Here is a 55,650-nt window from a genome sequence, read left to right on the forward strand (position 1 = left end):
GGCTCCTGGATCAACGGTCAGACCCTGCGCGCGAATGGCGGCCTGGTCTGACGCTCTCGCGCCTTCAACCCAACTCCCGTTCAATCCGTCATCACAAGGCACGTGTCATGAAACAGGTCATCGTCATCACCGGCGCCTCGAGCGGCTTCGGCCGCCTCACCGCCAACGCGCTCGCCAAGCGGCCACATTGTCTACGCCTCGATGCGCCACACCACCGGCCGCAATGCTGCCGCGGTCGCCGATATCGAGGAGTTCGCGAGGGACAACAAGGTCGATCTGCGCTCGCTCGAGCTCGATGTCGGCTCGCAGGCGTCAGTCGACAAGGCCATTGCGCAGATCGTCGCCGAAGAAGGCCGCCTCGACGTCGTGATGCACAATGCCGGCCACATGGTGTTCGGCCCGGCGGAGGCCTTCACGCCCGAGCAGCTCGCCGAGCTCTACGACGTCAACGTCCTCTCGACCCAGCGCGTCAATCGCGCGGCGCTGCCGCAGCTGCGCAAGCAGGGCAGGGGACTTGTGGTCTGGGTGTCGAGCAGCTCTTCGGCCGGCGGCACGCCGCCCTATCTCGCGCCGTATTTCGCGGCGAAGGCCGGCATGGATGCGATGGCCGTGATCTATGCCCGCGAGCTCGCGCGCTGGGGCATCGAGACCTCGATCATCGTGCCCGGCGCCTTCACCGGCGGCACCAATCACTTCGCGCATTCCGGCCGTCCTGCCGACGAAGCGCGGGTCGCCGAATATGAAGCCGGTCCCTATGCCGGCTTCGGCGATGAGATCATGAAGGCGTTCGCGGCGATCGTGCCCGAGGATGCCGACGCGTCGCTGGTCGCGGATGCGATCGTCAGGGTGCTCGACACGCCGTTCGGCAAGCGGCCATTCCGCGTCCACATCGATCCGACCCAGGACGGTGCCGAGGTCGCCTTCGGCGTGATCGACCGCGTCCGCAACGAGATGCTGCACCGGGTCGGCTTTTCAGACCTGCTCAAGCCGCGGGTGAACACGTAACGAGGTAGATTCTATCCACGTCATTGCGAGCGAAGCGAAGCAATCCATCGCGCCGCAGGCGGAGACATGGATTGCTTCGTCGCTTCGCTCCTCGCAATGACGGGGATAGAGCCGTGTAACTCGGTGCCAACCGACGATGCTCTAAGCGCCGCCGGCCTGTTCACCATTCAGCCACTTCATGATCCCCGCATTGATCTCGCGCGGATAGGTGTGGCTGAGATCGTCGATCTCGCGATAGACGACCCTGGCGCCGGCGGCCGACAGCAGGCCCTGGGTCTGCCGCGCGGTCTGTACCGGGAACATCCAGTCGAGCCGGCCATGGGTGATGAAGATCGGCAAGTCCCGTAGCCGCTCCGCATCGGCCATCTCAGCCATCAGTGGGTGGAAGGTCGCCGCGACCGGCGCCAGATGCGTGAAGCGCGAGGCGCCGTCGAGCCCGGTCACATAGCTGAACGTGCCGCCGTCGCTCATGCCGGTCAGCAGCATCCGCGTCGCGTCGATATTCCAGCGCGCGCACACCTGGTCGAGAATGCGGTTGAGGTTCGGCGTGTCGGTGTCGTCGCCCATCAGCGCCCAGGTCTGGCCGGTTGCGGTCGGCGCCACCAGGATGGCGCCGCGGCTGCGCGCGTCGCGCAGCCAGCTCCACAGGAAGCCGCGGCCATTGCCGCTGCCGCCATGCAGCGCCATCACCAGCGGCCAGGTACTTTCAGGCGTGTAGTATTCCGGCACATACATCGAGAAGCCGCCGCGGCTGCCCGGCTCGTTGCGCTCATGGAAGATGCCGGTGTCGGCGTTCGGCGTCGCCGCGAGTTTTGCCTGCAGCCCGGCATCCTCGCGCAAGTCGGGCGCGATGAAGAAGCCGCTGACCGGCGGCAGTTCGGTCAAGGGATAGAGCGCTTCCTGGGCGCGCGGCAGATAGCGCAGCGCGCGGAATACGCTGACCAGGTCGCCTTCGCCGTTCTGCACCGCGCGCAGCCCCGCATAGCCGGCGAGCGCCGGTTCGATCGCAGCCTCAAGTGCAGTCTTGATGTGCGCGAATTTCTCCGGCCAATCGGCCAGCCGCGGCCGCACCGCCTGCAGTGCCTCCTCGGGTTCGCCCGCGATCTGCATCACGCGATCGAAGTCCGGCGGATTGAGGTTGCGCGCGACAAAGGACAGCGATTCCAGGGTCTGCAACAGCGGCGGCAGCACGGCCACGATGTCGTCAACCACGGCCTCGCTCATCGCAGCTGCTCCTCTTTCTTGCTTAGTGCAGCCGCGGCGCCTTGAGCAGCTTCATGCGGTCGATCGAGGTCAGCGTCACGTCGAAGGTGACGCCTTCGTGATAGACCGTCAACGGCACGTCAACGCCGGCTGCGCCGAGCGACCAGAGCTTGCGATAGAAGCCGGTCTGGCTCGTCACCTTGTCGCCGTCGACCGCGAGGATCACGTCGCCGGTCTTCAGCTCGGCGCGCGCCGCCGGTCCCTTGCTGGCAACGCCGACCACCACGAGGCGGTTGTCGATCTCGGTCGTGTACATGCCGAGCCACGGTCGCGCAGGCTTGTCGACACGGCCGAATTTGCGCAGGTCGCTCAACACCGGGTTCAGCAGATCGATCGGCACGATCATGTTGACGTGCTCGGCGCGGCCCGAGCGTTCGCGCTCGAGCTGCAGCGAGCCGATGCCGATCAGCTCGCCGGCATTGTTGATCAGTCCGGTGCCACCCCAGTTCGGATGCGACGGATAGGTGAAGATCGCCTCGTCGAGCAGATACTCCCAGTAGCCCGCGAATTCCTGCTTCGCCGCGATCTGGCTTGCGACCGAGCGCGTGCGGCCGCCGGCACCACCGAGCACGACATTGTCGCCGACCTGCGTTGCCGCGGACGAGCCGATCCGCAGCGGATCGATGTCGAGCTTGCCCAGCGCCTGCACCAGGCCGAAGCCGGATTCGAAATCGAAGCCGAGCGCGTGACCCTCGACCGCGCGGCCGTCGCCGAGATGCAGCCACACCGTGGCGGCTTCGGTGATCAGATAGCCGATCGTCAGCACCAGCCCGTCGTCGATCAGCACGCCGTTGCCCGCGCGTTCGGTGCCGAGCGTCTCGGCGCTGAAAGCATCAGGCGGAATGATCGAATGCAGCCCAACCACGCTCATCAGCGCACGATCGAGGTCATAGCGATAATCTTCGGGGCGGGGCTGAAAGGCCGCCGGCACTTTCGGTTCGGTCGTGGAAGTCATCTGGGATCTCCTGGCGTGCAGGGCGCGCTGGAACCTCAAGGTAGTCCGAGGTTCTGCCGGCAGGGAAGATGGAATGATATACCCTGCGCGGCGGCCTGCACAGCTCATCTGGCGTGCAGACCTGCCCCTCGCAAGATAGATGAATCTGTTCGCCTCTAGAGCGCGATGAGATCTGTCATCGCGCCTTAGCTTCTTGTTTGGGCATGATCTTTTCGGAAAACCGCTTCGCACTTTTCCGCATCATGCCTTCGCGCGCGCCGGCATGATGCGGAAGGCGCGGTTGTCCTTGATCCACGCGGCGCGCTCGTCGCGCAGCATGGTGCGGCGGACCTTTCCGGAATCATCGCGCGGCGCGGTGCCGACGCGCTCGAAGCTTTCCGGATGCTTGTAGCGGCTGAGCCGGTCTTTCAGGAAATCGCCCATGCCGTCGGCGATCTTCTGCGCATCGGCGTCGTCGGCGAGCTCGAGGATCGCATGCACGCGCTGGCCGAATTCCGGATCGGGCAATCCGACCACGACGCAGGAGCGCACATCAGGATGTTCGCTGACCGCGGCCTCGACCTCGGCCGGATAGATATTGGCGCCGCCGCGCAGCACCATGTCGGCGAGCCGGTCGCCGAGATAGAGATAGCCCTCTTCATCCAGACGTCCGATATCGCCGAGCGATTCCCAACCGTCCGGCCGCCGCTTCGGTGTTGCGCCGAGATAATGATAGGTGGAGCCGACGCCGTCATTGGGCAGGAAGTAGATCTCGCCGGTCTCGCCGGGCGCGACGTCGTTGCCGTCCTCGCCGATGATACGCAGCTTAGCGGTCTCGCCGATCTTGCCGACCGAGCCCTTATGCGCCATCCATTCGACGCCCGAGATCACGCAGGCGCCTTGCCGCTCGGTGCCGCCATAGAGTTCCCAGACACGCTCCGGGCCGAGCCATTCGATCCACTTCTCCTTCAGCCAGGGCGGCATCGGCGCTGCCATGTGAAACACGATTTGCAGGCTTGAGACGTCGTAGCGGTTGCGCACCTCCTCGGGCAGCGCCCAGATCCGGTGCATCATCGTTGGCACGAAGTTGACCCATTGCACGCGTTCGCGTTCGATCAGCCGCAGCGTCTCCTCGGCGTCGAACTTCACCATGCCGGTCAGCTTGCCGCCGCCGAACAGCGCGGAGTGCGACAGGATGAACGGTGCATTGTGATAGAGCGGGCCCGGGTTGAGCAGCGAGGCCTGATGCGGAATCCCGAGCATCAGCGGCGTCGTGGTTTCGATCACGGCGGGGTTGTGATCGAGGATCACCTTCGGCCGTCCGGTCGAGCCGCCGCTCGTCATCGCCTTCCAGTAGCGCGCAAGCGGCGCATCGAGCGGCTCCCCGGAAAATCCCTCCGGCACGAAATTCACCGGCAGTGAATTCGGCGCATTCCAGTCGGCCTCGCCGCCGACCACCAGCGACGGCTTCAGGATCTCGAGCACCGCGGCGGCTTCGCCGCGCGGCAGCCGCCATGACAGCGAGGTCGGCGTCGCCCCGCATTTCCACACCGCGAACGTGGTCTCGAAGAACGCGTTGCTGTTGGGCAGCCCGATCGCGACGAAGTCGCCGGGCTTGACGCCCTTGGCGGCAAAGGCCCGCGCCCGCGCATTGGCGCGGCGCTCGAGCTCATGCCAGGTCAGCGTATCCGCGCCGTGACTGACGGCGATCGCATCCGTGGGCTTGCGTTCGGCATACCAGCGCGGCACGTCGGCGAGGGGGATCAGCATGGGTCGTTTCCGTCGGAAATGGCGGCTTGAAGCGCTCTTGTTGCAGGGATGTGGCCAAAGCCACGGCCGCCACTTCACCAACAGTGCGGTCGCGGTGTCAAGGTCCGGAACGCCAGTGCGGCCGGTATCCCGCTGAGGGAATTGCAGAATCCCTGTTTGCTAAAAGCCGGGTCAAGATTCCGGTAAAGTTCAAGCGATCGCGCTAAGCCGGACTTTACGGGGGGACGGCATTGTGGCCGCTGCGGTTATGTGCCGGGCGCGTCGATCGACCTGCGCGGTCTTGCAAGTTTTCAATGACCAATGTCTTCAAGGACGACGACGATGGCGAGCAATGGAGCACGTATCAAGGTCAGTCGCGAGCCGCGGCGCCAGCTCAACAACCGTGCGGCCTGGATCACGGTCGACGATGGCGTGACCGAGAACGCCTGCGCCGTGGTCGACATCTCGCCCGGCGGCGCCAAGATCACCACCGAGGTCGAGTTCGACGTCAAGGACCGCCTCGCGCTGACGCTGCTCGCCGACCATGCCAAGCGCTACCCCTGCGAGGTGGTGTGGCGCCGCGGCAAGACCTACGGGCTGAAATTCGTGACTGCGGATGTGGAGCCGGACGAACCGGCCGCGGAGCCGGTCGGCGCGGTCTAGAACATGGTCCTCTGAACCGAACGGCGGACAGGCGGCTATCGCAAGCGCACTTCATCTTTGGCCGCGTTGCCGTTCGCGGTCAGCCGCGATAACGCAGCGCATCGACCAGCAGTGCGAAGGCCGGAGCGGATTGCCGCCGGCTCGGATAATAAAGGTGATAGCCGGGAAACGGCGCGCACCAGTCGTCGAGCACCTGGATCAGCTGCCCCTTGGCGAGCTGCGTGCGCACCTGGTCCTCGGCGATGTAGGCGAGCCCCAAGCCGGCCAGTGCCGCCTTGATCCGCAACGTGGTGCTGTTGAACACCAATTGTCCGTCGACGCGAACCCTGAGCGGGCGGCCGCGCCGCTCGAATTCCCAGGCATAGATGCCGCCATGGGTCGGCAGGCGGATATTGATGCAGGCATGCTGCGTCAGATCCTGCGGCCGTTTCGGGCGCTCCCGCCGTTTGAAGTAGGAGGGCGCACCGACCACGACCATGCGGAAATCCGGACCGATCCGCACCGCGATCATGTCCTTTGCAAGCTGCTCGCCGAGGCGGACGCCGGCATCGAAGCGCTCCGCGACAATGTTCGCCAGTCCGTTGTCGACGGTGATCTCCACCTTGATGTCGGGATAGCGCGGCAGGAACTCCGCCAGCGCCGGCCACAGGATCGTCTCGGCTGCGTGCTCGCCGGCGTTGATGCGGATGGTGCCGGCGGGCTTCTCGCGCAGCGCGGTCAGCGCGGCGAGCTCGGCCTCGATTTCCTCGAAGCGCGGACCGATGCCATGCAGCAGCCGTTCGCCGGCCTCGGTCGGCGCGACGCTGCGCGTGGTGCGGGTCAAAAGCCGCACGCCCAGCCGTTCCTCCAGCGCGCGCATGGTGTGGCTGAGCGCCGATTGCGACACACCGAGCTGCGCCGCGGCACGGGTGAAGCTGCGCTCGCGCGCGACGGCGAGGAAGGCGATCAGGTCATTGACGTCAGGCCGCGGCATTCATGAACCCTGCTCATAAGTCCATCCCGGTTTCTACGTCTAATGGCATGGCTGTGCACGCCTTAAATCCCGCAGCGACGAAATCCAGCCATCGATGCGGAGAGACATCATGCAGAAACGCAAACTCGGTCACAGCAATCTCGAAGTCTCGGCGATCGGCCTTGGCTGTATGGGCCTCAGCTTCGCCTACGGTCCGGCGGTGGAGAAGACCGCGGGCATTGCCATGCTCCGCGCCGCCGTCGAGCGCGGCGTTACTTTCTTCGACACCGCCGAGGTTTACGGCCCCTTCGTCAATGAGGAACTGGTCGGCGAGGCGCTGGCGCCGGTCCGGAGCGAGGTTGTGATCGCCACCAAATTCGGCTTCGATATCGGCACCATGGCCGAGCGGCACCGCGCCTTGAACAGCCGGCCCGAGCACATCAGGGCGGTCGCGGACGCCTCGCTGAAACGGCTGAACATCGATGTGATCGACCTGTTCTATCAGCACCGGGTCGATCCCGCGGTGCCGATCGAGGATGTCGCCGGCACCGTGAAGGACCTGATTGCCGCCGGCAAGGTCCGCCATTTCGGCCTCTCCGAGGCCGGCGTCGGGACCATCCGCCGCGCCCACGCGGTGCAGAAGGTCACGGCGTTGCAGAGCGAATATTCGTTGTGGGAACGCGGGGTGGAGGCGGAGATCCTGCCGGTGCTGGAAGAGCTCGGCATCGGCTTCGTGCCGTACAGCCCGCTCGGCCGCGGCTTCCTCACGGGCGCGATCAATGCGTCGACGACGTTCGCGAGCGACGACTTCCGTAACCTCGTGCCGCGCTTCACGCCGGAGGCCCGCCGTGCCAATCAGGCGCTGGTCGATCAACTCGGCCGCATCGCCACCGGCAAGGGCGCGACGGTGGCGCAGATCGCGCTGGCCTGGCTGCTCGCGCAAAAGCCGTGGATCGTGCCGATCCCCGGTACCACCAAGCTCAATCGGCTGGAGGAAAACATCGGCGCCGCGCGCATCGAACTGAGCTCCGCCGATCTTGCTGACATCGGCAAGGCTGTCGCCGCGGTCGAGGTGCAGGGCGCGCGCTATCCGGAGCAATTGCTCGGGTTGGTCGGGCGCTGAGGAAGTCGAGCCACACACCCAGTGTCGTCCCGGGCTTGACCCAGGGACCCATAACCACGAATGGCAATTGTCGCGCGACGTTGGGGCCACAGCGCACCTCAACAACGCAAGCCTGTGGTTATGGGTCCCGGCTTTCGCCGGGACGACGATTGTGGATGCAGGCCGTACCGCACAATCGCTGTCGTCCTGGCGAAGGCCAGGACCCATTACCCCAAATCTCGATTGTTGCACGACGCTGGGATCACGATCCCGTTCATCACCCAATTCGGTGGTTATGGGTCCTGGCTTTCGCCAGGACGACGGATGGTTAGGGCCGGAATGGTTGGCCGCGCTGCCTTATTTCTCCGTCAGCTTCAGCTCGATGCGGCGGTTGCGCTTGTAGGCGTCTTCGGTTTGCGCGGTGTCGAGCGGCTGGAATTCGGCGAAGCCGGCGGCGACGAGGCGCTGCGCCGGCACGCCGAGCGAGATCAGGTATTGCACCACCGAGATCGCGCGCGCCGAAGACAATTCCCAGTTCGACTTGAACAGCGGACTGTTGGTGATCGGCCGCACGTCGGTGTGGCCGTCGACCCGCAGCACCCAGGCGATCTCGGGTGGGATCTGCTTGTCGAGGTCGATCAGCGCGTTCGCCACGGTATCGAGCTCGGTCTTGCCTTCCGGCAGCAAGGTCGCCTGGCCGGTGTCGAAGAACACTTCGGACTGGAACACGAAGCGGTCGCCGACGATGCGGATATCGGGGCGGTTGCCGAGGATCGCACGTAGCCGGCCGAAGAATTCCGAACGGTATTTCGACAATTCCTGTACCCGCTGCGCCAGCGCGACGTTGAGGCGCTGGCCGAGATCGGCGATCCGGTTCTGCGATTCCTTGTCGCGCTTCTCGGAGGCGTCGAGCGCCTCCTCGAGCGCGGCGAGCTGGCGGCGCAGCGCGCTGATCTGCTGGTTCAGCACCTCGATCTGCGCCAGCGCGCGCGATGACACGCTCTTTTCGGACTCCAGCGCCTTGTTGAGCTCGTTGGCGCGGCCCTGCGCATCGTTGCCGGAATTGGCGAGCCCCTCATACAGCCCCTTCATGCGATCGCGCTCGCCCTCGGCGGAAGCGAGGCCGGCGCGGAGCTGCGACACCTGGTCGTCGAGCGTCAGCTTGGAGAGCTTCTCCAGCGACAACAGCTCGTTGAGCTGGGCGATCTTGGCGGTGAGCTGCTCCAGCGCCTTGTCCTTGCCTGTCACTTCCTGCGACAGGAAGAACTGCACGACAAGGAACACCGACAACAGGAACACGATCGACAGCACCAGCGTCGACAGCGCGTCGACAAAGCCGGGCCAGTAGTTGAAGCCGGATTCGCTGCGGCGCGAGCGGGCGAGGGCCATCAAACAATCTCCTCTCTCGTGTCCCGGACGCGCTGCGGCGTGCAACGCCGCTCCGCAGAGCCGGGACCCAAATCCTCTAGGCCCCTCTCAGCTCTTCTCGGGCTGGCGGGCGAGGCGTTCGAGCAGCCGCTTGATCTCGCGGTTCTGCTCGCCCTGGCCGTCGGCCCATTCGCGGATCATCTGTTGCTCGGTGCGCATATGCGCAACCAGCCCCTGGATCGCCTCGGCAAGATTGGCCATCGCCGCCGTGGTGTTGCGGCCGCCGCCGGCGCCGCCTTCCTCGAAGGTGGCACGCAGCCGGTCGATCGCGCCCTGCAAATCGGCGCCGCCGGCCCCGACGCCGTCGCCGGAAATGCCGCGCACGGTGGTGGCGAGCCAGTCCTCGAGGTCGGTGTAGAAGCGGTTCTGGGCCTGGCTCGATTGCAGATCGAGGAAGCCGAGGATCAGTGAGCCGGCAAGGCCGAACAGCGAGGACGAGAACGAAATGCCCATGCCGCCGAGCGGGGCGGCAAGGCCCTCCTTCAGCGTATCGAACAGCGCGCCGGCGTCGCCGCCGACCTTTAGTCCGTCGATCACCTTGCCGACCGAGCCGACCGTCTCGATCAGGCCCCAGAAGGTGCCGAGCAGGCCGAGGAACACCAGAAGGCCGGTCATGTAGCGCGAGATGTCGCGGGCTTCATCGAGGCGGGTTGCGATTGAATCGAGCAGATGCCGCATTGTCTGCTGCGAGATCGACATCCGGCCCGCGCGCTCGCCGCCGAGAATGGCGGCCATCGGCGCAAGCAGCGTCGGGCGGCGCTCGATCGCAAGGCCGGGATCGGCGATGCGGAAATTATTGACCCAGGCCACTTCAGGATAGAGCCGGATCACCTGGCGGAACGCCAGGATGACACCGATCAGCAGCACCGCGCCGATCAGGGCGTTCAGCCCGGGATTGGCGAAGAAGGCGGTGACGATCTGCTTGTACAGCACCACCCCGACCAGGCCGCAGAGCACCAGGAATACCAGCATCCGCACCAGGAAGATCCTGGGCGAGGACAGCTTGCTCAGTTCGATCTCCATCTCGGAGCGGGAAGGGGGCATTGCCGGATCATCCGTTCGCGAAGGCCGCATCTGTCAGCAATATGGCACAGCGGCGCAGTGAGGAAAGCCGAATCCAAAGGCGGATGGCTGAGACCCGGCGAGCTGTTGCCGCTTTGCGCAGCTTTCTGGGCGGCCGCCGTATCGCCGTTTGCACAGGTCCCCCGCCACCACGCGTAGATCGCGAGATCTGGCCGGATTGCACGCCTCGTCGGGAAACGGGTGCGACGCGTGCTGATTCGGCCGGAGCGCACGATGTCGCAAGGTGCGGCATTCTTGCGCAGGCAAAATGGCGTGTTCCCGCGCACGCAGTCCTTAACGCATTCCCACAGCCTGCGATGGAACCCGCTCACAATGCGGTGACAAGATAAAACATGCCGCGAAATCAGGGTGATAGCGTTCTGTGACAATGAGCCGCCCGAGAAACGCATTGCGTCGCAGCAAGCAGATTTTATTTTCACCGCAGCAACGCGAGCGCTGTCGCCGTGACACCGCCGTTCGCTTGCCCAAACCTTTCAGGGGCGATCATCTCAATGTCTGGACTTCGCGCGCAATCGGCATGCATTGCTCTGATGCTGGCCGTGACGGCGCCACTGCTTGCTGGCTGCGACGAACCGAATTCGGCAACCGCCGCCGTGCAAGCACCCGAGCCGGACGTCAGCGTGGTCACCGTGAAGCCGCAGGCGCGCGCGATGGTGCGCGAGCTGCCGGGCCGCATCGCCCCGACCCGTGTCTCCGAGGTGCGCCCGCGCGTCTCGGGCATCGTCGTCAACCGCATGTTCCATCAGGGCAGCGAGGTGAAGGTCGGCGATCCCCTGTATCAGATCGATCCGCGTCCGTTCGAAGTCGAATTGCAGTCGACCGAGGCGGCGCTGGCGCGCGCCAAGGCGGTGCTCGAGCAGACCGCGCTGCAGGCCCGCCGTATCGCGACGCTGACCCAACAGCGCGCGACCTCCGAGGCCGAAAACGAGAAGGCGATCGCCAACCTGAAGCAGGCCGAAGCCGACGTGCAGGGCCGTGAGGCCGACGTCGCGCGTGCGAAGCTCAACCTGGACTATGCGACGATCCGTGCGCCGATCGACGGCACCATCGGTGCTGCGGTCATCAGCGAAGGCGCGCTCGTGGTCCAGAACGACGCCGCGAGCCTTGCGACCATCCAGCAGCTCGACCCGATCTACGCCGACTTCCAGCAGTCGGTGACCGAGATGAACCAGCTCCGCCGCGCCTTCGAGAGCGGCGACCTCGAGCGCATCGCGCCTGACGCCATGAAGGTCCGCCTCGTGCTCGACGACGGCTCGATCTATCCGGTGCCGGGCAAGCTGTTGTTCTCCGACGCCAAGGTCGATGCCTATACCGGGCAGGTCACCCTGCGCGGCGAATTCCCGAACCCGCATCGCATCCTGCTGCCGGGCATGTATGTCCGCGTGCTGATCGAGCAGGGCATCGACAGCGATGCGATCGCGGTGCCGCAGCAGGCGATCCAGCGCAATGGCGGCGGCGGCAGCGAGGTGTTCGTCGTCAAGGACGACAATCACGTCGCGGTGCAGCCGGTGCGCACCGGCTCGCTGCAGGGCGGCTCCTGGTTCGTGAGCGAAGGCCTCAAGGCCGGCGACAAGGTCGTCGTCGAGGGGTTCCAGAAATTCGCCGCCGGCGACAAGGTCCGGCCGCTGGCCTGGCGTGAGATCGACGCTGCGTCGGCACCGGATTCGCATCAGACCGCCCACGCGGTGCGGTGATCGGACATGCCCAGCTTCTTCATCGACAGGCCGATCTTCGCCTGGGTCGTCGCGCTGTTCATCTGTCTGATCGGCGCGATCTCGATCCCGCTGCTCGCCGTCGCGCAGTATCCGATCATCGCGCCGCCCTCGATCTCGATCTCGACGAGCTATCCCGGCGCGTCGCCGGAGAACCTGTACAACAGCGTGACGCGGCTGATCGAGGAAGAGCTCAACGGCGCCGCCAACATCCTGAACTTCGAATCGACCTCCGACTCGCTCGGCCAGGTCGAGATCATCGCCAACTTCAAGCCGGGCACTGACACCAGCCAGGCTTCGGTCGAGGTGCAGAACCGCCTCAAGCGCGTCGAGGCGCGGCTGCCGCGCGCCGTGATCCAGCAGGGCATCCTGGTCGAGGAAGCCTCGTCCGCGGTACTGCAGATCATCACGCTGAACTCGACCGACGGCTCGCTGGATGAAGTGGGCCTCGGCGACTTCATGATCCGCAACGTGCTGGGCGAGGTGCGCCGCATCCCCGGCGTCGGCCGCGCCACGCTGTATTCGACCGAGCGCAGCTTGCGCATCTGGATCGATCCGGCCAAGCTGGTCGGATACGGCCTCTCGGCCGACGACGTCAACCGGGCGATCACGGCGCAGAACGCTCAGGTCGCCTCCGGCAGCATCGGCGCCGAGCCGAGCACCGATACGCAGAAGATCTCCGCGCAGGTGCTGGTGAAGGGCCAGCTCTCCTCGCCCGACGAATTCGGCGCCATCATCCTGCGCGCCAATGCCGACGGCTCGACGGTCCGCCTGCGCGACGTCGCGCGGGTCGAGATCGGCGGCCTCAGCTACCAGTTCAACACCCGTCTCGACGGCAGGCCGACCGCAGGTCTCTCGGTGCTGCTGTCGCCGAAGGGCAATGCGCTGGCGACCGCGAGCGCGGTCGAGGCCAAGATGAAGGAGCTGTCGCGCTTCTTCCCGGCCAACATCTCCTACGAGATTCCCTACAACATCACGCCGGTGGTCAAGGCCTCGATCGAGAAGGTCCTGATGACCCTCGTCGAGGCGGTGGTGCTGGTGTTCATCGTGATGTTCCTGTTCCTGCAGAACATCCGCTACACCATCATCCCGACCATCGTGGTGCCGGTGGCGCTGCTCGGAACCTGCGCGACCCTGATGGCCGTGGGCTACTCCATCAACATGCTGACCATGTTCGGCATGGTGCTGGCGGTCGGCATCCTGGTCGACGACGCCATCGTCGTGGTCGAGAACGTCGAGCGCATCATGGCCGAAGAGGGCCTGCCGCCGAAGGAAGCGACCAGGAAGGCGATGTCGCAGATCACCGGCGCCATCATCGGCATCACGCTGGTGCTGATGGCGGTGTTCGTGCCGATGGCGTTCTTCCCCGGCTCGGTCGGCATCATCTACCGCCAGTTCTCGGTCACCATGGTGGCGGCGATCGCGTTCTCGGCGCTGCTCGCGCTGTCGCTGACGCCGGCGCTGTGTGCGACCTTGCTCAAGCCGGTCGAGAAGGGCCACGGCCATGCCCGCAAGGGCGTGTTCGGCTGGTTCAACCGCGTGCTCGACAACAGTCGCGCCGGCTACACGCGCACCGTGCAGGGTTCGCTGAACCGCACCGGCCGCCTGATGCTGATCTATCTCGTGCTGTTCGCAGGCGTCGCCTACGGCTTCGTGCGGTTGCCCGGCGGCTTCCTCCCGGTCGACGACCAGGGCTTCATCACGACCGACGTGCAGACGCCGTCGGAATCGTCCTATGCGCGCACGGAAGGTGCGGTCGAGCAGGTCGAGAAGTACCTGAAGGATCGCGCCGGCATCGAGAACGTCACGTTCCTCACCGGCTTCAGCTTCCTCGGCCAGGGCATGAACACCGCGCAGGCCTTCATCACGCTGAAGGACTGGTCGGAGCGCGGCCCGAAGGAGTCCGCTGCCGCGATCGTCGCCGACATCAACCGCGATTTGTCGTCGGTGCGCGACGCAAAAATCTCGGCGCTGCAACCGCCGCCGATCGACAACCTCGGCAACTCGTCGGGCTTCTCGTTCCGCCTGCAGGACCGTGGCCAGAAGGGCTATGCCGCGCTGATTGCCGCCTCCGACCGCCTGATCGCGGAGGCCAATGCCAGCCCGATCCTGCAGAAGGTCTATGTCGAAGGCCTGCCGCCGGCGCCGCAGGTCAATCTGATGATCGACCGCGAGAAGGCCGGTGCGTTCGGCCTCACCTTCGAGGACATCAACAACACGATCTCGACCAACCTCGGCTCGAACTACATCAACGACTTCCCGAACCGCGGGCGCATGCAGCGCGTCATCGTGCAGGCGGACAAGACCAGCCGCATGAACGCGGACGACATCCTCAACTACAACGTCAAGAACAGCCGCGGGCAATTGGTGCCGTTCTCGGCCTTCGCCACCATCGAATGGACGAAGGGGCCGACCCAGATCGCGGGCTTCAACTACTACCCGGCGGTGCGCATCTCCGGCGAGGCGAAGCCCGGCTTCACCTCGGGCGACGCGATCGCGGAGATGGAGCGGCTTGCCGACAAGCTGCCGCGCGGCTTCGGCTATGAATGGACCGGCCAGTCGCTGCAGGAGAAGCTGTCGGGCTCGCAGGCGCCGTTCCTGCTCGCGCTGTCGCTGCTGGTGGTGTTCCTGCTGCTCGCCGCGCTCTACGAGAGCTGGACCATTCCGCTCGCGGTGCTGCTCACCATCCCGCTCGGCATTCTCGGCGCCGTGGTGGCGGCGACGCTGCGCGGGCTCTCCAACGACGTCTATTTCACCGTCGGCCTGATCACCATCATCGGTCTTGCCGCCAAGGACGCGATCCTGATCATCGAGTTCGCCAAGGACCTGCGGGCGCAGGGCAAGCCGCTGGTCGAGGCGACGATCGAGGCGTGCAGTCTCAGATTCCGCCCGATCCTGATGACCGGTCTCGCCTTCGTCTGTGGCGTGCTGCCGATGGCGATCGCGACCGGCGCCGGCGGCGCCAGCCAGCAGGCGCTCGGCACGTCAGTGATGGGCGGCATGATCGCCGTCGTGATCCTCGCGTTGCTCTTGGTGCCGGTGTTCTTCGTCAGCGTGCAGCGCGTGCTCGCCGGTGATCGCGAGAAGGCGCCTGACAACGCCGAGGTGTACGGCCCGCCCGCACCGGTAAGGATCGGACACTGATGTCAGCGACCGGTGCCGATCGGATCAGCGGCTTGCTTTCGCAAGCCTGCCAATCCAGATTGCAGCTCTGGATTGAACGGGGAGCGCGCAGGCAACCCGGGGATTGAGGGCATGTGATGCGGCCGACCGACATTGCGATCTCGAATTATCGCTCTATTCGGCGGCTCTTCATGCCCATTCAACCGCTATCCGTCTTCATCGGCGAGAACGGCGTCGGCAAATCCAATCTCTATAAGTCGCTGTCGCTGCTGCGCGACGCGGCAACCGGCCGGATCACGCGCACGATCGCCGACGAAGGCGGGTTGAACTCGGTCTGCTGGTCCGGGCTTCGCAAGCGAGGCGAGGATGGGCGGCTGCGGCTGGCGGCCAGATTCGAACACGTCAATTACTCGATCGAGCTCGGACATCCCGGCCCGGTCGAGGCGGCGTTTCCCGGCGAGCCAATGATCAAGTCCGAACGCATCGAGACGATCCACGGCAAGCGAAAAGTCCTGATGATGGAGCGGACCAATTCGCACGTCAGCGTCCGCGGCGAGAACGGTGCCTGGAGCGAGCACAAGGATGCGGTGCTGCCGTCGGAAACCGCGCTCGCCGATTTCTTCGACGGCCAGACATGTCCCGAAGTCGGCCTGATCAGGAACGCCTTACAGAGCTGGCGCTTCTATCACGATTTCCGTACCGACCCGGCGTCGCCGATCCGCAAGCCATGTCTCGCGATCACGACGCCGTCGCTGAGCGCCGATGGCAGCGATTTGGCAGCCGCTTTGGCAACGCTCAGCGCGATCAGACAAGATGCGGCCGACCTCCAGGATGCGATCGAGGATGCGTTCCCGGACGCCGAGCTCCGGGCATGGGAAGAAAACGGCCGGTGCGAATTCGAGCTGCGGCAGACAGACATGCCGCGGCCGTTCAAGGCCCACGAACTCTCCGACGGGACGCTGAAATATATCTGCCTGCTCGCCGTGTTCATGGGCTATCGGCTGCCGCCGTTCATCGCGCTGAACGAGCCCGAGACCAGTCTGCATCCGTCGCTGCTGGCGCCATTGGCGAGGTTGATCGCCAAGGCGTCGCGCCGCGCCGATATCTGGATCGTCACCCATTCGGAACAGCTGATGGAGGCGTTGCGCAGCGAGAGTTCGGTCCCGCTGCGCCGGGTGATCAAAGCGAAGGGCGCCACGGCCATCGAGGGCCTGACCGCCGGCGGCGAGTTTCGTGACCGGCAAGAAGACCATGACGATGACGATGACGACAGCGACGACGATTAGATCGCGCCGGCGCTACTGCCCGAGCGGCTTCAGGATCTTGATCAACTCGCCGTGCACGAACTCGTTGCCGCCGACGACGTGGCCGGTCTGCAGCGGGTCGTCATTGCCCCGGATGCCGGAGACGGTGCCGCCGGCTTCCCGGATCATCAGCAGGCCGGCCGCGAGGTCCCAGGGCTGCAGATTGCGTTCCCAATAGCCGTCGAGGCGGCCGGCTGCGACGAAGGCGAGATCGAGCGAGGCGGCGCCGAAGCGGCGGAAGCCCGCGACCTTGCTCTGCAGCGCGGCCATCTCCTGCAGCGCCAGCTGATGGTTGCCGCGGCCGATATGCGGAAGGCCGCAGGCGACCACGCATTCGTTGAGCTGGCGGCGGCCGGCGACGCGCAGCCGCTGGTCGTTGAGGAACGCGCCCTTGCCGCGCTCGGCAATGTAGAGCTCGTCATTGGCGGGATTGTAGATCACGCCCGCGATCACGGTGTCCTCGCGGAGCAGCCCGATCGAGATCGCGAATTGCGGGATGCCGTGCAGGAAGTTGGTGGTGCCGTCCAAGGGATCGACGATCCAGGTGTGGCTCTTGTCCGAGCCTTCGCGCCTGCCGCCTTCCTCGCCGAGGAACCCGTAACCGGGGCGAGCCTTTTCGAGGTCGGTGTAGAGCATCTCTTCGGCGCGCTTGTCGGCGAGCGAGACGAAGTTCGCCGGGCCCTTCAGCGAGACCTGGAGATGTTCGATCTCGCCGAGGTCGCGCTTGAGGCTGCGGCCGGCGCGGCGCGCGGCCTTGACCATGACATTGATGAGGGCGGAGTAGAGCATGATGGACGGCTTCTTCGGTGCGATTGTGCTGGGACGGCGGGTTCAAACCTAATCCCGTCATCCTGAGGAGCGCGGAACGCGCGTCTCGAAGGATGAACGGCTACCAGCCGGGCCGTTCATCCTTCGAGGCTCGCCCCGCTCGCACCTCAGGATGACGGGGTGGAGGGGAACTGTGCCTTGGATTTCCGGACTGGGTGCCCTCTGGAAGTGGCGCCGTCAAGGCGTCATTTGACGTTGTTTCCGATCCATTTTCGGGCCGCTGCCTCGCCCTTGGCGCGGTCTTCCGGGCTCATATCGGCGAGGATGTCGTCGAGATCGGGGTCGCCCTTGCCGGCGGTCTTGGCGACGGTGTGCCATTTCAGCGCCTCGACCTTGTCCACCGGGGCGCCGGCGCCGGTCGCCAGCACATGGGCGAGGCGGTTCTGCGCGATCGGGCTGTTCTGCCGGGCCGCCTTGCGCAGCAGCGTGATCGCCGCCGGCACGTTCCGCGGCGTGCCGGCGCCATTGTAGAGCGCGATGGCGTATTCGACCTCGGCGTCGACATTGTCGGCCACCGAGGCCGCCTGCAGCAGCCGCGCCGCCTTTTCGAGGTCCTTCGGCACGCCGGTGCCTTCCTTGTAGAAGGTCGCCAGCGCGTATTGCGCCTCGGGGCTGCCGGCGTCCGCGGCCATCCGCAACAGCTCGGCGGAGCGCTTGAGGTCCTGCGGCAGGGTCTGGCCGTCGAGATAGAGCAGCGCAAGATTATAGGCCGCCTTCGGTTCGCCGAGCTTGGCGGCCGACGCCAGCAGCTTGACCGCGGAATCCTTGTCCACCGTGCCGCCGCGGCCCGCGATCCGCATCATGGCGAGTGCGAACATCGCCTCGCGGTCGCCGGCATCGGAGGCGCGCTTGTACCAGTCGTCGGCCTTGACGTAGTCGCGCTTGACGCCGAGCCCATTGGCATAGAGCTCGCCAAGCATCGTCATGGCCTTGGCATCGTTGTTGTTCTGCGCGCGCACCGTCGCGAGATCGAATGCGGTCTTGTACATGCCGCGCTGATAGGCGCCGTAGACGAGGTCGACATTGGGATCGTCCGGCGGCGGGGTCGGCGAGGGTGTCGGCGTCGGGGTGGGCGTGGCCGCAGGCTTCGGCGCGGGCTTCTTCGCGACCGGCGTATGCACCTTCGGCTTTTCCTTCGGAGCCTCCTTCTTCGCAGGCGGCGGCGTCTGGGCCGGCGGCGTGATCGAGAGCTGCGCCATCGCGCCGCTCGCCAGCATCGTGCAGCCGAGCGCAACACCTATCGGACGCAGGCATTTCATTCCGGCGTCATCCCTCGGCCTTCCCCTCGACCTTGGCCTTGCCGAATGTGCCGGCATGCGCCCGCGCAATCGTCTCGCCGATCTCGACGAGGGCCGCCTTCGCGCCGCGCGGATCGGACCAGATGAAGTCTCCGACCAGCACGAAATCCGCGCCGGCCGCCGCGAACGCCTCGGCCTCCTCGCGCGAGGTTGCAAAGCCGACGCAGGGCGGCTCGAACAATTCGTCCCACCATTGCAGCCGCTCGGCGATCGCCTCGCTCGACGGCCGCTGGCCCTTGGTGTCGGGCTCGCCGAACAGCACGTAGTCGGCACCGGCTTCGCCCGCCGCCATGGAATCGTGGCGCGTCGCGAGCCCGCCGACGCCGACGATGCGGTCGGGCCTCAGCGCGGGCGCAGCCTCTTCCATCGCGGCGATGCCGGTTAGATGCGCGCCGTCGGCACCGGCGCGGGCCACGATGTCGGGTTGGCCGTCGATCAAGAGCGCCGCACCGGCGTTCTGGATCGCAGGCGCCAGCGCCTTGACGGTCGAGATCATGCTGCGCGGGTCGCTCTCGCGCAGCCGCACCAGAACCGCCGCGACGTCGGCGGCGGCAAGCAATTCGGCAAGCTCGGCCGCAAGCCGCGCGGGCTCGTCGACCGGCGGGGTTGCCAGATAGAGGCGCGGCACCGGCCGCGGCGGAACGGGCTTGGTGGCCAACTATGCCGCCTGTTTTTCGAGGCCGGCTTCCCAATTGCCGGTGCTCGCGAGCCCGTTCATCCGGGCGCGATGCGAGAAGGCGCGCTGGCCCGCGGGGACGTTGTCGGGCTTGCCGGACCACGCCTTCTGCGGCGCCGCCTGCAACGCACGGCCATAGGAGAAGGTCAGCCGCCAGGGCAGATGGCCGATCTTGTTCATGGCGTCGAGATGTGCAGTCGCCTCCTCGTCGCTCTGTCCGCCGGAGAGGAAGGCGATGCCGGGCACCGCGGCCGGCACGCAGCTCTTGAGCAGGCGGACGGTCTTTTCGGCGACTTCCTGCACCGAGGCCTGTTTCGGGCACTTCTTGCCCGAGATCGCCATGTTGGGCTTCAGGATCATGCCTTCGAGCGCGACGCGCTGCACCCGCAATTCCTGGAAGGTGCGGTTCAGCACCCGCTGCGTCACCTCGTAGCAGCGGTCGATGTCGTGATCGCCGTCCATCAGCACTTCGGGCTCGACGATCGGGACGATTTGCGCGGCCTGGCACAGCGCGGCGTAGCGCGCCAGCGCATGGGCGTTGACGCGGATCGCGGTCTGGGTCGGGATTCGCGGTCCGATATCGATCACCGCGCGCCACTTCGCAAAGCGCGCACCGCGCTCGTAATATTTCTTCAGCCGCTCGGCGAGCTTGTCGAGGCCAACGGTCACGAGTTCGCCCGGGCAGTTCGGCAGCGCTTGCGTGCCTTCATCGACCTTGATGCCGGGGATCGCGCCCGCTTGCTCGATCAGCTTGACCAGCGGCGTGCCGTCCTTGGCGTTTTGCCAGATCGTCTCGTCGTAGAGGATGACGCCGGAGATATACTTGCTCATCGCCTCCTGCGAGCGGAACAGCATCTCGCGATAGTCGCGGCGATTGTCCTCAGTCGAATCGACCTTGATGGCGTCGAAACGCTTCTTGATGGTGCCGGAGGATTCGTCGGCGGCGAGGATGCCCTTGCCCGGGGTGACCATGGCAAGCGCAATTTTGTTGAGGTCGGAGAGGTTCATGGGGAGTGTCCTCCAGAGCATTGCCTTTGCAAACCAAAATAGGCGGTTCTCGGGCAAATGCCTAGAAAACGTTCGTCGCGGCCAGCGTTTGCCGTGGCCGGCGATCAAGCCTTCGGGACACCGTTTCCGACTGCGTCGGAGCCGGTGTCCCGCCTTAATGATTCAGGCAAGAAGTTGTCAGGTTGCCTCGTCAGGCGATCTTGGGGTCGAGCTGGCCCGCGGCATAGCGCTTGGCCATCTCCGCCGTGGTCAGCACCTTCTTGATCTTGCTGGCCTGGCCCGCGGTGTTGAACTCCTGCAGGCGCTGCTTGCACAGCTTGGTCATCGCCTCCATCGCAGGCTTCAGATACTTGCGCGGATCAAACTCTTCCGGATTGTCCTTCAGAACTTTCCGGATCTGGCCGGTCATCGCCATCCGGTTGTCGGTGTCGATGTTGATCTTGCGCACGCCGTTCTTGATGCCGCGCTGGATCTCGGCGACCGGCACGCCCCAGGTCGGCTTCATCTTGCCGCCATTGGCGTTGATGATCTCCTGCAGCTCCTGCGGCACCGACGAGGAGCCGTGCATGACGAGATGCGTGTTCGGCAGCTTGCGATGGATTTCCTCGATCACGTTCATTGCGAGGATGTCGCCGTCGGGCTTGCGGGTGAACTTGTAGGCACCGTGCGAGGTGCCCATCGCGATCGCGAGCGCGTCGACCTTGGTCTCCTTGACGAACTTCACGGCTTCGTCCGGATTGGTCAGCAGCTGGTCATGCGACAGCTTGCCCTCGGCGCCGTGGCCGTCTTCCTTGTCGCCCATGCCGGTCTCGAGCGAGCCGAGCACGCCGAGCTCGCCTTCCACCGAGATGCCGCCAAGATGGGCCATGCCGGTCACCGTCCGGGTGACGCCGACATTGTAGTCCCAGTCGCCTGGGGTCTTGCCGTCGGCCTTCAGCGAGCCGTCCATCATGACCGAGGTGAAGCCGGCCTGGATCGCGGTCATGCAGGTCGCAGGCTCGTTGCCGTGGTCGAGATGCACGCAGACCGGGATCTGCGGATAGATCTCGGTGACGGCGTCCATCATGTGCTTGAGCATGACGTCGTTGGCGTAGGACCGCGCGCCGCGCGAGGCCTGGATGATGACCGGTGCGTCGACCTCGGAGGCCGCGGCCATGATCGACAGCGCCTGCTCCATGTTGTTGATGTTGAAGGCAGGTACGCCGTAATCATGCTCGGCCGCGTGATCGAGCAGTTGCCGCAACGTTATGCGAGCCATTCCATTTCTCCCTGTAGTGCGCGTTCGGATTCGAACCAGATCATGATGCATTTCCACGGAAACGCATCATGATCTCATCTCTTTGTTTGAGCATGATCTTTTCGGAAAACCGCTTCACACTTTTCCGGATCATGCTCTCGATCAACCCTTTTTCAGAACTTCGCGCCCGGCAGCGGCTTGCCTTCCATCCATTCAAGAAACGCGCCGCCCGCGGTCGAGACATAGGAAAAATCGCCGGCCACGCCCGCCTGGTTCAGCGCCGCGACGGTATCGCCGCCGCCGGCGACCGAGATCAGCTTCTTGGCCCTGGTCCGCTCGGCGGCATGCTTGGCCGAAACCATGGTGCCGCGGTCGAACGGCGTCAGCTCGAAGGCGCCGAGCGGCCCGTTCCAGACCAGCGTCGCCGCATCGTCGATCGCGGCATGGATCCGCGCGATCGATTGCGGGCCGACGTCGAGGATCATGCCGTCCGCCGGGATCGCGTCGAGGCCGTAGGCATGTGAGGGCGCGTTGGCGGCGAACTGGTTGGCGACGACAGCGTCGACCGGGAGGATGATCGCGCAATTGGCGGCGTTGGCCTTCTCCATGATCCGCAGCGCGGTCGCGGCGAGGTCCTTCTCGGCGAGCGACTTGCCGACCGCGACGCCCTGCGCGTGCAGGAAGGTGTTGGCCATGCCGCCGCCGATCACCAGCGCGTCGACCTTGTTCACGAGGTTTTCCAGGAGATCGATCTTGGTCGAGACCTTGGCGCCGCCGATGATCGCGATCACGGGTTTCGTCGGCGCTTCCAGCGCCTTACCGAGCGCGTCGAGCTCGGCCTGCATGGTGCGGCCGGCGTAGGCCGGCAGCTTGTGGCCGAGGCCTTCGGTCGAGGCGTGGGCGCGATGGGCGGCGGAGAACGCGTCGTTGACCCAGATGTCTCCGAGTTTTGCCAGCTCAGCAACGAAGCCGGCGTCGTTCTTTTCTTCTTCCTTGTGGAAGCGGGTGTTTTCCAGACAGAGGATGTCGCCATCCTTGAGTGCTGCAACTGCCGTGGCTGCGGCGTCGCCGATGCAATCCTCGGCGAAAGCGACCGGGCGCTTGATCACCTTCGACAGCGCTTCAGCTACCGGCTTCAGCGACTCCTTGGGATCGCGTCCCTTGGGCCGGCCGAAATGGGCGAGCAGGATCACCTTGCCGCCCTTGTCGGAGATTTCGGTGATGGTGGGGGCAACGCGCTCGAGCCTTGTTGCGTCGGTGACGCGGCCGCCTTCCATGGGTACGTTGAGGTCGACGCGCAGCAGCACGCGCTTGCCCTTCAAATTGACGTCGTCGAGGGTGCGGAACGATTTTGTCATGAGCGTTTCCTGTGCGGCCGGACACAGCCGTCCTGGGGACGGCGTCGCTTTCGCTTGCCGATGTCGCGGCCGTCGAAGCCGCGAGTGCGAGGGGCAAAGACGCAGATGCCCGGCGCGGGGCCGGGCATCACGAACAGTCGAACTTAAGCCAGCTTGCCGATCGCGACGGCGGTGTCCGCCATGCGGTTCGAGAAGCCCCACTCGTTGTCATACCAGGCCATCACGCGCACCAGCGTGCCGTTCTGCACCTTGGTCTGGTCCATGTGGAAGGTGGCCGAGTGCGGATCGTGGTTGAAGTCGATCGAGACATTCGGCGCGTTGGTGTAGCCGAGGATGCCCTTGAGCTGCTGCTCGGAGGCGCGCTTCATCGCCTCGTTGATCTCCTTGGCATCGGTGGCGCGCTTGGCGACGATCTTGAGGTCGATGACGGAGACGTTCGGGGTCGGCACGCGAACCGAGACGCCGTCGAGCTTGCCCTTCAGCTCGGGCAGCACCAGGCCGATCGCCTTCGCGGCGCCGGTCGAGGTCGGGATCATCGACATCGCAGCGGCGCGGCCGCGATAGAGGTCCTTGTGCAGGGTGTCGAGCGTCGGCTGGTCGCCGGTATAGGCGTGGATCGTGGTCATGAAGCCGGTCTCGATGCCGACGGTGTCGTTCAGCACCTTGGCGACCGGCGCGAGGCAGTTGGTGGTGCAGGAGCCGTTGGAGACGACCAGCTGATCCTTGTTCAGCGTGTCGTGGTTGACGCCGTAGACGATGGTGGCGTCAGCGCCGTCGGCGGGCGCCGAGACCAGCACGCGCTTGGCGCCGGCGGTGAGGTGCGCCGAAGCCTTGTCCTTCGAGGTGAAGATGCCGGTGCATTCCAGCGCGACGTCGACGCCGAGGGCCTTCCACGGCAGCTTGGAGGGATCGCGCTCGGCCGAAACCTTGATCTTGTTGTCGCCGAGGCTGATCGTGTCGCCATCGACGGTCACGGTGCCCGGGAAGCGGCCGTGCACGGAATCGAAGCGCAGCAGATGCGCATTGGTCTCGACCGGACCGAGATCGTTGATGCCGACCACCTCGATGTCCTTGCGGCCGGACTCGGCGATGGCGCGCAGAATGTTGCGGCCGATACGCCCAAACCCGTTGATCGCGACGCGGATTGCCATGCTCGTCTCCTCTAATGCTGTTGTCAGCCCCGCGGGAGGGCTCCCACGAGGTTTTTACGGCGGAACGCCCGGTTCGGCCGGGCGCGTACGGAAAAGATGGAGCTTAGGTAATCCTTTTTCGCGACAAGCTCAACCTTGGCCCGCGGGTGTCAGGCCAGCGTCAGACGCGCTTCGTGGCAGCGTTAACGACGGCCTCAGCGGTAATGCCGAAATGCGGGAAAAGGTCCTTCGCCGGGGCGCTGGCGCCGAAACCGTGCATGCCGATGAATTCGCCATCATGGCCGATCACGGCATCCCAGCCCCAGCGCACCGCGGCCTCGATCGCAATCTTGACCGGAGCGTTGCCGATAATGGCATTTTGTCGCTCGGCAGGCTGCGCCAGCAGCAATTCCAGCGACGGGACCGAGACGACCCGCGTCGCGATGCCGCGCCCGGCCAGCTGCTTCTGCGCCTCGACCGCGATCTGGACCTCGGAACCGGACGCGAACAATGACACTTTTGCGTCACCCTGGGCCGCGACCAGTTCGTAGGCGCCGTGGCTGCAGGGATTGTCGTTCGGCGCCGTGGTGCGGAGCTGCGGCAGGTTCTGGCGGGTCAGCGCCAGCACCGTCGGTCCGTCGATGCGGTTGAGCGCCAGTTCCCAGCACTCGGCGGTCTCGACCGCGTCGCAGGGACGGAACACGCGCATGTTGGGGATCGCGCGCAGCGCCGAGAGATGCTCCACCGGCTGGTGCGTCGGGCCGTCCTCGCCGAGGCCGATCGAGTCATGGGTCATGACATAGACCACGCCGGTGCCCATCAGCGCCGACAGCCGCATCGCGGGGCGCGCATAGTCGGTGAACACCAGGAAGGTGGCGCCGTTCGGCGCGAAACCGCCATGCAGGAAGATGCCGTTGAGGCACGCCGCCATGCCGTGTTCGCGGATGCCGTAATGGATGAAGCGGCCCTTCGGCGTCTTGGCGCCGAACGCTGTCGCCGACTTTGCCTTGTTGTTGTTGGAGCCGGTGAGGTCGGCGGAGCCGGCTACGAATTCCATCGGCATCGCGGCCGCGATCACCTCGATCGCAGCTTCCGATGATTTGCGGGAGGCGACGTTGAGCGGGTTTTCCAAGAGGCCCTTCTTGAAGGCGCGCAGCCCCTTGGCGAGCGACTGCGGCCGCTCGTGTCGGATGCGGCGCTCGAACTCGGCGCGCTTGCGGTTGCCGAGCTGCGCGAACTGCTCGTCCCATGCCTTGTGCTCGACGGCGCCGCGGGCACCCGCCTCGCGCCAGGCCTTCAGCACATCGTCGGGCACCGAGAACGGCTCGAGCGAGATGCCGAGCTTTTCCTTGGCGGCCTTGAGCTCGTCGGCGCCGAGCGCTTCGCCATGGGCTTTCGCAGTGCCGGCCTTGTGCGGCGCGCCGTAACCGATCGTGGTCTTGCAGGCGATCATCGAAGGCTTGCTGGATTTCTGTGCGCGGGTGATCGCAGCCGCAATCGCCTGCGGATCATGGCCGTCGATCAATTCGGCGGCCCAGCCTGCCGACTTGAAGCGCTTCACCTGGTCGACGGAATCGGAGATCGAGGTCGGGCCGTCGATCGAGATGCCGTTGTCGTCGTACAGCACGATCATCTTGTTGAGCCGCCAGACGCCGGCGAGCGCGATCGCTTCCTGCGAGATGCCTTCCATCAGGTCGCCGTCGGAGGCGAGCACATAGGTGTGGTGGTTGACGATCTTCTTGCCGAACTCGGCGGCGAGCATCTTCTCGGCGAGCGCCATGCCGACCGCGGTCGCAATGCCCTGGCCGAGCGGGCCGGTGGTGGTCTCGATGCCCTTCGTGTGGAAATTCTCCGGGTGTCCCGGCGTCAGCGATCCGAGCTGGCGGAAGCGCTTGATCTGGTCGAGCGTCATGTCCTTGTTGCCGGTGAGGTACAGCAACGCATAGAGCAGCATCGAGCCGTGGCCGGCCGACAGCACGAAGCGATCGCGGTCGGGCCACGCGGTGTCGGCGGCATCGAATTTCAGAAACTTTGTGAACAGCACGGTCGCGATGTCGGCGGCGCCCATCGGCAGGCCGGGATGGCCGGAATTCGCCTTCTCGACGGCGTCCATGGCAAGGCCACGGATCGCATTGGCCATACGGGTATGATCGACCTGCGTCATGATAAAAGTCCGCCTGGAATGAGAGCTGATTCTGAACGCATCGGGGCGGGCAGCCGCGACACGTGTGTGGATGGGCCTTACGGGTTGGAGGGTGGATTAGCACCTCAATTCCGCAAGTCCAAGGCGATGAAACGCCCCAAAACGGGGAAAAGTTGCCGGAAATCGCCCAATTTCATAGAACGGTGCATAGTTCTGCGCCGCCGTTGCGCTTCCCTCGCTTGCCACGTAAATTTCGTCCGCTAAACGCTTGCCGAACCGCCAGTTTTGCCGTGCGGCAGCCATCTCTAACGGCCTACCTGAGGGGTCCACGCCGCGTGTCATGAGTGATCGTCTCGCCAACGGGTCTGGCAATACCGAGGCGCCGCTTGCCGATATCGACGCTGCGACCAAGCGGCTGATGGCCGCGCTCGATGCGCTGGAAAGCTCCGTGGAGCGGCGCCGCGAGGCCGACCGCGACGAGAACGAATTGGCGAGCCGGATCCAGGCGCTCGGCGCCGATCGCTCCCGGCTTGCCGACGAACTCGACGGATCGCTGGTGAAGACGCGCAAGCTCGAGCGCGCCAATCGCGACATCGCGGAAAAGCTCGACGCCGCGATCGGCACCATACGCGCCGTGCTCGAGGGCGGAGACAGCAGATGAGCCACATCAACGTCACCATCAATGGCCGGCAATACCGGATGGCCTGCGAGGAAGGCCAGGAGGTGCGGCTTCTGAAGCTCGCGGAAAATCTCCAGCAGCGCGTCGAATCCTTGCGCGGCAAGTTCGGCGAGATCGGCGATGCGCGGTTGACCGTGATGGCGGCGCTCACCGCCTGCGACGAGCTGGTCGATGCCAGCGCGCGCATCCGCAGCCTCGAGGAAGAGGTCGAACAGCTGCGCAATGCCCGCACGGCCGCCACCGACCGCGCCCGCGCCACCCAGACCGCGGTCTCCAACGCGCTCAACGCCGCCGCCGAGCGGATCGAGCGCACCACGCAGGTGCTCAACCGCACCATCGGCGGCGGCATCGCGATCGGGTAGCCGCTGTCGTCCCGGCGAAGGCCGGGACCCATACTCCGTGGCCCATCGAGTTTGGGCGGTGCGGGTTAGCACCCTCCGCAACGATGAACAGTTGTGGTTATGGGTCCCGGCCTGCGCCGGGACGACGAGGTACAGCTAGCGAAGTCGGGCAACGATCGCTAGATTAGCCCCCGCGAAGCTGCGTCGTGCGTCAGGAGCCATATATCCCCGGGGCCTTATCGATCCTTTAGGGAACTGTCCCTGGCCGGGTCCGTGGACCCGGACATATGGTGCCCACCTACTTTCGTAGGGAACTCCGGGATCGAGCGCTCCAACGGCCTCTGCGGCTTCGCACTGAATTTTTGCTGTTGCCTTGTCGTCGCGCTGCGGCGGTTCGATTGCGAAGCAGTGCCCCGCGATGCGGGGCGTCCAGCGCGCCGCGACTCGTCTTACGAAAGCTCTGGCCTTGCGAAGCTAGCGTCTCTGAATGATGGATCGTCCGTTGTCGCGGACGACGACAGCGGAAGATGGATCATGCACGCATCTCCATCGAAGGCCGAGCTTCGGGCGCTTGCCCTCGCCAAGCGCGACGCGCTGAGCGACGAGCAGCGCGCGACCGCTGCCGAGGCGCTGGCCAAGCGCGGCGCGCCGTTCGAGATCGCGCAAGGCATGATCATCTCGGGCTATGCGCCGATCCGCAGCGAGATCGATCCGGCGCCGTTGATGAAGAAGCTTGCGGAAAAGGGTGCGCGGCTCGCGCTGCCCTGTATCAACGCGCGCGGCCAGTCGCTGACCTTCCGCAGTTGGTCGCCGCAGGACCGGCTGATGCTCGGGCCGCTCGGCATTCCCGAGCCGTCGCCGGCCGCGGCCGAGGTGCATCCCGACGTGATGCTGGTGCCGCTTGCCGCATTCGACAAGCTCGGCCACCGCATCGGTTACGGCGCCGGCTATTACGACTATACCTTTGCGCATCTGCGCAAGGCCAAGCACGTGATCGGGGTGGGAGTTGCCTTTGCTGCACAGGAAACCAAGGCCATTCCGGCGCTATCGCACGACGTCCCGCTCGATTATGTGCTAACGGAGCGCAAGACGTTCGATTTCCGGAGTAGCTAGCCTTGCGTATCCTCTTCGTTGGTGACGTCGTCGGCAGGACCGGCCGCACCGCCATAGCAGACCATCTTCCCGGCATGATCAGGGACTGGTCGCTCGACCTCGTCGTCGTCAATGGCGAGAATTCCGCCGGCGGCTTCGGCATCACCGAGGCGATCTATCAGGAGCTACTGGATGCCGGAGCGGACGCGATCACGCTCGGCAACCACGCCTGGAATCAGAAAGAGGCGCTGGTCTTCATCGAACGCGCGCCGCGCCTGATCCGTCCCTTGAATTTTCCGCGCCATTCGCCCGGCCGCGGCGCCACGCTGGTCGACACCAAGAACGGCAAGCGCGCGCTCGTCCTCAATGCGATCGGCCGCGTGTTCATGGAGCCGTCGTCCAACGATCCGTTCAGCGCGATTGATCGCGAGCTCGAGGCCTGCCCGCTACGCGAGGGCTGTGACGCATCGTGCTCGACTTCCATGCCGAGGCGACCAGCGAGAAGCAGGGTGTCGGCTTCTTCTGCGACGGCCGCGTCAGCCTCGTGGTCGGGACCCATACCCATGTGCCGACCGCCGATCACCAGGTGCTGCCCGGCGGCACCGCCTATATGAGCGATGCCGGCATGACCGGCGACTACGATTCGGTGATCGGCATGCAGAAGGAGGAGCCGCTGCAGCGCTTCCTCACCGGCATCCCCTCCGGCCGTTTCGAGCCGGCGGGCGGCGTTGCGACGCTCAGCGGCATCGCGGTCGAGACCGACGATGCGACCGGGCTAGCGGTCAAGGTCGCGCCGGTGCGCGCCGGCGGCCGGCTCGAGCCCGCGGTGCCGGGGTTCTGGACTTGAATGGTTCTGCGGATTGGTGATCAGGAAACATGAGTGTCTCGGCGGAGTGGCTGAAGCGACTTATCGAGACGGAGCTTGTGACAATTGATCATGAGGCCACTCTAGCCTTTATCAGGGTTCGTTTAGTCGAACCGCGCATTGTCATGAGGGATTGGGACTACGGCTCTCCGGGTCAGCAATATCCATGCTGGACGACGTTCGAAGACCGCAGCTGGGACTTGGCGTTGGCCCATTGCAACGAGGGCTACGGTCCTCAAAGGCCATGGGGAATGGTATGGATAGGCGAAAGTGGGCGGCCGACATCGATGGGCATGGACACGAGTTGGCATCCTGGCTTCGTCGCCGCGTTTCTTGACAGTGTCGTCGCAACAGAATTGCCGATATGGCGCGTCTATCGACGAAATGATGACCGGGCCTTTACGCCCATTACAGCGCCTGGTGAATGGAAGACGGCGTGGGAGAGCCGGGATCATCTTGCAGAACACCCGAAGGACAACCGGTACTACGTGTTGGACACCCTGCGAGATCCAAATCAGTGGTTGTCTTCGTAATCCCAAACACTTGCGAAAATCAAAGAAGCCCCAGACGAATAGCTGCGCTGATTTTGGCGCAGGCGGTTTCAAGCGGTGCCGGGGTTCTTGCCGGTTGAAAGATTGCTCCCGGATTGCGCTGCGCTGCATCCGGGCTGCGGTCTCCGCGAAATCCTTCTCGCGGGTGCACAACTGATTCCGGATTAAGCTTCGCTCCATCCGGGCTACACACAATTTCGGAATAATAGAAGAGTACCGGTGATTTGCCCGTCGTGTCAAGTTGCCGTGTCGGACGCCGGCTACTTTGCATGGGGTTGTTTTCGATATTTTGGTAGGTGCTCAGCTAAGCGCACGCGGACGACCGTTGGCTTCATACGCTATGGGGCCGCGGATTCACGACTGCCGGAAGCCCATCCGGAACGCGCCCCAGTGGCGGCCGCCGACGAAGATCGGCGACGACAGGTCCTTCATCAGCACGAAATTGCCGCCGCCCATGTCGCGGCGGTAGGTCTGCAGCAGGAACGGCTTGGTATTGGCCGCGACCTTGCTCACCGCGCGGTCGTTGAACAGCCGGCGGTTGCGGCAATTGGCGTTGTTCCACACGGGGTCCGGTCCCTGCGGCTGCCGGTAGTTCGGATTGTGGGTCGGCAGATAGCCGCCGCGCGCCCAGGCGACGCAGAACACGATGCGCGGATCGGTCTTCTGGAGCGGATCCTGGATCGCGGGCAGCACGCGGTCGGTGAAGCTGACATAGTCGGTCAGGTACTGCTTCGGATTGGTGCCCGCGATCTCGCGATACCTCTCGTCCATCAATTGCGCCAGCGTGATCTCGCCGCGTGCGACGGCATTCTCGAACAGGTCGGAGATCTGCTTCGCGGTATCGGTCACGACGCGGATCAGCGGCGCATCGCTGGTTTCCACGCCGCTGTCGGCGATCGTCACGATCAGGCTCTCGGAGAGCTCGAGCAGCTTCGCCACACGGCCGTCGGCGTGCTTGAGGTCGCGCGAGGACAGGTCGACGCCCTTGGCAAGCTCGTTCAGCTCCGCGATCACGGTGTCGCAATGACCGAGATTGGAGGTCGCGGCGCGCGCCACGCTGCCGATCTCGGCGCCGACCGATGAAAAGCCCTCCTGCACGCGGCTGATGATGCCGGAGATCTGCCGGGCGCCTTCACCGGCGCTCTTGGCGCGCAGCGAGGCATCGCCGCTCTCGCCGATCAGGCTGCCGATCTGGCCGTCGAGATCGCGCACGGTGTCGGAAATCTGGTGCGTCGCCTGGCGGGTCGCCTCGGCAAGGTTCTTCACCTCGCTTGCGACCACCGCAAAGCCGCGGCCGGCATCGCCGGCGCGCGCGGCCTCGATCGTGGCGTTCAGCGCGAGCAGATTGGTCTGCTTGGCGATCGCCTCGATCGAGCCGGAGACCTTGGCGACCTGGCTCAGCGCGGAGCCGACCGCGGCGAGCCGCGCCTCGATCCGTCCAACGGCGGCGACGAGTTCCGCGATGTGGCTGACCGCCGTCTCGACCACGTTGCGCGATTCCGCGATCTGGCCGGCCGCGGCGGATGCGGTCGATTGCACCGCCTGCGAGGCGTTGGCGATGTCGTGATTGGCCGAGACCATGATCTCGGCGGTCTCCTGCAAGTGGTGGAACCGCTCGGACTGGTTGGTGACGCGGTTCGCGACCTCCTGGACGTTGCCGGCGATGTCGGCAAGCTCCACCCCGAGGCCGCCGATGCGGTCGGCGAGCTGGTCGACCAGCCGTTCGGCCAGCGTCCGGTTCGACGACGTATCCAGCACTGCAAGCTGCGCAGCCGACATTTCGCGTTTCCTCCGTTACAGCGGCCCATCGAGCTGCCGCTGCATTCCCCAGTCCGATCTAGAGCGTGATTCGCGAACGCCGTCTTGCCTGAGCGTGCACTGCGTAGCCCGGATGCAGCGCAGCGAAATCCGGGATCCCCGTCCGTGGAAACGCGTGTCCCGGATTACGCTTCGCCGCATCCGGGCTAGGAAGTCATCAAAGCTTGTAGGCGGTGCGGAAAGCGCCCCAGTGCCGGCCGCGCACGCGGATCGGCACATCGATCTCGCGCATCATCACGGTGCTGCCGTTGCCCATGTCGCGCGCGTAGCTCTGCACCAGGTAGGCGCGCTCATTGTGCGCGGCGGCGAGGCCCGCGGGATCGTTGAAGATGCGGCGATTGCGGCAATTGGCGGTGTTGTATGCCACGTCGCCCGGCCGCTGCGGATGCGAGTAGATCTTGTTATGGACCGGCAGATAGCCGTTGCGGTCGACCGTCGCGCAGAACGCCAGGCGCTTGTCCCTGGCGAGGAACGCCTCGAGCAGCGCGGGCAGCGCGCGATCCGCCCAATCCAGCATCCTGGTGCGGTACTGCACCGGATTGGTGCCGGATATTTCGACGTAATTCGTGTCGAACATGTCGGCGATCGTGACGGCGCCGCTCGCCAGTCCGTTCTCGAAGACCTTGCCCAGCTCGGCGCCTGCTTCCATCGCGCGGGTGATGAGTTCGGCGTTCTCCTCATGGATCGCCCACATCCGGTCTTCGATCTTTTCCCGCAGCTCGGCGGTCGGCGCCTCGAAGCGGGCCTGGCTGCCGGCCTTGGAGCGATCGCCGATCCGGATCCGGCACGCGCCAACGTCCTGCAAGGTCGCGCTTAGCGTCTCGTGGGCCGGCAGCTTTTCGGCATCGGGCCCGCCGATCAGGATGCCGTCCATCGCGAGCTCGTAGACCGGCGCGGTGACGTTGCCGCGCGCGGTCGCGATCTCGATGGTGAGGCTGCAGGGCAGGCGCTCGTTCTTGCGCGGATCGCCGCGCTCGTCCTGGCGCAGCAGCACCGCGCAGCGTGCCTTCAGCTTCTGGGCAAACGCAGTCACCGCCTTGCCGGCCTTCGCGACATTGTCGCCATGCGCGGCGGCTTCGCGCGTCGCGCTGTCGATCTCGCCGGCGCTGGTGCCGACCGAGACGATGAAGTGCGAGGCGGAGGCGGCGTTCTGGCCCATCTCGCCGGTGATCTGGTTCTGCTCGGCGACCGCGCCGTTGACGTTCTCGAATACCGGGCGGATTTTTTCGATCGCCTCGGAGATGCGGTGCACGGCGTCGGCCGATCCGGTGGCGTCCTTCTGCAGCGCCTCGATCTTCTTGGTGATCTCCTCGGTCGCGCTCTGGGTCTGCACTGCCAGCGCCTTGACCTCGGTTGCGACCACCGCAAAGCCCTTGCCGGCGGCGCCGGCGCGCGCCGCCTCGATCGTCGAGTTGAGCGCCAGCAGCGTGGTCTGGCGCGCGATCTGCGCGATCAGGTTGACGACATTGCCGATCGCGGCCGAGGATTCGCGCAAGCGATCGACGTTGGCGGTGGCCTCGCGCGCGGCCGCCGCGGCGTCGTCGGCGAGCTGGCTCGCACTGCGCACCTGGGCCCCGATGCCCTCGGCGGAATGGGTGAAGCGGTCGGCAGCTTCGGAGAATGTCGTCGCGGTGCTCTGCGCGTCGTTGCTGCGGCCGGCCAGCGCGTCGGTGCGGGCGCGGATGGTCGCGAGCCGGGCTGCCGTCGCCTCGGCGCCGTCGGCAACCGAGTTCGCGGCACGCTCGAGCTGGCGGATCATCGCGCCGAGCTCGAGTTCCAGCAGTTCCAGGATTTCCTTGGCCGAGTCTTTGGCCGAATCCTGGGCCGAATCAATCTCGGTCGGGACGTCGGGCGCTGCGGTCGCGGCTGGAACCTGCGACGCGACGGCCGGCGCAGCCGTCTCCGGCACTTGCTTTCGAAACAAACCGAATGCCATGGGAGCTCTTGGAAGTTGCGGCGAGACGGGGCGATCCTCGCATCCGGGCATGAAGTCATGGTTAACAAGTGCCTCATATTCCGGGTTGCGGTAGTATTCCCGGGCCGAAGGGCCCCGCCGATCCTTTGATTTTGACCGTGAGGGGCCTATAAGGCCGCGTTTTCCATCCCTGTTCAGACCCTAAGCTCCGAAGAGACGTCGCATGGCCGGCCATTCCCAATTCAAGAACATCATGCACCGCAAGGGCCGGCAGGATGCCCAGAGGTCGAAGCTTTTCGGCAAGCTGGCCCGCGAAATCACCGTGGCGGCCAAGCTCGGCACCCCGGACCCGGCGATGAACCCGCGCCTGCGCGCCGCCGTGGTCGCGGCCCGCGCCGAGAACATGCCCAAGGACAATATCGACCGCGCCATCAAGAAGGCCGCCGGCAATGAGGGCGAGAACTATGACGAGATCCGCTACGAGGGCTATGGCCCCGGTGGCGTCGCCGTCATCGTCGAGGCGCTGACCGACAATCGCAACCGCGCCGCCTCCGACATCCGCTCCTTCTTCACCAAATCTGGCGGCAATCTCGGCGAAACCGGCTCGGTCGCCTTCATGTTCGATCGCACCGGCATCATCGAATACGACGCCAAGGTCGCCTCCGACGACGCGATGCTGGACGCCGCGATCGAGGCTGGCGCCGACGACGTCGTCTCCAGCGAAGCCGGTCACGAGGTCTACGCCTCGCAGGATACCTTCCGCGAAGTGGCCAAGGCGCTGGAAGCGAAGTTCGGCGAGCCGCGCAAGGCGGCGCTGACCTGGAAGCCGCAGAACACCGTCTCGGTCGACGACGAGACCGGCGAAAAGCTCTTGAAGCTGATGGATCTGCTCAACGAGCACGACGACGTGCAGAACGTGTTCGCCAATTTCGAGGTGTCCGACGCGCTGCTCGCCAAGATGGGCGGCTGAGCCACTTACTCCGCTGTCATCGCCCGGCTCGACCGGGCGATCCAGTATTCCAGAGGCTGTAGTGCTTGAGCCGATAGGCCGCGGCGTACTGGATCCCCCGCTTTCGCGGGGGATGACGAGCAAACGCGGGATCATCAGCGGGCCGACCGTGACACAGGCGGGGATGAGCCTCCGTTTGTGTTTCGTTCTCCCAGCGCAGGCGGTATCACTACCCCATGACAGCCCAGCCGATTCGCTCTCCCGTCCGCATCATCGGTATCGATCCGGGTCTCCGCCGCACCGGCTGGGGCGTGATCGAGACTGAAGGCAACCGCCTGGTCTATATCGGCTGCGGTTCGGTCGAACCTCCCGATGATCTGCCGCTGGCGAGCCGGCTGCTCGCGATCCATGAGGGTCTTGCCGCCGTGCTCGGCGACTTCAGGCCGGCGGAAGCCGCGGTCGAGCAGACTTTCGTCAACAAGGACGGCGTCGCCACGCTGAAGCTCGGCCAGGCTCGCGGCGTCGCCATGCTGGCGCCTGCAATGTTCGGTATCTCGGTCGCCGAATATGCGCCGAACCAGGTCAAGAAGACCGTGGTCGGCGCCGGTCACGCCGAGAAGAACCAGATCCAGGTAATGCTGAAGATACTGCTGCCGAAGGCCGAGCCGCCCTCCGCCGATGCCGCCGACGCGCTCGCGATCGCGATCACCCACGCCCATCACCGCCAGAGCGCCGCACTGCGGCTCAGGGTGGCGAACCTATGAGGAAGGTCTGCGGCGAAGCACGAGGTGAGGGAAGCACTCTGGTCAGGCTCCCTCCCCCTTGCGGGGGAGGGTTGGGGAGAGGGGTCCCGCTTGCTCGACTGCGCGACACAGTGCACGAGCAACGCTCGCACCGCGCATAATTATCTCGCGCGCTTGGTTGCTGCCTCCTCGCCACATCCCGGAGGTCAGCACCCGGGGCTTACCCCTCTCCCTAACCCTCCCCCGCAAGGGGGGAGGGAACCCTTCCGCCGGTACGCCCCTCACTGAAGCATTCGAACGCAGTGTGAGCACCGAGTGCGAGGTGACAGGATGATCGGCAAGCTGAAGGGCCTGATCGATTCCTACGGCGAGGATTACGTGATCCTCGACGTCGGCGGTGTCGGTTACCAGGTGCATTGCGCTGGTCGCACGCTGCAGGCGTTGCCGTCGCCGGGCGGAGCGGCCGTGCTCTCGATCGAGACCTATGTCCGTGAGGACGCGATCAAGCTGTTCGGCTTCCGCAGCGATCACGAGCGCGAGTGGTTTCGCCTGCTGCAGACCGTACAGGGTGTCGGCGCCAAGGTCGCGCTCGCGGTGCTCGGCACTTTGCCGCCGACCGATCTCGCAAATGCCATCGCGCTGCGCGACAAGGCGGCGGTGGCGCGGACGCCGGGGGTCGGGCCGAAGGTCGCCGAGCGCATCGTCAGCGAATTGAAGGACAAGGCGCCGGGCTTTGCCGATGTCGATCCCGCTGTGGTGCACCTCTCCGGTGCGATCGACAACAACCGCGCCCCGCGCCCGGTGACGGACGCGATCTCCGCGCTGGTCAATCTCGGCTACGGCCAGCCGCAGGCCGCCGCCGCCATCGCCGCCGCCTCGCGCAGCGCCGGTGAAAGCGCCGAGACCGCGCAGCTGATCCGGCTGGGGCTTAAGGAATTGTCGAAGTGAACCCTCCCTCGCGCATGGTCTCGCCCGAACGCCGCTCCGACGATGTCGGCGACACCGCGCTGCGTCCGCAGTCGCTGACGGAGTTTGTCGGCCAGGCCCAGGCGCGCAAGAATCTCTCGATCTTCATCGAAGCCGCCAAGAAGCGCGGCGAGGCGCTTGACCATGTGCTGTTCGTCGGTCCGCCCGGCCTCGGCAAGACCACGCTGGCGCAGATCGTTGCGCGCGAGCTCGGCGTCGGCTTTCGTGCCACCTCCGGCCCTGTGATTGCCAAGGCCGGCGATCTCGCGGCGCTGCTCACCAATCTCGAAGAGCGCGACGTGCTGTTCATCGACGAGATCCATCGCCTCAGTCCGGCGGTCGAGGAAGTGCTCTATCCCGCGATGGAGGATTTCCAGCTCGATTTGATCATCGGCGAAGGCCCTGCAGCGCGCTCGGTGAAGATCGAATTGTCGAAATTCACGCTGGTCGGTGCGACGACGCGCGCAGGCCTGCTCACCAATCCGCTGCGCGACCGCTTCGGCATTCCGATCCGGCTCAATTTCTACACGGTGGAAGAGCTGGAGAAGATCGTTACCCGCGGCGCCCGCGTGCTCAACATCGGCATGAGCCCCGACGGCGCCAACGAGATCGCGCGCCGCGCCCGCGGCACGCCGCGGATCGCCGGGCGCCTGCTGCGCCGGGTGCGCGACTTTGCTTCCGCGGCCGATGCTGATTCCGTCGATCGCGGCATTGCCGACCGGGCGCTGAGCGCGCTTGAGGTCGACAGCGCCGGGCTCGATGCGATGGACCGGCGCTACCTCACCACCATCGCCCTAAACTATGGCGGCGGTCCGGTCGGCGTCGAGACCATGGCGGCGGCGCTGTCGGAGCCGCGCGATGCGATCGAAGACATCATCGAGCCCTATCTGATCCAGTGCGGCTATCTGCAGCGCACCCCGCGCGGCCGGCTCCTGACCTCGCACGCCTTCCGCCATCTCGGCCTCGCCGAGCCGAACCGCGATCCCTCGCAGTTCGGCCTGTTCGGCGGCAACGGCGACGACGACTGAGCCTCCGCTCTCGAAGACGTGAGAAGACGTGTTGATGCGGCGCATCGCGCGTGTCGGTAACCTTGCGCGCTAACCATTGCGAAGCGTCTGCAGGCCGTTTGCACAAACGCGGCCCAATTTCGCTCCAATCAACGGGCCTATGGTCGTTCAGGCATCACCGATCGAACGTCCATGATTTCACGCCGAAATTTTCTGCGCACCGCCGGCGGATTGACCGCCGCCACCGCCTCGACCGCGGCCTATGGCCTGAGCGAGCCGGTCGTTCGCCTCACGCTGACGCGCTACGATCTGTCGCCGCGGCAATGGCCAGCCGACTTTCCGCTCAAGATCGCCGCGCTCGCGGACATTCACGCCTGCGATCCCTGGATGTCGCTCGATCGCATCGCCGACATCGTCGAGCGGACCAATGCGCTGAACCCCGACATCATCGTGCTGCTCGGCGACTATGTCGCGGGGCTGCGCCACGTCACGCGATTTATTCCGGCCTCCGAATGGGCCGCGGTGCTCAAGGGCCTGAAGGCGCCGCTCGGCGTGCACGCCGTGCTCGGCAATCACGACTACTGGGAAGACAAGGCGGTGCAGCGCCTGGGGCAGGGCACGCCGGTCGCGCGGCGCGCGCTGGAGCGCGCCGGCATCCCGGTTTACGAGAACGACGCGGTGCGGCTCGTCAAGGATAACCGCCCGTTCTGGCTCGCCGGTCTCGGCGACCAACTCGCCTTCATGGCGGCGCGGCGCTATCGCGAGATCAGGCGGATCGGCGTCGACGATCTCAACGGGACGCTCGCGAAAGTCACCGACGATGCGCCGGTGATCCTGCTGGCGCACGAGCCGGACGTCGCGCTGCGCGTGCCCTCGCGCGTCGCGTTGCAGCTGTCCGGCCACACCCATGGCGGCCAGATCCGGCTGCTCGGCTGGTCGCCGGCGGTGCCGGTCGAGCACGGCATGCGGCTCGCTTACGGCCACATCAAGCTGAAATGCGACGTCGTCGTCTCCGGTGGCCTCGGCTGCAGCATCATGCCGTTCCGCCTCGGCGTGCCGCCCGAGATCGTGCAGGTGACGCTGGGTGCAAAGGGATCGGCGGTGTCCTGATCGCGCTTGCGTGATCGAGCAATTTGCGCAACACGATTGTCGTTCCAAGGCATGATCCGGAAAAGTGTGCAGCGGTTTTCCGAAGAGATCATGCTCAAACGACCTCAATCGAGGGGCCGCAATTGACCTTACCCCATATCGACGGCGCGATCCGCGATGGCCGGCACCATATGCAGGTGCGTGTCTATTACGAAGACACCGACTTTTCCGGCATCGTCTACCACGCCAATTACCTGCGGTTCATGGAGCGCGGGCGCACCAATCATCTCCGTCTGATGGGCGCCGAACAGAACGCGCTGTTCGAGGAGGCGCAGGAAGAGACCGGCGGCTTCGCCTTCGTCGTGCGCTCGATGACGCTCGACTTCCTCAAGCCTGCGCGGATGGACGACATGCTCGACGTCGTGACCTGGCCGATCGCCGTGAAGGGCGCCTCCATCATGCTGGCGCAGGAGGTCCGGCGCGGCGATGACGTGCTTGTGAAGGCGCAGGTGCGCGTTGCCTTCGTCAGCCAGGGGCGGGCGCAGCCGATTCCGAAGTCCATTCGCGCGCTGATGAAGGCCGATCTGGCCTAGCTATCGGGCGATAGGAAACGCCCCATCGACTCCATGCGGCGCTGCGCTAGATTTGCGCGCAACAAACCAACCGCGAGGGATCGCCGATGTCACGCCCGCCGCTGCCACCTTTCACCCGCGAGACCGCCGCGCAGAAGGCGCGCATGGCGGAGGACGCCTGGAATTCGCGCGACCCCGTTCGGGTCGCCGGCGCCTATACCGAGGACAGCCGGTGGCGCAATCGCTCCGAGGTATTTCAGGGCCGCGAGGCGATCGTGGCCTTCCTGACCCGCAAATGGGAGAAGGAGCAGGAGTATCGCCTGATCAAGGATCTCTGGGCGTTCGACGGCAACCGTATCGCCGTGCGCTTCCAGTACGAATGGCATGACGCCGCCGGCAACTGGTTTCGCTCCTACGGCAATGAGCAGTGGGAGTTCGACGAGCACGGCCTGATGCGCCGCCGCGAGGCCTCGATCAACGACATCGCGATTGCAGAAGGATCGCCGCTTCCATTGGCCCGCGCCGGGCCCGCGTCCGGCCGACGTGCCGGGGTTGGGGCAGGAGCCGTTCTAGCAGTGAAAGCTGGGCCGTTGTGCTTCGAAACGCCGCCGCTTCGCGGCTCCTCAGCATGACGGGGATGGAGTTGCGCAAGCAGCACCCTCGACCAATTGCGCGTCTCCATCTCCGTCACCCACGCGTAACGGCTTCGCCGTTATCGCTGGAGGTGCGAGCGGAGCGAGCCTCGAAGGGTCGACGGCCCCGCGCTTGGAGCCGTCGTGTCGCGACGCGCCTTACGCCGCCGCCTTGTGCCGGGCGATCTCGGCCTTGTAGAGCTCGAACTCCTCCGCGACCGCCTTCGCGACCGACGGCCGGGCGCGCAGCCGCTCATAATAGGCCTTCAGCGCCGGCCATTTCGAAAGTTCGATCGGCGGCGTCGCCATGGTCCAGTTGATCACCGTGACGAGGTAGGCGTCGGCGACGCTGAAGTGATCGAGCAGGTACTCGCGGCCCTTCAGATGATCCTCGACATAGTCGAGCCGCGAGACGTATTTTTCCAGCGCATAGGTCTTGGCCTCCGGCGGCGCCTTCTTGTCGAGCAGCGGCAGGAACAGGCCCTTGTGCAGCTCGGTGCCGATGAAGCACAGCCATTGATGCAGCTTTGAACGCTCGGCGTTCGACGCGGTGCCGAGGCCGGCCCGCGGGAACTGGTCGGCGACATATTGCAGGATCGCCGCGTTCTCGGTCAGCACCACACCGTCGTCGGTGCGCAGCGTCGGCACCAGGCCGAGCGGGTTGACCTTGTTGAAGTCGGTGCCGTCGTTGCGCACCTGCTTGGTCTTCGGGTCGACCTCGAGATAGTTGGCCGGCTGGCCCGCTTCATAGAGCGCGACGCGGGTCGCCATCGAGCAGGCGAGCGGCGAGAAATAAAGGTCCATGGGTGCCTCCAGTGTCTGGCGTGGGTGTCCGGCCGTTGTTGATTTTTGTACTGTCTTGGATAATATTAGCTGCGTCAAGGAATTTAGTGCGAAATGGTACAAAAAAGTAAGAAGCCGCCATCTGCTGCCAAAATCGCAGCGCCCGTCGCGCCGAAGCGGCGTGGGCGGCCGCGCGCCTATGAGCCCGATGTCGCGCTCGGCAAGGCGCTCGATCTGTTCCGCCGCGACGGCTTTGCCGCGACCTCGCTCGATGATTTGAGTGCGGCGACCGGCATGAACCGGCCGAGCCTCTATGGCGCGTTCGGCGACAAGCGCGAGCTCTACATCAAGAGCTACCAGCGCTACCGCGACGACGCGCGCGCCGCGATGGCCGACATCTTCCGCTCTGATGCGCCATTGCGCGAGCGGCTGGAGCGCATCTATCGCATCGCGCTCGACATTTATCTTTCCGGCGAGTCCGGTCCGCGCGGCTGCTTCACCGTGATGACCGCGGCGTCCGAGGCGGTGTCCGATCCTGACATCCGCAACATGGTGGTGGAGGGCCTGACCGAGCTCGACAAGGCGTTCGGCATCTGCTTCCGCCATGCCAAGGAGCGGGGAGAGCTGCCTGAGGGCGCCGATCCGGCGTCGCTTGCGCATCTTGCCTCCGCCACCATCCACACCATCGCGATCCGCGCCCGTGCCCGCGTGCCGCGCCGGGAACTCGAGGCGATCGTCAAGGGCGCCCTCGACGTGATGTGCGCGGCCAAATAGAAGCCGCAAAATTTCTTCAGCAGCAAATGTCGGACGCTGGTTTTCCTGCCCGTCTTCCGTAAGGTCCCCCCTCTCACGGAAGCGAAATCTCATGGGAAAAGTCAGGACTTCAGCATTCTCGGTCTCGATCGACGGATTTGGCGCGGCACCGCGTCAGAGCCTCGAAAATCCATTCGGCGAAGGCGGCATGGTGTTGCCCGGCTGGTTCCTCCAGACGCGGACGTTCCGCCAGACCTTCGGCCAGGACGGCGGCAGCACCGGTCTCGATGACGAGATCGCGCGCAAGTCGATGGAGAATATCGGCGCCTGGATCCTCGGGCGGAATATGTTCGGCCCGATCCGCGGGCCGTGGCCGGACGAGTCCTGGAAAGGCTGGTGGGGCCCCAATCCGCCGTATCACACGCCGACCTATGTGCTGACCCATCACGCACGGCCGGACATCGAAATGGAAGGCGGCACCACGTTCCACTTCGTGACCGACGGTATTCACGCCGCGCTCGAGCGCGCGCGTGCTGTTGCGGGGGACAAGGACATCCGGGTCGGCGGCGGCGTGTCGCTGGTGCGCCAATTCCTTGAGGCGCGGCTGCTCGACGAGGTGCAGCTGGCGCTATCGCCGGTGCTGCTCGGTGCCGGCGAGAATCTGTTCGCGGGTATCGATCTGCCCGCGCTCGGTTATGCCGTCGTCTCGCACGTCGCGAGCCCGAACGCTACGCACGTCACCTTCGCGCGCAAATCGTAGATCGCGCACGTTCGCGTCAGCGGCCAAAAACGGCCGTTGACGCGGCCGTCGTTCGGGCGTACTTAACCTCAAGGTTATTTAACCAATGAGCTAAGTACATGCCGCTCGACCCCCTCAGTTCGACCTTCGCGGCGCTGGCCGATCCGACCCGGCGCGCGATCCTGGCGCGGCTCGCGCTCGGCGAGACCTCGGTGATGGAGCTGGCAAAGCCGTTCGACATGAGCCTGCCGGCGATCTCCAAGCACCTGAAGGTGCTGGAGCACGCCGGCCTGATCTCGCGCGGGCGCGAGGCGCAGTGGCGGCCGTGCCGGATCGCGCCCGACTCGTTCAAACAGGTCGATGGCTGGCTCGGGAATTTCCGCCGCTTCTGGGACGAGAGCTTCAACCGCCTCGACGGCCTGCTCGAGGAGATGAAGGCGGAGGAGGCCGCAAAGGCTCCGCCGCGCAAGCGTAAAACCAGTGTGACAAAGGAGAAGCAACGTGGACGCACGCGTGGATAAGACGCTGAAGATCACGACCCCGTCGGATTTCGAATTCGCCATGACGCGCCAGTTCGACGCGCCGCGGCGCTTTGTGTTCGATGCGATGACAAAGCCGGAATACCTGGTGCGTTGGCTCGGCTGCGAGCAGCTCACGATGCCGGTGTGTGAAGTCGACCTGCGGGTCGGTGGCGCCTATCGGTTCGTGTTCCGGTCGTCCGAGGGCATCGAGCATGAACTCACCGGCACCTACCGCGAAGTGGTTCGCCCGGAGCGGCTGGCGTTCGGCGAAACGTTCTCGATGCCGGGCTTCACCAGCGACGAGTATCTGGTCATCTCGACCTTCGTCGAGGAAGCCGGCACCACCACGCTGACCACCACCATCAAGCATCCGACCAAGGAGGCGCGTGACGGCCATCTCAACTCCGGCATCGATAAGGGCGTCGCTCCCGCCTACGACCGGCTCGCCGAGGTGGTTGCCGAGATGGGCTGAGGCCTTCGCATCGTCATTGCGAGCGAAGCGAAGCAATCTATCTGTCCGCTTACGCGATTGCATGGATTGCTTCGTCGCTTCGCTCCTCGCAATGACGCTCGCGTGTGATTCCAGCAGTCGCCGGTTTCGTAGCCCGGATGGAGCGAAGCGCAATCCGGGAGCAGTTTGTCCGCTGCAAAGACCCCGGATTTCGCTTCGCTGCATCCGGGCTACGCGCTGGCCTCAATATCCCCGCTTGCGATCGACCACGTTCTCCAGCTCCCCGCCCGCCTCGAAGCGCGCGATCTGCTGTGCAACGTATTTCGAGATCTCGTCGGCGTCGGTGTCGGCGGCGTTGTGCGGCGTCAGCACCACCCTCGGGTGGTTCCAGAACGGGCTCGCCTCGGGCAGCGGCTCGGTCTCGAACACGTCGAGCGAGGCCGCGCCCAGCGTGCCGTCATCGAGCGCGCGCAGGATGTCGGCTTCGTTCTGCAAGCCGCCGCGGCCGGCATTGACGATCACGGGCGCGCCGAGCGGGCTGTTGCGGTTCAGCTTGGCGAACGCATCGCGGTTCAGCACATGCCGTGTATCCGGCGTCAGCGGCAGCAGGCATACCAGGATGTTGGCCGCGCGCAGGAATGCGTCGAGCCCGTCAGTGCCGTGATAGCAGGCGATGCCGTCGATCCGCTTCTCGCTGCGGCTCCAGCCGACGACGCGGAAGCCGAGCGCGCGGAGCGCCTGCGCCGAGGCCGCGCCGAGGGTGCCGAGCCCCATCACGCCGACGGTGATCGCGCTTGCTGCCCATTGATAGTCCGGCGCCCAGCGCTTCAGGCGCTGCGACTCGCGCAGATAAAGCTCCTGGCGGTGATGCATCAGCACATGCAGCACGACATATTCGGTCATGCGGTCGGTGAGATCGGAGACTGAGACCCGGACCAGCGGCACGTCGGGCAGCGAGCGGTCGGCCATCAGCGCGTCGACGCCGGCGCCAAGGTTGAAGATGACGCGCAGGTTCTTGAATGAAGCGAGCTCGCCCGGCTTCGGCTTCCACACCGCGGCGTAATGCACGTCGGCGGGATCGAGTGCGCCGTCCGGCAGCAGCACCGCAGGGCGGTCCGGGCAGACGGTGTCGAACCGCGCCTTCCAGCGCGCCGACGACCAGTTTTCCGAGCCGCCATTGATCAGCAGCGCCAGTGCGCCCTTACCCATCCGGATACCTCCAATTTCAATGTGACATATATCACAGAGGGGCGTGTGGCCCGCTCCCTAGTCTCCTGCCATCAACTGGCGAGAACTTCCATGCGCAAGCTGATCGCGATCGCGGCTTTCATCGCAGCAACCGCCGCCGCGGCGCACGCCGGCCAGAGCCGCGGCCTCGTGCTCGCAAACGCCGATACACCCGCTCAGGCGCAACCGGCCGTTGCGCCTGATCAGGCCGAGGCCAAGCCGGTGCCGTCGCAGGCCCAGCCGGCCGAGGCCCCGCGGCCGCAGGCGTCGAGTCCGGTGAAGCGGAGCCAGACCAGCCGCCGGGAGAGCGATGAGGCTAAGGCGCGCCGCATCGCCGCCCGCTACGGTGTCTACTGGTGATCGCAGCATCCTCGTCGCGGTGATCGCGATCGCCGCGACCGGAGGCTCGCCACGAGCTTCAGCCAAATCCATCGGCGGTATCCGGAACCGAAATTTCTTTCGCTCCGCCTGTCGGCAGCGGGCATAATCGTTCGTTCTTGCAATGAACGGAGATGCCTTTTCGATGCTGTACGCCATCCTCTGCTATCATGACGAAGACATGGTCGGTTCCTGGAGCAAGGAGCACGACGCCTCGGTCATGCAGAAATTGTCCGTCGTGCAGGACAAGCTCGCCAAGCAGGGCAAGCTCGGCCCGGTGGCGCGGCTGTTGCCGACCACGGCCGCGACCACCCTGCGCAAGGAAAACCCGCCGCTGGTGCTGGACGGCCCGTTCGCCGAGACCAAGGAGCAGCTGCTCGGCTTCTACCTGGTCGAGGGCAAGAACCTCGACGAGGTGCTCGACATCGCGCGCGACCTCGGCGAGGCCAATCCCGGCGGCACCTATGAGATCCGCCCGGTCGGCTACTTCACTCCCGGGAGCGCAAAGACGTGAGCGTGACCGACACCGCCTGGATCGATGCCGCGCTGACGTCGGCGCGTCCCCAGGCGGTTGGCGCATTGCTGCGCTACTTCCGCAATCTCGATACTGCCGAGGAAGCCTTCCAGAACGCCTGCCTGCGGGCGCTGAAGAGCTGGCCGCAGAACGGCCCGCCGCGCGATCCCGCGTCGTGGCTGATCATGGTCGGCCGCAATGTCGCGATCGACGACATCAGGCGCAGCAAGAAGCAGGAGGCGCTGCCCGACGACGACCGGGCGATCTCCGACCTCGACGACGCCGAGGACGAGATCGCCGAGCGGCTCGACGGCTCGCATTACCGCGACGACATCCTGCGGCTGCTGTTCATCTGCTGTCACAAGGACCTGCCACCGACCCAGCAGATCGCGCTTGCGCTGCGCATCGTCTCCGGCCTCACGGTGAAGCAGATTGCGCGCGCCTTCCTGGTCTCGGAAGCCGCCATGGAGCAGCGCATCACGCGGGCCAAGGCGCGCGTCGCCGACGCCAATGTGCCGTTCGAGACGCCGGGCGCGGTCGAGCGCAGCGAGCGGCTCGCCTCGGTCGCGGCGATGATCTATTTGATCTTCAACGAAGGCTATTCGGCGAGCGGCGACACCGCCGAGATCCGCTCGCCGCTGTGCGAGGAGGCGATCCGCCTCGCCCGTCTGCTGCTGCGGCTGTTCCAGAGCGAGCCGGAGATCATGGGGCTGACCGCGCTGCTGTTGCTGCAGCACGCCCGCGCCGAGGCACGTTTCGATGCCGACGGCCAGGTGATCCTGCTCGACGACCAGGACCGCAGCCTGTGGAACCAGAAGCTGATCGCCGAGGGCGCAGCGCTGATCGACAAGGCGATGCGCCACCGCCGCAGCGGGCCCTATCAGGTGCAGGCCGCGATCGCCGCGCTGCACGCCCGCGCTGAAAAGCCGGAGGAGACCGACTGGACCCAGATCGACCTGCTCTACGGCGCGCTCGAGGTCATGCAGCCGTCGCCGGTGATCACGCTCAATCGCGCGGTTGCGGTCTCCAAGGTGAAGGGGCCGGAAGCCGCGCTCGAGATGATCGAGCCGCTGGCGCCGCGGCTTTCGAATTACTTCCATTATTTCGGCGTGCGCGGCGCCTTCCTGATGCAGCTCGGCCGCAACGAGGAGGCGCGCGTCGCCTTCGACCGCGCCATCGCGCTCGCCAACACCACGGCCGAGGCCGCCCACATCCGCATGCACATCGACCGTCTGATGCGCGACAGCCAGCCGCGCAATGTGAAGGCGAAGTAGCGAGCGCGGCTTCTGTCTTTCAAGCGCAGGCTGAGAGACTTCCCGCGTGACACCCCTCTCCCTAACCCTCCCCCACAAGGGGGGAGGGAACCCTGCCGCCGGTTAGTCCCTCACACAAACGCAGAACCTACGCGTCAAACCGCGGATCAGAGTGCGGCGAGCAAACTCGTTCGCCGCCACGCCAACAATTACGTGGGGTGAGCGCGCGGAAATTACGTGAGGCGAGCACGCAGGTCAGGCTCCCTCCCCCCTTGCGGGGGAGGGTGGGGAGAGGGGTAAGCCCCGGGTGAGATGATCGACATCGTCTTCGCTGTCTGGTTGCGCGGTCACGGCTCTCGTCGCGCCCTCCGAAAAATCTTCACTCACTCTGTCGGCCCCGCACACCACCGTTCGTCTTGATGACAGAGCATCACCAAGCGTTACGGAGCCCGTCATGTCGACGATCGTAGAGACCGAAGTCTCAAAGCCCGCCCGCATCACCGGCCGCGTCATGAGCGGCGTGGTCGTACTCTTCCTGCTGTTCGATGGCGCCATCAAGCTGCTGCCGTTGCCGGTCGTCACCGAGACCATGGACAAGATGGGCTGGGGCGCGAGCGACACGCTGGCGCGCAGCCTCGGCATCATCACCATCGTCTGCACGCTGTTATACTCGGTGCCGCCGACCTCGATCCTCGGCGCCATCCTGCTCACCGGCTATCTCGGCGGCGCGATCGCATCGCATGTGCGGATCGGCAGCCCGCTGTTTACCCATACGCTGTTCGGGCTCTATCTCGGCCTGATGGTGTGGGGCGGGCTCTATCTGCGCGACGGCAATCTGCGCGCGCTGCTTCCGTTCCGCCGCTGAGTTGGTTTGACGCGTTTGCTTCATGCGAACCGCTACCCACTTCGTTCGAAACGCTCTAATTCTTCAATTCATGCATTTGGAGACCATCATGTTCGAGACCCTTGCCATCATCGCGATTGTCCTTGCGGTCGCGATTGCCGTCGTCCTCGTCCTCGCCGCGACCAAGCCGAGCACGTTCCGCGTCACGCGCGCCACCAGCATCAAGGCGCCGGCCGAACGGATCTTTCCGCTGATCGACGATTTCCGGCAGTGGACGGTCTGGTCGCCCTACGAGAACCGGGATCCGGACATGAAGCGCACCTATGACGGCGCCGGGCGCGGGCAGGGGGCGGTTTATGCCTGGGACGGCAACAAGAATGTCGGCACCGGCCGCATGGAGATCCTGCAGTCGTCCGCGCCCTCGAAGGTCGTCATCAAGCTCGACTTCCTCAAGCCGTTCGAGGGCCACAACACCGCCGAGTTCACAATGCTGCCGCAGGGAGATGCGACCAACGTCACATGGACCATGTATGGTCCGGCCGTCTTCATGTCGAAGGTGATGCAGGTGTTCATGAACCTGGACCACATGATCGGCAAGGATTTCGAGGTCGGTCTCGCCAATCTGAAGAAGCTGACGGAAAGATAGCGCGTTTTCGAACGAAGTGGTTTACCGGTTCGCGTGAAGAAAACGCGCCAGAACCAGAATCTACCAAGGGAGCATGCGATGCAGGTCAACCCCTATCTCTCCTACGATGGCAATTGCGGCGCCGCGCTGAACTTCTACCAGAAGGTTCTCGGTGCGCGGATCGAGGAAACCTTCCCCTACGGCGAGGGCAATCCGGAGATGCAGACGCCTCCCGGCTGGAAGGACAAGATCATGCACGCTCGCCTCACGATCGACGGCGAGATCATCATGGCCTCCGATGCCCCGCCCGGCCATTTCCAGAAGCCGCAGGGCTTTCATGTTGCGCTGCAGGTCGAGGATCCCGCCGAGGCCGAACGCCGCTTCAAGGCGCTGTCCGAAGGCGGCACGGTCACCATGCCGTTCGGCAAGACCTTCTTCTCCAACGGCTTCGGCATGTGCGTCGATCAGTTCGGCATCCCCTGGATGGTGAACTGTCCGCAGCAGATGTAGGTCGCGCACCGGCCTCTATCACCGTCATCCTGAGGTGGCCGCTTCTTCAGCGGCCCTCGAAGGATCGACGGCCCCGCTGGTGGCCGTGCATCCTTCGAGGCTCGCTCCGCTCGCTCAGGATGACGGAACAACGAATCGTAGGGCGGCTCATAATCGTACGGTGGGTTAGCGAGGCGTAACCCACCGCCGGTCTCTCATCCGCGCAATGCCCGTGTGGCGACAACGGTGGGTTACGCCTTCGGCTAACCCACCCTACGAGGTCGCGCCTCACCTGCACCGCGGATAGATCGCAGCGAGCTCGCGGCCGCGCAGCAGCAGCAGGCGCGAGGTCAGGCCGCCGCGGCGCACGATCCAGCTGCGCACCGGCGCCGGATAGGCTTGCAGCACGGCGACGGATGCTTCCGGCTCAGCATAGGTCCGGCCGCGTTGGTCGATCGAGCGTGCGGCGTGGAAGCCGAGCACGGCGCGCCGTGTCACGCAGATGCGGTCGCCCGGCACCATCGACAGCACCAGCGTGCAGGCCGACAGGCATGGCCCGTCGATCACCACGCGCTCGCCGGACTCGCGCACCTTGTCGAACAGGTCGATGAACGGACCGACCTGTCCGCCCGGGCTGGCAAGGATACGAACGTCGGCTTCAGCGCTTGAGACATCGGCAAGCGCCGCCATCCCCAAGATCATGATCGTCCAGATCGCCCCGATACGCATGTGGCGGTTCCTTCCGTTGACGTCGCTCTGGCTCGCGCCGAGCCCTGGGCGTGATCCGGAAAAGTGTGAAGCAGTTTTCCGAAGGGGCATGCTCAGGCTGAGAGCATAGGCTAGCGCATGCGGCGACAGTTTGTCAGTCTGCGCCGGAGACGCCTGCCTCGGCAAAGGTCGCCATGCCGCCGTGGCAGGCGAGCGCGGCGCGCAACAGCAGGATCGCAATCCCCGCGCCGGAAGCTTCGCCGAGCCGCATCTCGAGATCGAGCAAGGGCGCGAGCTGAAGTTCGCGCAGCAATTCGCGATGGCCGAGCTCGGCCGAGACGTGTCCGGCGCGGCAATGCACGAGGCCATTGGGTGTAAGCCGCGCCAGGGGCAGCACGGCCGATGTCGCGACGAAGCCGTCGAGCAGCACCGGGATCGATCTTGCTCGCGCCGCCAGCACGGCGCCGAAGATGGCCGCGAGCTCGCGCCCGCCGAGCGCGACTGCGACGGCGAGCGGATCGTCGAGCAGGTTGCGGTGCATTTTGAGTGCGGTGTCGATCGTGGTGCGCTTGCGCAGCAGGCCAGCATCGTCGCGCCGGTGCCGCGGCCGGCCCAGCGCGCGCCGCGCCCGCCCATCAATGCCGCGCACAGCGTTGCGGCCACGGTGGTGTTGGCAATCCCCATCTCGCCGACCACGAGCAGATCGCATTGCTCCGGCACCGTGCGCCAGCCGGTGTCGAGCGCGACGAGGAAGTCGGCGCCGTCCATCGCCGTCGCCATCGTGAAATCGCGGGTCGGCCGCGCCAGCTCGAGCGCCTCGACACGCAGCTCGGCGCCGGCAAGCTTTGCGATCTGGTTGATCGCGGCACCGCCTGCGGCAAAGTTCGCCACCATCTGCGCGGTGACCTCGGACGGATAGGCGGAGACGCCGCGCTCGGCGATGCCGTGATTGCCGGCAAACACGGCGATCGTGACCTGGTCGAGCCGGGGGATCTCGCGCCCCTGCCAGCGCGCCAGCCAGATCGCTGCCTCCTCCAGCCGGCCGAGGCTACCCGGCGGCTTGGTCAGGTTCTGCTGGCGAACTGTGGCCGCCACAGCGCTCGCCTCGTCGCCGTCGGGCAGGTCGCGACAAAAGCTGCGGATGTCGTCTAGACTATTGAACTGCATGCGATTCCCTCGTCGAGCGGGCCGCAAACTAAAGCATGATCGGGAAAAGTGTGAAGCGGTTTTCCGGGGAGATCATGCTCAATCAAGAGGCTAAGGCGCGATGAGATTCAGCCCGATCTCATCGCGCTTTAGTGCAATTTGAAGGCCACGACCATGCGTGAGTTGCTCGACGATCTCAGGACCGCCATCTCCTTTCTGACCCGGCTGCCGATGCCGCATCCGGACGGCGCGCGGCCGGAGGGTTTTGCCCGGGCGCAGCGGCTGTTTCCGCTGGTCGGGGCGGGCATCGGGGCCGCTATCGGCCTGCTCTGCCTGCTGCTGCGGACGATCGGTGTCCCTGATCTGGCCGCGGCGGCGCTGGCGCTCGGCGGCGGCGCGCTGCTGACCGGCGCGCTGCATGAAGACGGGCTTGCCGACGTCGCCGACGGATTCGGCGGCGGCCGCGATGTCGCGGCCAAGCTCGAGATCATGCGCGACAGCCGGCTCGGCACCTATGGCGCGCTGGCGCTGGTGGTGAGCTTTGTCACCAGGCTTGCAGCGCTGGCTGCGCTTCCCGATGGCATGGTGGTGCAGGGCCTGATCGCGGCCCATGCGCTCGGCCGCGGCGTGCTGCCGTGGATCGCGATCAGCCTGCCTTATGCGCGCAAGGATGGGCTCGCGGCCAATGCCGGCCGGCCTGACAGCACGATCGCGACGGTCGCGGCAGGTATCGCGTTGGTGATCGCAATCCTCGTGCTGCCCTTCGGCAGCGCGCTGCTGGCGGCGATCGCGGCCGGGGCGGGCGCGCTGATCATGGCGCTGTTGGCAAAGCGGCAGATCGGCGGCCAGACCGGCGACGTGCTTGGCGGCGCCGAGCAGGTTGCGGAGACCGCGATCCTGGTGCTGCTCGCGACGCGGTTGGGTTAGAGCGTTTTCGAGCGAAGTGGATACCGGTTCGCGTGAAGAAAACGCGTCAGAATAGAATGAGCAAAAGATGGACGGCGACACACATCTCTGGCTGATCCGTCATGCGCCGGTCGATGGACCGCGCGGCGTGATCCATGCGCCGGATGCGCCGGCGGACCTCGGCGATGCCGCTGCATTCGCCGCGTTGCAGGCGAGGCTGCCGGCCGATTCGGTCGCAGTCTGCAGCCCGGCGCGTCGCACAAGGGAGACCGCAGCGCGGCTCGGTCTCACGGCAACGGAAGACGACGCCTTTCGCGAACAGGATTTCGGCAACTGGACCGGCCGTCGCCACAGCGAGATCGAGCAAGAGCTCGGTGCCGCGGCCTATCGCGCGTTCTGGAATTCGCCGGGGACCAACCGGCCGCCGGGAGGCGAAAGCTTTGTCGACCAGATCGCGCGTGCGCGGACCGGGCTTGCGCGTCTGCCGGCCGGCGATGTCGTGCTGGTGGTGCATTCCGGCACCATCCGCGCAATCCTCGCGATCGCACTCGATCTCGCGCCGGAGCACGCGCTGCGCTTCGTCATCGATCCGCTGTCGCTGACGCGGATCGATCGGTTGGAAAGTGCGTGGCGCGTTGTTGTGGTAAACGGGCGCTAGGCCAATTGTGCCGCTCTCCGTCCCGTCAGCCTGAGGTGCGAGCGGAGCGAGCCTCGAAGGGTGCACGGCCCGATGGTGCCCGTCGATCCTTCGAGACGCCGCTGCGCGGCTCCTCAGGATGACGGTGAGAGACCGAAAACGCGGTCGGCGTCACCCATTCCGCCGCTGGCCGCGCAGGGTCGGCAGGCCGATGCCGGCGGCGTCGAATCCGCCGTCGACGGCGAGGATCTGTCCGGTGATGTAGCTGGCACGGTCCGAGCACAGGAAGAAGATCGCCTCCGCCAGCTCCTCCTCGAGCCCATAGCGGTTGAGCGGGATGGCGTCGTGATAGTCGGCGCGGATCTCCGGCGTGTGCACGGCTTTCGCCATCGCGGTCTCGACCGGCCCGGGGGCGACACCGTTGACGCGGATGCCGAGCGAGGCGAGCTCGACCGCGAGCTGCTTGGTGAGATGCGCGAGCCCGGCCTTGCTGGTGCCGTAGGCCGAGCGCAGCGTCGAGGCGCGTACCGCCGAGATCGAGGTGATGTTGACGATCGCACCGCCGCCATGCTCGCGCATCACCGGCGCTGCCGCCTTGGTGCACAGGAACGGGCCGGTGAGGTTGACCGCCATGATCCGGTTCCAGTCGGCGTCGGAGGTCTCCAGCACCGGCGCGAACACCGCCGTGCCGGCGTTGTTGACCAGCGCGTCGAGCCGGCCGAAGCGGTCTGTGATCGCCGTGATCGCGGCTGCCACGCCATCGGCGTCGGAGACGTCGCAGGTCAGCGCCAGCGTGTCGTCGGGCTGCTTCAAGGCCGCGACCGCGGCGCGCAGCAATTCCCCTTCGATGTCGAGCAGCGCGACGCGCCAGCCGTCGGCGAGAAAGCGCTTCGCCGCGGCAAGCCCGATGCCGCGCGCGGCGCCGGTCACGAGTGCGACTTTGTGTGCGGGGGAAGTCATCGGGAGGTCCATCGGTTCGGGCAGGAAGTCCCGACCGTCTGCGACCTTTATGCAGAGGTGTCAACAACCGACGATATGATATTTCTCCGTCATCCTGAGGAGCGCGAAGCGCGTCTCGAAGGATGCACGGCCCGTCTGTGGCCGATCCATCCTTCGAGGCTCGCTCCGCTCGCACCTCAGGATGACGGGGAAGGATCGATGTTCGGTTCGGAAGGTGGAGCACCACCTCTACGACGTGCCAGCCGGCTGACAGCGCTCCAATCCGACCGCGTTAACGCTTCCTTCTTCGCCCGGCTCCACCCTTTGATCTGACGTTCTGCCGCGATACCGTCAGTGATGCGATCGAAGTGCTGCGACCAGACGAGGACAACCGGTCGCCGGTTGATAGTGTAGCCGGGGTAGGCTCCCATGTTGTGCTGTTCAATTCGCGGCGCGAGATCGTCGCCGGTAGCACTGCCGACGTAGAAGGCCCCATCGGCGCAGCGAAGCATGTAGACGTAGATGCCCATCGCAATTGCTCACGCGTTGTCGCGTCGTCAGAATGACGCAACATTCGCGATGGTCAACGGCTACTAGCCGGCTCTGCGCAATCTAAGGCGCGTCTCGAAGGATGCGCGGCCCCCAGCCCGGGACGCTCATCCTTCGAGGATCGCACCGCTGCCTACGCCGCGAGTTCGGCGGAAGCGCGCTGCATGTTTGTGGACATGTCCTGCGTCACGATGCTCTGCTCCTCGACCGCGGCGGCGGTGGAGGTGATGTACTCGTTGACGCCGGCGATCGCAGCCTTGATCTCGGACAGCGAGCTCGCCACTGCCGCGGCGATCGAGTTCAGCGCATCGATTTCCGAGGAGATCGTGTCGGTCGCCTGCTTGGCCTGGTTGGCGAGGCTCTTCACCTCGGAAGCGACCACCGCGAAGCCGCGGCCGGCTTCGCCCGCGCGCGCCGATTCGATCGTGGCATTGAGCGCGAGCAGGTTGATCTGCCCGGTGATGCTCGAGATCATCTCGACGATACCGCTCATCGCCTGCGCCGCAGCATTGAGCTTCTGCGCCTGGCCGTCGGCGGCCTCGACCCGGCCGGTGGCGACCGCGGCGTTCTGCTTCGACTTGGTCATGGTCTCCGAGATCTCGCGGATCGAGGCGCTCATCTCCTCGCTGCCGGCGGCGACCGCCTCGATCAGGCCGCGCGCGCTGTCGGCCTTCTTGCGGCCGATCGCCTGCGCGGTGATGTCGGTGGCGTATTTCACCACCTTGTAGGGCTTGCCGTTGAGATCGAGGATCGGATTGTAGGAGGCCTGGATCCAGATTTCCTTGCCGCCCTTGCCGATGCGCTTGTATTCGGCGGCCTGGAACTCGCCGCGGTTCAGCGCTCCCCAGAACTCGCGATAGCCCTGCGAGCTCGCCTCGACCGGCTCGACGAACATGCTGTGGTGCCGGCCCTGGATCTCGGCCAGCGAATAGCCCATCGCGGCGAGGAAGTTCGGGTTCGCGGTGCGGATGGTGCCGTCCATGTTGAATTCGATCACCGCCTGCGACTTGCCGATCGCATCGATCTGGCCGTCATTGTCGGCGGCCTTCACCTTCTGCTGCGTCACGTCGGTGGCGAACTTGACGACCTTGAACGGCTTGCCGCGGTCGTCGAGGATCGGGTTGTAGGTGGCGAGGATCCAGATTTCCTTGCCGCCCTTGCCGATGCGCTTGAACTCGCCGGCCTGGAATTCGCCGCGGTTCAGCCGCGCCCAGAAATCGCGGTAGGCTGCGCTGTCGCGCTCGGCCGTCGGCATGAAGATGCTGTGGTGCTTTCCCTGGATGTCGGCGAGCGAATAGCCCATCGCGCCGAGGAAGTTCTCGTTGGCGTTGACGATGGTGCCGTCCATATTGAACTCGATCACCGCCTGGGCCCGGCCGATCGCGGCGATCTTGCCGGCATCTTCCATGCTGTGGATCTTCTGCCCGGTGATGTCGGTGGCGAACTTGACGACGCCGACCGGCTTGCCTGCCTTGTCCAGGATCGGGTTGTAGGAGGCCTGGATCCAGATCTCGCGGCCGCCCTTGGCAATGCGCTTGTACTGCGCCGCCTGGAATTCGCCGCGGTTCAGCCGCGCCCAGAATTCGCGATAGTCGTGGCTGTCGCGGGTGGCGGGTTCGACGAACATGCTGCGGTGCTTGCCCCTGATCTCGTCGAGCGAGTAGCCCATCGCGCTCAGGAAGTTCTCGTTGGCGGTGACGATGGTGCCGTCGAGCTTGAACTCGATGACCGCCTGCGACTTGCCGATCGCTGCGGCTTGCGCCAGCGCACTGTCGATGTTTGCCTTGTTGCTGAAACTGAACATCAGGGCTCCGTGAATGTTCAAAAAGAAAAGCGATGGAAAAGCGGATCGCGGCAACTCACGGAAAGGTTGCAGCGAGCGGTTTAGCATCGGTAAAGCCTCACGCCTGGCACGAACTGCATAACGCGTGGTGGCGCGCGCGCATCTATCTCAATTTGCGAAGCAATTTCTCGCTGTGCACGTTATCATCCATAGTCGGCATGCGATGTTTACCGTAATCTTACGGACGAAATTCGATGACGACCTTCGTCGGATGCGAATCGTCGCGATGTGTGTTCTTCACCAACGCTGATGGTCCTATTACGAACTCTGATGTTGCCGAGTGTTTCGCGGATCGATGCGGCAAGTTGATTCGCGTTCTCGACGAGTGCGCCTCGCGTCGATGCTTCATTCTCCGCGCCCCGGCGAGAGCAAAAATAAATCGCGGCACGAGATGTCGGCAGGGTGGTCTGTGGTTCGTCCTCGGACCTCTGGTTCCATGATGGAGTTTTGATGTCGCTCACCCTGCATTACCACCCGCTGTCCTCGTTCTGCTGGAAGGCGCTGGTCGCACTGTACGAGAACGGCGCGCCGTTCACGCCGTACATGGTCAACCTCGGCGATTCCGCCGAGCGCGCGGCGCTGCTCGCGCTGTGGCCGATCGGTCGCTTCCCCGTGCTGCGCGACGAGACGAGGGGCGAGACGGTGCCTGAATCGAGCATCGTCATCGAGTATCTCGACTGCCATTATCCCGGCACCGCCAAGTTGATATCGGACGACCCGGACCTCGCGCTGCAGACCCGGCTGCGCGATCGCTTCCTTGATCTCTACGTCCATCTGCCGATGCAGAAGGTCGTCGGTGACCGGCTGCGGCCCGCGGACAAGAAGGACCCGCATGGCGTCGCCGAGGCGCGGGCGCAGCTCCGTACCTCTTATGCGATCCTGGATCAGTACCCCGCCCATGGCGGCTGGATGATGGGCGAGCGCTTTTCGCTGGCCGATTGCTCCGCGGCCCCGGCGCTGTTCTATGGCAACAAGGTCGAGCCGATTGAAGAGGGCCACCGGCATCTCGCTGCCTATCTCGAGCAGCTGAAGGCACGGCCGTCGTTCGCCCGTGTGCTCAAGGAGGCCGAGCCCTATTTCGGCATGTTCCCCCAGGAATCCTGACCAGGAGTCCTGACCGGGAACCCTGT

The 55,650-nt window shown here is 65.4% G+C and carries 50 protein-coding genes, 1 other RNA gene and 4 pseudogenes (1 of these 55 running past the window's edge); 32 read left to right on the plus strand and 23 right to left on the minus strand.

Features of this window, described 5'->3' with window-relative positions; translation table 11 throughout:
* Together AKN84_RS04375 and AKN84_RS04380 are read left to right on the plus strand one after the other, a co-directional pair.
* A protein-coding gene (locus AKN84_RS04375) for an SDR family oxidoreductase (RefSeq protein ID WP_050419533.1) crosses the window boundary here: on the plus strand, positions 1–51 show its 3' portion. It extends 690 nt beyond the left edge of the window; the window shows 51 of its 741 coding nt (coding positions 691–741); its start codon lies off the left edge, out of view; the stop codon is at positions 49–51.
* A 56-nt stretch (positions 52–107) separates the two neighbouring features.
* Positions 108–1,005 (plus strand): annotated as a pseudogene (locus AKN84_RS04380) (SDR family oxidoreductase).
* 141 nt (positions 1,006–1,146) lie between these two features.
* On the opposite strand, the gene AKN84_RS04385 reads toward AKN84_RS04380, so the two are convergent.
* From AKN84_RS04385 to AKN84_RS04395, 3 genes are all read right to left on the minus strand, one after another.
* Positions 1,147–2,229, minus strand: coding sequence for a carboxylesterase family protein (locus tag AKN84_RS04385; RefSeq protein ID WP_050419534.1), 1,083 nt, complete (start codon positions 2,227–2,229; stop codon positions 1,147–1,149).
* Between the two features lie 22 nt (positions 2,230–2,251).
* A complete protein-coding gene (locus tag AKN84_RS04390; RefSeq protein WP_050419535.1) occupies positions 2,252–3,223 on the minus strand; it encodes a S1C family serine protease in 972 nt (323 codons plus the stop codon).
* A gap of 240 nt (positions 3,224–3,463) precedes the next feature.
* Positions 3,464–4,972 (minus strand): AMP-binding protein, encoded by a 1,509-nt coding sequence (locus AKN84_RS04395; protein WP_050419536.1) that lies wholly within the window; start codon positions 4,970–4,972, stop codon positions 3,464–3,466.
* Between the two features lie 321 nt (positions 4,973–5,293).
* Between AKN84_RS04395 and AKN84_RS04400 the strand changes: the two genes are divergently transcribed.
* Positions 5,294–5,614, plus strand: a complete 321-nt coding sequence (locus tag AKN84_RS04400; RefSeq protein WP_050419537.1) for a PilZ domain-containing protein — start codon at positions 5,294–5,296, stop codon at positions 5,612–5,614.
* 79 nt (positions 5,615–5,693) lie between these two features.
* Here the strand turns inward: AKN84_RS04400 and AKN84_RS04405 are convergent, their stop codons facing one another.
* Positions 5,694–6,587 carry a LysR family transcriptional regulator gene (locus AKN84_RS04405; RefSeq protein ID WP_050419538.1) on the minus strand — a complete coding sequence of 298 codons (894 nt, stop codon included), beginning with the start codon at positions 6,585–6,587 and terminating at the stop codon, positions 5,694–5,696.
* Positions 6,588–6,696: 109 nt separating this feature from the next.
* On the opposite strand from AKN84_RS04405, the gene AKN84_RS04410 reads away from it, so the two are divergent.
* Positions 6,697–7,689, plus strand: a complete 993-nt coding sequence (locus tag AKN84_RS04410; RefSeq protein ID WP_050419539.1) for an aldo/keto reductase — start codon at positions 6,697–6,699, stop codon at positions 7,687–7,689.
* Positions 7,690–8,025: 336 nt separating this feature from the next.
* On the opposite strand, the gene AKN84_RS04415 is transcribed toward AKN84_RS04410, so the two are convergent.
* Both AKN84_RS04415 and AKN84_RS04420 read right to left on the minus strand, forming a co-directional pair.
* A complete protein-coding gene (locus AKN84_RS04415) occupies positions 8,026–9,057 on the minus strand; it encodes a peptidoglycan -binding protein (RefSeq protein ID WP_050419540.1) in 1,032 nt (343 codons plus the stop codon).
* Between the two features lie 87 nt (positions 9,058–9,144).
* Entirely contained in the window at positions 9,145–10,140 is a 996-nt protein-coding gene (locus tag AKN84_RS04420; protein ID WP_128970426.1) for a flagellar motor protein MotA, read from the minus strand.
* A 530-nt stretch (positions 10,141–10,670) separates the two neighbouring features.
* On the opposite strand from AKN84_RS04420, the gene AKN84_RS04425 reads away from it, so the two are divergent.
* The 3 genes from AKN84_RS04425 (at position 10,671) to AKN84_RS04435 (ending at position 16,300) form a co-directional block, all read left to right on the plus strand.
* Positions 10,671–11,873, plus strand: a complete 1,203-nt coding sequence (locus AKN84_RS04425) for an efflux RND transporter periplasmic adaptor subunit (RefSeq protein ID WP_128970427.1) — start codon at positions 10,671–10,673, stop codon at positions 11,871–11,873.
* Between the two features lie 6 nt (positions 11,874–11,879).
* Positions 11,880–15,035 (plus strand): multidrug efflux RND transporter permease subunit, encoded by a 3,156-nt coding sequence (locus AKN84_RS04430; protein ID WP_050419542.1) that lies wholly within the window; start codon positions 11,880–11,882, stop codon positions 15,033–15,035.
* Between the two features lie 116 nt (positions 15,036–15,151).
* Entirely contained in the window at positions 15,152–16,300 is a 1,149-nt protein-coding gene (locus AKN84_RS04435) for an AAA family ATPase (protein ID WP_050419543.1), read from the plus strand.
* A 12-nt stretch (positions 16,301–16,312) separates the two neighbouring features.
* Here AKN84_RS04435 and AKN84_RS04440 read toward each other — a convergent pair whose 3' ends face one another.
* The 8 genes from AKN84_RS04440 to tkt form a co-directional block, all read right to left on the minus strand.
* Complete coding sequence (locus AKN84_RS04440; RefSeq protein ID WP_050419544.1) at positions 16,313–17,107, minus strand: inositol monophosphatase family protein; 795 nt, start codon at positions 17,105–17,107, stop codon at positions 16,313–16,315.
* A 224-nt stretch (positions 17,108–17,331) separates the two neighbouring features.
* Complete coding sequence (locus AKN84_RS04445; protein WP_050419545.1) at positions 17,332–18,405, minus strand: tetratricopeptide repeat protein; 1,074 nt, start codon at positions 18,403–18,405, stop codon at positions 17,332–17,334.
* A gap of 7 nt (positions 18,406–18,412) precedes the next feature.
* Positions 18,413–19,102: a thiamine phosphate synthase gene (locus AKN84_RS04450; RefSeq protein ID WP_050419546.1), complete on the minus strand. Its 690-nt coding sequence runs from the start codon at positions 19,100–19,102 to the stop codon at positions 18,413–18,415.
* On the minus strand, positions 19,103–20,128 hold the full coding sequence (locus AKN84_RS04455) for a class I fructose-bisphosphate aldolase (RefSeq protein ID WP_050419547.1): 1,026 nt from the start codon (positions 20,126–20,128) through the stop codon (positions 19,103–19,105). It abuts the gene before it with no gap.
* Between the two features lie 190 nt (positions 20,129–20,318).
* Positions 20,319–21,386: a class II fructose-bisphosphate aldolase gene (fba, locus tag AKN84_RS04460; RefSeq protein ID WP_050419548.1), complete on the minus strand. Its 1,068-nt coding sequence runs from the start codon at positions 21,384–21,386 to the stop codon at positions 20,319–20,321.
* A gap of 152 nt (positions 21,387–21,538) precedes the next feature.
* Positions 21,539–22,723: a phosphoglycerate kinase gene (locus AKN84_RS04465; RefSeq protein ID WP_050419549.1), complete on the minus strand. Its 1,185-nt coding sequence runs from the start codon at positions 22,721–22,723 to the stop codon at positions 21,539–21,541.
* Positions 22,724–22,866: 143 nt separating this feature from the next.
* Positions 22,867–23,874, minus strand: a complete 1,008-nt coding sequence (gene gap, locus AKN84_RS04470; protein ID WP_050419550.1) for a type I glyceraldehyde-3-phosphate dehydrogenase — start codon at positions 23,872–23,874, stop codon at positions 22,867–22,869.
* A 160-nt stretch (positions 23,875–24,034) separates the two neighbouring features.
* Positions 24,035–26,017, minus strand: coding sequence for a transketolase (gene tkt, locus AKN84_RS04475; protein WP_050419551.1), 1,983 nt, complete (start codon positions 26,015–26,017; stop codon positions 24,035–24,037).
* 319 nt (positions 26,018–26,336) lie between these two features.
* Between tkt and AKN84_RS04480 the strand changes: the two genes are divergently transcribed.
* From AKN84_RS04480 to AKN84_RS04495, 5 genes and pseudogenes are all read left to right on the plus strand, one after another.
* Positions 26,337–26,657 (plus strand): DUF4164 domain-containing protein, encoded by a 321-nt coding sequence (locus AKN84_RS04480; RefSeq protein WP_050419552.1) that lies wholly within the window; start codon positions 26,337–26,339, stop codon positions 26,655–26,657.
* Complete coding sequence (locus AKN84_RS04485) at positions 26,654–27,037, plus strand: cell division protein ZapA (RefSeq protein WP_021076488.1); 384 nt, start codon at positions 26,654–26,656, stop codon at positions 27,035–27,037. The genes AKN84_RS04480 and AKN84_RS04485 overlap by 4 nt, the downstream gene beginning before the upstream one ends.
* Positions 27,038–27,209: 172 nt before the next feature.
* Positions 27,210–27,370, plus strand: a non-coding RNA gene (gene ssrS, locus AKN84_RS44555) — 6S RNA.
* A 180-nt stretch (positions 27,371–27,550) separates the two neighbouring features.
* Positions 27,551–28,129, plus strand: coding sequence for a 5-formyltetrahydrofolate cyclo-ligase (locus tag AKN84_RS04490; RefSeq protein ID WP_050419553.1), 579 nt, complete (start codon positions 27,551–27,553; stop codon positions 28,127–28,129).
* Positions 28,130–28,131: 2 nt separating this feature from the next.
* A pseudogene (locus tag AKN84_RS04495) lies at positions 28,132–28,955 on the plus strand (TIGR00282 family metallophosphoesterase).
* Between the two features lie 923 nt (positions 28,956–29,878).
* On the opposite strand, the gene AKN84_RS04505 reads toward AKN84_RS04495, so the two are convergent.
* Both AKN84_RS04505 and AKN84_RS04510 read right to left on the minus strand, forming a co-directional pair.
* A complete protein-coding gene (locus tag AKN84_RS04505; protein WP_050419555.1) occupies positions 29,879–31,303 on the minus strand; it encodes a methyl-accepting chemotaxis protein in 1,425 nt (474 codons plus the stop codon).
* A gap of 196 nt (positions 31,304–31,499) precedes the next feature.
* Positions 31,500–33,278, minus strand: a complete 1,779-nt coding sequence (locus tag AKN84_RS04510; RefSeq protein ID WP_050419556.1) for a methyl-accepting chemotaxis protein — start codon at positions 33,276–33,278, stop codon at positions 31,500–31,502.
* Positions 33,279–33,480: 202 nt separating this feature from the next.
* Here AKN84_RS04510 and AKN84_RS04515 point away from each other — a divergent pair, with 202 nt between their 5' ends.
* From AKN84_RS04515 to AKN84_RS04545, 7 genes and pseudogenes are all read left to right on the plus strand, one after another.
* Positions 33,481–34,227 (plus strand): YebC/PmpR family DNA-binding transcriptional regulator, encoded by a 747-nt coding sequence (locus tag AKN84_RS04515; protein WP_050419557.1) that lies wholly within the window; start codon positions 33,481–33,483, stop codon positions 34,225–34,227.
* Positions 34,228–34,442: 215 nt separating this feature from the next.
* Positions 34,443–34,970, plus strand: coding sequence for a crossover junction endodeoxyribonuclease RuvC (ruvC, locus tag AKN84_RS04520; RefSeq protein ID WP_050419558.1), 528 nt, complete (start codon positions 34,443–34,445; stop codon positions 34,968–34,970).
* A 309-nt stretch (positions 34,971–35,279) separates the two neighbouring features.
* Entirely contained in the window at positions 35,280–35,897 is a 618-nt protein-coding gene (gene ruvA / locus AKN84_RS04525; RefSeq protein ID WP_050419559.1) for a Holliday junction branch migration protein RuvA, read from the plus strand.
* On the plus strand, positions 35,894–36,943 hold the full coding sequence (gene ruvB, locus AKN84_RS04530) for a Holliday junction branch migration DNA helicase RuvB (RefSeq protein ID WP_050419560.1): 1,050 nt from the start codon (positions 35,894–35,896) through the stop codon (positions 36,941–36,943). Before ruvA ends, ruvB begins: the two co-directional genes overlap by 4 nt.
* Positions 36,944–37,114: 171 nt before the next feature.
* Entirely contained in the window at positions 37,115–38,032 is a 918-nt protein-coding gene (locus AKN84_RS04535; protein WP_050419561.1) for a metallophosphoesterase, read from the plus strand.
* A 170-nt stretch (positions 38,033–38,202) separates the two neighbouring features.
* Positions 38,203–38,604 (plus strand): tol-pal system-associated acyl-CoA thioesterase, encoded by a 402-nt coding sequence (ybgC, locus tag AKN84_RS04540; protein WP_128970438.1) that lies wholly within the window; start codon positions 38,203–38,205, stop codon positions 38,602–38,604.
* An 86-nt stretch (positions 38,605–38,690) separates the two neighbouring features.
* Positions 38,691–39,156, plus strand: a pseudogene (locus AKN84_RS04545) (nuclear transport factor 2 family protein).
* Between the two features lie 218 nt (positions 39,157–39,374).
* Here the strand turns inward: AKN84_RS04545 and AKN84_RS04550 are convergent.
* Positions 39,375–40,019 (minus strand): glutathione binding-like protein, encoded by a 645-nt coding sequence (locus tag AKN84_RS04550; RefSeq protein WP_050419562.1) that lies wholly within the window; start codon positions 40,017–40,019, stop codon positions 39,375–39,377.
* A gap of 93 nt (positions 40,020–40,112) precedes the next feature.
* On the opposite strand from AKN84_RS04550, the gene AKN84_RS04555 reads away from it, so the two are divergent.
* The 4 genes from AKN84_RS04555 (at position 40,113) to AKN84_RS04570 (ending at position 42,483) form a co-directional block, all read left to right on the plus strand.
* On the plus strand, positions 40,113–40,772 hold the full coding sequence (locus tag AKN84_RS04555; protein WP_050419563.1) for a TetR/AcrR family transcriptional regulator: 660 nt from the start codon (positions 40,113–40,115) through the stop codon (positions 40,770–40,772).
* A 91-nt stretch (positions 40,773–40,863) separates the two neighbouring features.
* Entirely contained in the window at positions 40,864–41,511 is a 648-nt protein-coding gene (locus tag AKN84_RS04560) for a dihydrofolate reductase family protein (RefSeq protein ID WP_050419564.1), read from the plus strand.
* A 98-nt stretch (positions 41,512–41,609) separates the two neighbouring features.
* A complete protein-coding gene (locus AKN84_RS04565; protein ID WP_024579196.1) occupies positions 41,610–42,011 on the plus strand; it encodes an ArsR/SmtB family transcription factor in 402 nt (133 codons plus the stop codon).
* Positions 41,992–42,483 (plus strand): SRPBCC domain-containing protein, encoded by a 492-nt coding sequence (locus tag AKN84_RS04570; protein ID WP_128970428.1) that lies wholly within the window; start codon positions 41,992–41,994, stop codon positions 42,481–42,483. Before AKN84_RS04565 ends, AKN84_RS04570 begins: the two co-directional genes overlap by 20 nt.
* Before the next feature lie 222 nt (positions 42,484–42,705).
* Here AKN84_RS04570 and AKN84_RS04575 read toward each other — a convergent pair whose 3' ends face one another.
* The gene (locus tag AKN84_RS04575; protein WP_050419566.1) at positions 42,706–43,671 is read right to left on the minus strand and encodes a 2-hydroxyacid dehydrogenase; all 966 of its coding nucleotides are present in this window, start codon (positions 43,669–43,671) and stop codon (positions 42,706–42,708) included.
* A gap of 90 nt (positions 43,672–43,761) precedes the next feature.
* Between AKN84_RS04575 and AKN84_RS04580 the strand changes: the two genes are divergently transcribed.
* From AKN84_RS04580 to AKN84_RS04605, 6 genes are all read left to right on the plus strand, one after another.
* Positions 43,762–44,049 carry a hypothetical protein gene (locus tag AKN84_RS04580; RefSeq protein WP_050419567.1) on the plus strand — a complete coding sequence of 96 codons (288 nt, stop codon included), beginning with the start codon at positions 43,762–43,764 and terminating at the stop codon, positions 44,047–44,049.
* A gap of 163 nt (positions 44,050–44,212) precedes the next feature.
* Positions 44,213–44,581 (plus strand): YciI family protein, encoded by a 369-nt coding sequence (locus AKN84_RS04585; RefSeq protein WP_050419610.1) that lies wholly within the window; start codon positions 44,213–44,215, stop codon positions 44,579–44,581.
* Complete coding sequence (locus AKN84_RS04590; protein ID WP_050419568.1) at positions 44,578–45,855, plus strand: RNA polymerase sigma factor; 1,278 nt, start codon at positions 44,578–44,580, stop codon at positions 45,853–45,855. The genes AKN84_RS04585 and AKN84_RS04590 overlap by 4 nt, the downstream gene beginning before the upstream one ends.
* Positions 45,856–46,288: 433 nt before the next feature.
* Entirely contained in the window at positions 46,289–46,699 is a 411-nt protein-coding gene (locus tag AKN84_RS04595) for a DoxX family protein (RefSeq protein WP_050419569.1), read from the plus strand.
* Positions 46,700–46,787: 88 nt separating this feature from the next.
* A complete protein-coding gene (locus AKN84_RS04600) occupies positions 46,788–47,324 on the plus strand; it encodes an SRPBCC family protein (protein WP_050419611.1) in 537 nt (178 codons plus the stop codon).
* 78 nt (positions 47,325–47,402) lie between these two features.
* The gene (locus AKN84_RS04605; RefSeq protein ID WP_050419570.1) at positions 47,403–47,813 is read left to right on the plus strand and encodes a VOC family protein; all 411 of its coding nucleotides are present in this window, start codon (positions 47,403–47,405) and stop codon (positions 47,811–47,813) included.
* A 267-nt stretch (positions 47,814–48,080) separates the two neighbouring features.
* On the opposite strand, the gene AKN84_RS04610 is transcribed toward AKN84_RS04605, so the two are convergent.
* Positions 48,081–48,494 carry a S49 family peptidase domain-containing protein gene (locus AKN84_RS04610; RefSeq protein ID WP_244484924.1) on the minus strand — a complete coding sequence of 138 codons (414 nt, stop codon included), beginning with the start codon at positions 48,492–48,494 and terminating at the stop codon, positions 48,081–48,083.
* 160 nt (positions 48,495–48,654) lie between these two features.
* Positions 48,655–49,667, minus strand: a pseudogene (gene cobT, locus AKN84_RS04615) (nicotinate-nucleotide--dimethylbenzimidazole phosphoribosyltransferase).
* Positions 49,668–49,820: 153 nt separating this feature from the next.
* On the opposite strand from cobT, the gene cobS reads away from it, so the two are divergent.
* The gene (cobS, locus tag AKN84_RS04620; protein WP_050419612.1) at positions 49,821–50,573 is read left to right on the plus strand and encodes an adenosylcobinamide-GDP ribazoletransferase; all 753 of its coding nucleotides are present in this window, start codon (positions 49,821–49,823) and stop codon (positions 50,571–50,573) included.
* 67 nt (positions 50,574–50,640) lie between these two features.
* Positions 50,641–51,210: a histidine phosphatase family protein gene (locus AKN84_RS04625; RefSeq protein WP_050419572.1), complete on the plus strand. Its 570-nt coding sequence runs from the start codon at positions 50,641–50,643 to the stop codon at positions 51,208–51,210.
* 150 nt (positions 51,211–51,360) lie between these two features.
* Here the strand turns inward: AKN84_RS04625 and AKN84_RS04630 are convergent, their stop codons facing one another.
* The 3 genes from AKN84_RS04630 to AKN84_RS04640 all read right to left on the minus strand — a co-directional run bounded on the left by AKN84_RS04630 (position 51,361) and on the right by AKN84_RS04640 (position 54,481).
* Entirely contained in the window at positions 51,361–52,149 is a 789-nt protein-coding gene (locus AKN84_RS04630; protein ID WP_050419613.1) for an SDR family NAD(P)-dependent oxidoreductase, read from the minus strand.
* A 176-nt stretch (positions 52,150–52,325) separates the two neighbouring features.
* Positions 52,326–52,658, minus strand: coding sequence for a GIY-YIG nuclease family protein (locus tag AKN84_RS04635; RefSeq protein ID WP_050419573.1), 333 nt, complete (start codon positions 52,656–52,658; stop codon positions 52,326–52,328).
* Between the two features lie 152 nt (positions 52,659–52,810).
* A complete protein-coding gene (locus tag AKN84_RS04640; protein WP_050419574.1) occupies positions 52,811–54,481 on the minus strand; it encodes a methyl-accepting chemotaxis protein in 1,671 nt (556 codons plus the stop codon).
* Between the two features lie 489 nt (positions 54,482–54,970).
* On the opposite strand from AKN84_RS04640, the gene AKN84_RS04645 reads away from it, so the two are divergent.
* Positions 54,971–55,624 (plus strand): glutathione S-transferase family protein, encoded by a 654-nt coding sequence (locus AKN84_RS04645; RefSeq protein ID WP_050419575.1) that lies wholly within the window; start codon positions 54,971–54,973, stop codon positions 55,622–55,624.
* The last annotated feature ends 26 nt before the right edge of the window (positions 55,625–55,650 follow it).

Origin of the sequence: Bradyrhizobium tropiciagri (assembly GCF_001189845.1) — a bacterium.
Lineage (GTDB): Bacteria > Pseudomonadota > Alphaproteobacteria > Rhizobiales > Xanthobacteraceae > Bradyrhizobium > Bradyrhizobium tropiciagri.

Excerpts from the sequence above, each read along its gene's own strand:
- AKN84_RS04385 (WP_050419534.1), bottom strand. The coding sequence starts at position 2,229 with ATGAGCGAGGCCGTGGTTGACGACATCGTGGCCGTGCTGCCGCCGCTG.
- AKN84_RS04390 (WP_050419535.1), bottom strand. The coding sequence starts at position 3,223 with ATGACTTCCACGACCGAACCGAAAGTGCCGGCGGCCTTTCAGCCCCGC.
- AKN84_RS04395 (WP_050419536.1), bottom strand. The coding sequence starts at position 4,972 with ATGCTGATCCCCCTCGCCGACGTGCCGCGCTGGTATGCCGAACGCAAG.
- AKN84_RS04400 (WP_050419537.1), top strand. The coding sequence starts at position 5,294 with ATGGCGAGCAATGGAGCACGTATCAAGGTCAGTCGCGAGCCGCGGCGC.
- AKN84_RS04405 (WP_050419538.1), bottom strand. The coding sequence starts at position 6,587 with ATGCCGCGGCCTGACGTCAATGACCTGATCGCCTTCCTCGCCGTCGCG.
- AKN84_RS04410 (WP_050419539.1), top strand. The coding sequence starts at position 6,697 with ATGCAGAAACGCAAACTCGGTCACAGCAATCTCGAAGTCTCGGCGATC.
- AKN84_RS04415 (WP_050419540.1), bottom strand. The coding sequence starts at position 9,057 with ATGGCCCTCGCCCGCTCGCGCCGCAGCGAATCCGGCTTCAACTACTGG.
- AKN84_RS04420 (WP_128970426.1), bottom strand. The coding sequence starts at position 10,140 with ATGCCCCCTTCCCGCTCCGAGATGGAGATCGAACTGAGCAAGCTGTCC.
- AKN84_RS04425 (WP_128970427.1), top strand. The coding sequence starts at position 10,671 with ATGTCTGGACTTCGCGCGCAATCGGCATGCATTGCTCTGATGCTGGCC.
- AKN84_RS04430 (WP_050419542.1), top strand. The coding sequence starts at position 11,880 with ATGCCCAGCTTCTTCATCGACAGGCCGATCTTCGCCTGGGTCGTCGCG.
- AKN84_RS04435 (WP_050419543.1), top strand. The coding sequence starts at position 15,152 with ATGCGGCCGACCGACATTGCGATCTCGAATTATCGCTCTATTCGGCGG.
- AKN84_RS04440 (WP_050419544.1), bottom strand. The coding sequence starts at position 17,107 with ATGCTCTACTCCGCCCTCATCAATGTCATGGTCAAGGCCGCGCGCCGC.
- AKN84_RS04445 (WP_050419545.1), bottom strand. The coding sequence starts at position 18,405 with ATGAAATGCCTGCGTCCGATAGGTGTTGCGCTCGGCTGCACGATGCTG.
- AKN84_RS04455 (WP_050419547.1), bottom strand. The coding sequence starts at position 20,128 with ATGAACCTCTCCGACCTCAACAAAATTGCGCTTGCCATGGTCACCCCG.
- fba (WP_050419548.1), bottom strand. The coding sequence starts at position 21,386 with ATGGCTCGCATAACGTTGCGGCAACTGCTCGATCACGCGGCCGAGCAT.
- AKN84_RS04465 (WP_050419549.1), bottom strand. The coding sequence starts at position 22,723 with ATGACAAAATCGTTCCGCACCCTCGACGACGTCAATTTGAAGGGCAAG.
- gap (WP_050419550.1), bottom strand. The coding sequence starts at position 23,874 with ATGGCAATCCGCGTCGCGATCAACGGGTTTGGGCGTATCGGCCGCAAC.
- tkt (WP_050419551.1), bottom strand. The coding sequence starts at position 26,017 with ATGACGCAGGTCGATCATACCCGTATGGCCAATGCGATCCGTGGCCTT.
- AKN84_RS04480 (WP_050419552.1), top strand. The coding sequence starts at position 26,337 with ATGAGTGATCGTCTCGCCAACGGGTCTGGCAATACCGAGGCGCCGCTT.
- AKN84_RS04485 (WP_021076488.1), top strand. The coding sequence starts at position 26,654 with ATGAGCCACATCAACGTCACCATCAATGGCCGGCAATACCGGATGGCC.
- AKN84_RS04490 (WP_050419553.1), top strand. The coding sequence starts at position 27,551 with ATGCACGCATCTCCATCGAAGGCCGAGCTTCGGGCGCTTGCCCTCGCC.
- AKN84_RS04505 (WP_050419555.1), bottom strand. The coding sequence starts at position 31,303 with ATGTCGGCTGCGCAGCTTGCAGTGCTGGATACGTCGTCGAACCGGACG.
- AKN84_RS04510 (WP_050419556.1), bottom strand. The coding sequence starts at position 33,278 with ATGGCATTCGGTTTGTTTCGAAAGCAAGTGCCGGAGACGGCTGCGCCG.
- AKN84_RS04515 (WP_050419557.1), top strand. The coding sequence starts at position 33,481 with ATGGCCGGCCATTCCCAATTCAAGAACATCATGCACCGCAAGGGCCGG.
- ruvC (WP_050419558.1), top strand. The coding sequence starts at position 34,443 with ATGACAGCCCAGCCGATTCGCTCTCCCGTCCGCATCATCGGTATCGAT.
- ruvA (WP_050419559.1), top strand. The coding sequence starts at position 35,280 with ATGATCGGCAAGCTGAAGGGCCTGATCGATTCCTACGGCGAGGATTAC.
- AKN84_RS04535 (WP_050419561.1), top strand. The coding sequence starts at position 37,115 with ATGATTTCACGCCGAAATTTTCTGCGCACCGCCGGCGGATTGACCGCC.
- ybgC (WP_128970438.1), top strand. The coding sequence starts at position 38,203 with ATGCAGGTGCGTGTCTATTACGAAGACACCGACTTTTCCGGCATCGTC.
- AKN84_RS04550 (WP_050419562.1), bottom strand. The coding sequence starts at position 40,019 with ATGGACCTTTATTTCTCGCCGCTCGCCTGCTCGATGGCGACCCGCGTC.
- AKN84_RS04555 (WP_050419563.1), top strand. The coding sequence starts at position 40,113 with ATGGTACAAAAAAGTAAGAAGCCGCCATCTGCTGCCAAAATCGCAGCG.
- AKN84_RS04560 (WP_050419564.1), top strand. The coding sequence starts at position 40,864 with ATGGGAAAAGTCAGGACTTCAGCATTCTCGGTCTCGATCGACGGATTT.
- AKN84_RS04565 (WP_024579196.1), top strand. The coding sequence starts at position 41,610 with ATGCCGCTCGACCCCCTCAGTTCGACCTTCGCGGCGCTGGCCGATCCG.
- AKN84_RS04575 (WP_050419566.1), bottom strand. The coding sequence starts at position 43,671 with ATGGGTAAGGGCGCACTGGCGCTGCTGATCAATGGCGGCTCGGAAAAC.
- AKN84_RS04580 (WP_050419567.1), top strand. The coding sequence starts at position 43,762 with ATGCGCAAGCTGATCGCGATCGCGGCTTTCATCGCAGCAACCGCCGCC.
- AKN84_RS04585 (WP_050419610.1), top strand. The coding sequence starts at position 44,213 with ATGCTGTACGCCATCCTCTGCTATCATGACGAAGACATGGTCGGTTCC.
- AKN84_RS04595 (WP_050419569.1), top strand. The coding sequence starts at position 46,289 with ATGTCGACGATCGTAGAGACCGAAGTCTCAAAGCCCGCCCGCATCACC.
- AKN84_RS04600 (WP_050419611.1), top strand. The coding sequence starts at position 46,788 with ATGTTCGAGACCCTTGCCATCATCGCGATTGTCCTTGCGGTCGCGATT.
- AKN84_RS04605 (WP_050419570.1), top strand. The coding sequence starts at position 47,403 with ATGCAGGTCAACCCCTATCTCTCCTACGATGGCAATTGCGGCGCCGCG.
- AKN84_RS04610 (WP_244484924.1), bottom strand. The coding sequence starts at position 48,494 with ATGATCTTGGGGATGGCGGCGCTTGCCGATGTCTCAAGCGCTGAAGCC.
- cobS (WP_050419612.1), top strand. The coding sequence starts at position 49,821 with ATGCGTGAGTTGCTCGACGATCTCAGGACCGCCATCTCCTTTCTGACC.
- AKN84_RS04625 (WP_050419572.1), top strand. The coding sequence starts at position 50,641 with ATGGACGGCGACACACATCTCTGGCTGATCCGTCATGCGCCGGTCGAT.
- AKN84_RS04630 (WP_050419613.1), bottom strand. The coding sequence starts at position 52,149 with ATGACTTCCCCCGCACACAAAGTCGCACTCGTGACCGGCGCCGCGCGC.
- AKN84_RS04635 (WP_050419573.1), bottom strand. The coding sequence starts at position 52,658 with ATGGGCATCTACGTCTACATGCTTCGCTGCGCCGATGGGGCCTTCTAC.
- AKN84_RS04640 (WP_050419574.1), bottom strand. The coding sequence starts at position 54,481 with ATGTTCAGTTTCAGCAACAAGGCAAACATCGACAGTGCGCTGGCGCAA.
- AKN84_RS04645 (WP_050419575.1), top strand. The coding sequence starts at position 54,971 with ATGTCGCTCACCCTGCATTACCACCCGCTGTCCTCGTTCTGCTGGAAG.